The organism is Chloroflexota bacterium (assembly GCA_040902225.1).
Taxonomy (GTDB): Bacteria; Chloroflexota; Limnocylindria; order QHBO01; family QHBO01; genus CF-167.
On sequence record JBBDXT010000005.1, the window covers coordinates 55908 to 111768 of the forward strand.

Annotated in this window: 58 protein-coding genes, 2 tRNA genes and 1 pseudogene (2 of these 61 only partly in view); 30 read left to right on the forward strand and 31 right to left on the reverse strand. The window is 68.4% G+C overall.

Annotated features, from left to right (window positions below):
* The 5 genes from WEB29_07935 to WEB29_07955 all read left to right on the forward strand — a co-directional run.
* On the forward strand, positions 1-107 hold the 3' end of the coding sequence (locus WEB29_07935) for an ABC transporter substrate-binding protein (protein MEX2136864.1). Its footprint begins 820 nt before the window's first position; the window shows 107 of its 927 coding nt (coding positions 821-927); its start codon lies beyond the left edge, outside the window; its stop codon occupies positions 105-107.
* Between the two features lie 73 nt (positions 108-180).
* Positions 181-804 carry a DUF1684 domain-containing protein gene (locus WEB29_07940; GenBank protein MEX2136865.1) on the forward strand — a complete coding sequence of 208 codons (624 nt, stop codon included), beginning with the start codon at positions 181-183 and terminating at the stop codon, positions 802-804.
* Complete coding sequence (locus WEB29_07945) at positions 801-1262, forward strand: DUF4307 domain-containing protein (GenBank protein ID MEX2136866.1); 462 nt, start codon at positions 801-803, stop codon at positions 1260-1262. The genes WEB29_07940 and WEB29_07945 overlap by 4 nt, the downstream gene beginning before the upstream one ends.
* Positions 1263-1288: 26 nt before the next feature.
* Positions 1289-3013 (forward strand): TPM domain-containing protein, encoded by a 1725-nt coding sequence (locus tag WEB29_07950; GenBank protein MEX2136867.1) that lies wholly within the window; start codon positions 1289-1291, stop codon positions 3011-3013.
* 315 nt (positions 3014-3328) lie between these two features.
* Positions 3329-3865 (forward strand): hypothetical protein, encoded by a 537-nt coding sequence (locus WEB29_07955; protein MEX2136868.1) that lies wholly within the window; start codon positions 3329-3331, stop codon positions 3863-3865.
* A gap of 13 nt (positions 3866-3878) precedes the next feature.
* Here WEB29_07955 and WEB29_07960 read toward each other — a convergent pair whose 3' ends face one another.
* Genes WEB29_07960 through WEB29_07970 form a run of 3 tightly spaced genes read right to left on the reverse strand, consistent with a single transcriptional unit; the run spans position 3879 to position 6109 of the window.
* Complete coding sequence (locus WEB29_07960) at positions 3879-4082, reverse strand: dodecin family protein (protein MEX2136869.1); 204 nt, start codon at positions 4080-4082, stop codon at positions 3879-3881.
* Between the two features lie 44 nt (positions 4083-4126).
* Entirely contained in the window at positions 4127-5164 is a 1038-nt protein-coding gene (locus WEB29_07965) for a PHP domain-containing protein (protein ID MEX2136870.1), read from the reverse strand.
* 6 nt (positions 5165-5170) lie between these two features.
* Positions 5171-6109 (reverse strand): phosphotriesterase-related protein, encoded by a 939-nt coding sequence (locus WEB29_07970; protein MEX2136871.1) that lies wholly within the window; start codon positions 6107-6109, stop codon positions 5171-5173.
* Positions 6110-6245: 136 nt separating this feature from the next.
* Between WEB29_07970 and WEB29_07975 the strand changes: the two genes are divergently transcribed.
* The 4 genes from WEB29_07975 to WEB29_07990 all read left to right on the forward strand — a co-directional run bounded on the left by WEB29_07975 (position 6246) and on the right by WEB29_07990 (position 11477).
* The gene (locus WEB29_07975; GenBank protein ID MEX2136872.1) at positions 6246-7517 is read left to right on the forward strand and encodes a Glu/Leu/Phe/Val dehydrogenase; all 1272 of its coding nucleotides are present in this window, start codon (positions 6246-6248) and stop codon (positions 7515-7517) included.
* A 61-nt stretch (positions 7518-7578) separates the two neighbouring features.
* Positions 7579-9264, forward strand: a complete 1686-nt coding sequence (locus WEB29_07980; protein ID MEX2136873.1) for a methylmalonyl-CoA mutase family protein — start codon at positions 7579-7581, stop codon at positions 9262-9264.
* Positions 9265-9431: 167 nt separating this feature from the next.
* Positions 9432-10304 (forward strand): 5'-3' exonuclease H3TH domain-containing protein, encoded by an 873-nt coding sequence (locus WEB29_07985; protein MEX2136874.1) that lies wholly within the window; start codon positions 9432-9434, stop codon positions 10302-10304.
* A 57-nt stretch (positions 10305-10361) separates the two neighbouring features.
* Positions 10362-11477 (forward strand): SpoIID/LytB domain-containing protein, encoded by a 1116-nt coding sequence (locus WEB29_07990; GenBank protein MEX2136875.1) that lies wholly within the window; start codon positions 10362-10364, stop codon positions 11475-11477.
* On the opposite strand, the gene WEB29_07995 is transcribed toward WEB29_07990, so the two are convergent.
* Positions 11474-12439 (reverse strand): ornithine cyclodeaminase family protein, encoded by a 966-nt coding sequence (locus WEB29_07995; GenBank protein MEX2136876.1) that lies wholly within the window; start codon positions 12437-12439, stop codon positions 11474-11476. The two genes, WEB29_07990 and WEB29_07995, sit on opposite strands and share 4 nt — an antisense overlap.
* 9 nt (positions 12440-12448) lie before the next feature.
* The gene (locus WEB29_08000; protein MEX2136877.1) at positions 12449-13699 is read right to left on the reverse strand and encodes an MFS transporter; all 1251 of its coding nucleotides are present in this window, start codon (positions 13697-13699) and stop codon (positions 12449-12451) included.
* A gap of 11 nt (positions 13700-13710) precedes the next feature.
* On the opposite strand from WEB29_08000, the gene WEB29_08005 reads away from it, so the two are divergent.
* The 3 genes from WEB29_08005 to WEB29_08015 all read left to right on the forward strand — a co-directional run bounded on the left by WEB29_08005 (position 13711) and on the right by WEB29_08015 (position 16187).
* Positions 13711-14196 carry a DUF2269 family protein gene (locus WEB29_08005; GenBank protein ID MEX2136878.1) on the forward strand — a complete coding sequence of 162 codons (486 nt, stop codon included), beginning with the start codon at positions 13711-13713 and terminating at the stop codon, positions 14194-14196.
* A gap of 198 nt (positions 14197-14394) precedes the next feature.
* Entirely contained in the window at positions 14395-15654 is a 1260-nt protein-coding gene (gene cysS / locus WEB29_08010; protein MEX2136879.1) for a cysteine--tRNA ligase, read from the forward strand.
* The gene (locus WEB29_08015) at positions 15651-16187 is read left to right on the forward strand and encodes a hypothetical protein (protein ID MEX2136880.1); all 537 of its coding nucleotides are present in this window, start codon (positions 15651-15653) and stop codon (positions 16185-16187) included. Before cysS ends, WEB29_08015 begins: the two co-directional genes overlap by 4 nt.
* Before the next feature lie 50 nt (positions 16188-16237).
* Here the strand turns inward: WEB29_08015 and WEB29_08020 are convergent, their stop codons facing one another.
* On the reverse strand, positions 16238-16783 hold the full coding sequence (locus WEB29_08020; GenBank protein MEX2136881.1) for a hypothetical protein: 546 nt from the start codon (positions 16781-16783) through the stop codon (positions 16238-16240).
* Positions 16784-16789: 6 nt separating this feature from the next.
* Positions 16790-17986: an acyl-CoA dehydrogenase family protein gene (locus WEB29_08025; protein ID MEX2136882.1), complete on the reverse strand. Its 1197-nt coding sequence runs from the start codon at positions 17984-17986 to the stop codon at positions 16790-16792.
* A gap of 165 nt (positions 17987-18151) precedes the next feature.
* Between WEB29_08025 and efeU the strand changes: the two genes are divergently transcribed.
* Positions 18152-19039 carry an iron uptake transporter permease EfeU gene (efeU, locus tag WEB29_08030; protein ID MEX2136883.1) on the forward strand — a complete coding sequence of 296 codons (888 nt, stop codon included), beginning with the start codon at positions 18152-18154 and terminating at the stop codon, positions 19037-19039.
* Positions 19040-19042: 3 nt separating this feature from the next.
* Here efeU and WEB29_08035 read toward each other — a convergent pair whose 3' ends face one another.
* The 4 genes from WEB29_08035 to WEB29_08050 all read right to left on the reverse strand — a co-directional run bounded on the left by WEB29_08035 (position 19043) and on the right by WEB29_08050 (position 21305).
* Positions 19043-19519, reverse strand: a complete 477-nt coding sequence (locus WEB29_08035; GenBank protein MEX2136884.1) for a dienelactone hydrolase family protein — start codon at positions 19517-19519, stop codon at positions 19043-19045.
* On the reverse strand, positions 19510-19818 hold the full coding sequence (locus WEB29_08040; protein MEX2136885.1) for a dienelactone hydrolase family protein: 309 nt from the start codon (positions 19816-19818) through the stop codon (positions 19510-19512). Before WEB29_08040 ends, WEB29_08035 begins: the two co-directional genes overlap by 10 nt.
* Positions 19819-19823: 5 nt before the next feature.
* Complete coding sequence (locus WEB29_08045; protein ID MEX2136886.1) at positions 19824-20984, reverse strand: rhomboid family intramembrane serine protease; 1161 nt, start codon at positions 20982-20984, stop codon at positions 19824-19826.
* 129 nt (positions 20985-21113) lie between these two features.
* Positions 21114-21305 (reverse strand): helix-turn-helix domain-containing protein, encoded by a 192-nt coding sequence (locus tag WEB29_08050; protein MEX2136887.1) that lies wholly within the window; start codon positions 21303-21305, stop codon positions 21114-21116.
* Between the two features lie 133 nt (positions 21306-21438).
* Here WEB29_08050 and WEB29_08055 point away from each other — a divergent pair, with 133 nt between their 5' ends.
* Together WEB29_08055 and WEB29_08060 are read left to right on the forward strand one after the other, a co-directional pair.
* Positions 21439-21825, forward strand: coding sequence for a (2Fe-2S) ferredoxin domain-containing protein (locus tag WEB29_08055; protein ID MEX2136888.1), 387 nt, complete (start codon positions 21439-21441; stop codon positions 21823-21825).
* A 7-nt stretch (positions 21826-21832) separates the two neighbouring features.
* Complete coding sequence (locus WEB29_08060; protein MEX2136889.1) at positions 21833-22759, forward strand: glycosyltransferase; 927 nt, start codon at positions 21833-21835, stop codon at positions 22757-22759.
* Here WEB29_08060 and WEB29_08065 read toward each other — a convergent pair.
* The 5 genes from WEB29_08065 to WEB29_08085 form a co-directional block, all read right to left on the reverse strand.
* Positions 22696-23076, reverse strand: a complete 381-nt coding sequence (locus WEB29_08065) for an AraC family ligand binding domain-containing protein (protein ID MEX2136890.1) — start codon at positions 23074-23076, stop codon at positions 22696-22698. The two genes, WEB29_08060 and WEB29_08065, sit on opposite strands and share 64 nt — an antisense overlap.
* A gap of 8 nt (positions 23077-23084) precedes the next feature.
* Positions 23085-23885 (reverse strand): ABC transporter permease, encoded by an 801-nt coding sequence (locus WEB29_08070; protein ID MEX2136891.1) that lies wholly within the window; start codon positions 23883-23885, stop codon positions 23085-23087.
* A gap of 13 nt (positions 23886-23898) precedes the next feature.
* Positions 23899-24789: an ABC transporter permease gene (locus tag WEB29_08075; GenBank protein MEX2136892.1), complete on the reverse strand. Its 891-nt coding sequence runs from the start codon at positions 24787-24789 to the stop codon at positions 23899-23901.
* Positions 24790-24898: 109 nt separating this feature from the next.
* On the reverse strand, positions 24899-26065 hold the full coding sequence (locus WEB29_08080) for an extracellular solute-binding protein (GenBank protein MEX2136893.1): 1167 nt from the start codon (positions 26063-26065) through the stop codon (positions 24899-24901).
* Positions 26062-27186: an ABC transporter ATP-binding protein gene (locus WEB29_08085; protein ID MEX2136894.1), complete on the reverse strand. Its 1125-nt coding sequence runs from the start codon at positions 27184-27186 to the stop codon at positions 26062-26064. Before WEB29_08085 ends, WEB29_08080 begins: the two co-directional genes overlap by 4 nt.
* A gap of 154 nt (positions 27187-27340) precedes the next feature.
* On the opposite strand from WEB29_08085, the gene WEB29_08090 reads away from it, so the two are divergent.
* From WEB29_08090 to WEB29_08105, 4 genes are all read left to right on the forward strand, one after another.
* Positions 27341-28153, forward strand: coding sequence for an EamA family transporter (locus WEB29_08090; GenBank protein MEX2136895.1), 813 nt, complete (start codon positions 27341-27343; stop codon positions 28151-28153).
* A gap of 233 nt (positions 28154-28386) precedes the next feature.
* Positions 28387-30645: a thiamine pyrophosphate-dependent enzyme gene (locus WEB29_08095; protein MEX2136896.1), complete on the forward strand. Its 2259-nt coding sequence runs from the start codon at positions 28387-28389 to the stop codon at positions 30643-30645.
* Complete coding sequence (locus tag WEB29_08100) at positions 30642-31661, forward strand: ACP S-malonyltransferase (GenBank protein MEX2136897.1); 1020 nt, start codon at positions 30642-30644, stop codon at positions 31659-31661. The genes WEB29_08095 and WEB29_08100 overlap by 4 nt, the downstream gene beginning before the upstream one ends.
* 3 nt (positions 31662-31664) lie before the next feature.
* On the forward strand, positions 31665-32564 hold the full coding sequence (locus WEB29_08105) for a DNA-3-methyladenine glycosylase 2 family protein (protein MEX2136898.1): 900 nt from the start codon (positions 31665-31667) through the stop codon (positions 32562-32564).
* Between the two features lie 10 nt (positions 32565-32574).
* Here the strand turns inward: WEB29_08105 and WEB29_08110 are convergent.
* Both WEB29_08110 and WEB29_08115 read right to left on the reverse strand, forming a co-directional pair.
* Positions 32575-32651, reverse strand: a tRNA-Arg gene (locus tag WEB29_08110).
* Between the two features lie 29 nt (positions 32652-32680).
* Positions 32681-33061 (reverse strand): hypothetical protein, encoded by a 381-nt coding sequence (locus WEB29_08115; GenBank protein ID MEX2136899.1) that lies wholly within the window; start codon positions 33059-33061, stop codon positions 32681-32683.
* A 148-nt stretch (positions 33062-33209) separates the two neighbouring features.
* Here WEB29_08115 and WEB29_08120 point away from each other — a divergent pair, with 148 nt between their 5' ends.
* A complete protein-coding gene (locus tag WEB29_08120) occupies positions 33210-33482 on the forward strand; it encodes a hypothetical protein (GenBank protein MEX2136900.1) in 273 nt (90 codons plus the stop codon).
* Between the two features lie 144 nt (positions 33483-33626).
* Here the strand turns inward: WEB29_08120 and WEB29_08125 are convergent, their stop codons facing one another.
* A complete protein-coding gene (locus WEB29_08125) occupies positions 33627-33944 on the reverse strand; it encodes a hypothetical protein (protein ID MEX2136901.1) in 318 nt (105 codons plus the stop codon).
* Positions 33945-34175: 231 nt separating this feature from the next.
* Between WEB29_08125 and WEB29_08130 the strand changes: the two genes are divergently transcribed.
* Positions 34176-35066, forward strand: a complete 891-nt coding sequence (locus WEB29_08130; protein MEX2136902.1) for a TIGR03560 family F420-dependent LLM class oxidoreductase — start codon at positions 34176-34178, stop codon at positions 35064-35066.
* Between the two features lie 844 nt (positions 35067-35910).
* On the opposite strand, the gene WEB29_08135 is transcribed toward WEB29_08130, so the two are convergent.
* From WEB29_08135 to WEB29_08155, 5 genes and pseudogenes are all read right to left on the reverse strand, one after another.
* On the reverse strand, positions 35911-36237 hold the full coding sequence (locus WEB29_08135) for a hypothetical protein (GenBank protein MEX2136903.1): 327 nt from the start codon (positions 36235-36237) through the stop codon (positions 35911-35913).
* A gap of 186 nt (positions 36238-36423) precedes the next feature.
* Positions 36424-37284 carry a methyltransferase domain-containing protein gene (locus WEB29_08140; GenBank protein MEX2136904.1) on the reverse strand — a complete coding sequence of 287 codons (861 nt, stop codon included), beginning with the start codon at positions 37282-37284 and terminating at the stop codon, positions 36424-36426.
* Between the two features lie 445 nt (positions 37285-37729).
* Complete coding sequence (locus tag WEB29_08145) at positions 37730-38554, reverse strand: MOSC N-terminal beta barrel domain-containing protein (GenBank protein ID MEX2136905.1); 825 nt, start codon at positions 38552-38554, stop codon at positions 37730-37732.
* 356 nt (positions 38555-38910) lie between these two features.
* Positions 38911-39201, reverse strand: a pseudogene (locus WEB29_08150) (SRPBCC family protein).
* Complete coding sequence (locus tag WEB29_08155) at positions 39158-39544, reverse strand: SRPBCC family protein (protein ID MEX2136906.1); 387 nt, start codon at positions 39542-39544, stop codon at positions 39158-39160. Before WEB29_08155 ends, WEB29_08150 begins: the two are co-directional and overlap by 44 nt.
* Positions 39545-40181: 637 nt before the next feature.
* Between WEB29_08155 and WEB29_08160 the strand changes: the two genes are divergently transcribed.
* From WEB29_08160 to WEB29_08200, 9 genes are all read left to right on the forward strand, one after another.
* Positions 40182-40778: a trypsin-like peptidase domain-containing protein gene (locus tag WEB29_08160; protein MEX2136907.1), complete on the forward strand. Its 597-nt coding sequence runs from the start codon at positions 40182-40184 to the stop codon at positions 40776-40778.
* Positions 40779-40945: 167 nt separating this feature from the next.
* The gene (locus WEB29_08165; protein ID MEX2136908.1) at positions 40946-41620 is read left to right on the forward strand and encodes a response regulator transcription factor; all 675 of its coding nucleotides are present in this window, start codon (positions 40946-40948) and stop codon (positions 41618-41620) included.
* Positions 41620-42915 (forward strand): HAMP domain-containing sensor histidine kinase, encoded by a 1296-nt coding sequence (locus WEB29_08170; protein ID MEX2136909.1) that lies wholly within the window; start codon positions 41620-41622, stop codon positions 42913-42915. The genes WEB29_08165 and WEB29_08170 overlap by 1 nt, the downstream gene beginning before the upstream one ends.
* A gap of 776 nt (positions 42916-43691) precedes the next feature.
* On the forward strand, positions 43692-45614 hold the full coding sequence (locus tag WEB29_08175; GenBank protein ID MEX2136910.1) for a glycosyltransferase family 39 protein: 1923 nt from the start codon (positions 43692-43694) through the stop codon (positions 45612-45614).
* Positions 45615-45709: 95 nt separating this feature from the next.
* A complete protein-coding gene (locus WEB29_08180; GenBank protein MEX2136911.1) occupies positions 45710-46684 on the forward strand; it encodes an HlyD family efflux transporter periplasmic adaptor subunit in 975 nt (324 codons plus the stop codon).
* Between the two features lie 11 nt (positions 46685-46695).
* Positions 46696-46863: a hypothetical protein gene (locus WEB29_08185; GenBank protein ID MEX2136912.1), complete on the forward strand. Its 168-nt coding sequence runs from the start codon at positions 46696-46698 to the stop codon at positions 46861-46863.
* Positions 46863-47537, forward strand: a complete 675-nt coding sequence (locus WEB29_08190) for an ABC transporter ATP-binding protein (protein ID MEX2136913.1) — start codon at positions 46863-46865, stop codon at positions 47535-47537. Before WEB29_08185 ends, WEB29_08190 begins: the two co-directional genes overlap by 1 nt.
* A complete protein-coding gene (locus tag WEB29_08195) occupies positions 47534-48742 on the forward strand; it encodes an ABC transporter permease (GenBank protein ID MEX2136914.1) in 1209 nt (402 codons plus the stop codon). The genes WEB29_08190 and WEB29_08195 overlap by 4 nt, the downstream gene beginning before the upstream one ends.
* Before the next feature lie 23 nt (positions 48743-48765).
* A complete protein-coding gene (locus WEB29_08200) occupies positions 48766-49236 on the forward strand; it encodes a hypothetical protein (GenBank protein ID MEX2136915.1) in 471 nt (156 codons plus the stop codon).
* A 129-nt stretch (positions 49237-49365) separates the two neighbouring features.
* Here WEB29_08200 and WEB29_08205 read toward each other — a convergent pair.
* From WEB29_08205 to WEB29_08235, 7 genes are all read right to left on the reverse strand, one after another.
* Positions 49366-49440: transfer RNA gene (locus WEB29_08205), tRNA-Gln, on the reverse strand.
* 172 nt (positions 49441-49612) lie between these two features.
* A complete protein-coding gene (locus tag WEB29_08210) occupies positions 49613-49957 on the reverse strand; it encodes a GIY-YIG nuclease family protein (GenBank protein MEX2136916.1) in 345 nt (114 codons plus the stop codon).
* A 413-nt stretch (positions 49958-50370) separates the two neighbouring features.
* Positions 50371-51132, reverse strand: coding sequence for a hypothetical protein (locus tag WEB29_08215; protein ID MEX2136917.1), 762 nt, complete (start codon positions 51130-51132; stop codon positions 50371-50373).
* Entirely contained in the window at positions 51129-52115 is a 987-nt protein-coding gene (locus WEB29_08220) for a metallophosphoesterase (protein ID MEX2136918.1), read from the reverse strand. Before WEB29_08220 ends, WEB29_08215 begins: the two co-directional genes overlap by 4 nt.
* Positions 52116-52188: 73 nt before the next feature.
* Entirely contained in the window at positions 52189-53790 is a 1602-nt protein-coding gene (locus WEB29_08225) for an APC family permease (GenBank protein ID MEX2136919.1), read from the reverse strand.
* Positions 53791-53848: 58 nt separating this feature from the next.
* Entirely contained in the window at positions 53849-55396 is a 1548-nt protein-coding gene (locus WEB29_08230) for an FGGY family carbohydrate kinase (GenBank protein ID MEX2136920.1), read from the reverse strand.
* On the reverse strand, positions 55393-55861 hold the 3' portion of the coding sequence (locus WEB29_08235) for an SRPBCC domain-containing protein (GenBank protein MEX2136921.1). Its footprint extends 11 nt past the window's final position; only the last 469 of its 480 coding nucleotides appear in the window; its start codon lies off the right edge, out of view; it ends in the stop codon at positions 55393-55395. The genes WEB29_08230 and WEB29_08235 overlap by 4 nt, the downstream gene beginning before the upstream one ends.

A 55861-nucleotide genomic window follows, 5' to 3' on the forward strand; every position in this document is an offset into this window, starting at 1 on the left:
TGACCACCGCCGAACTGACCAGGCTCAACGTGCAGGTCAGCGTCAACCAGGAGTCGATCGAGGACGTGGCTCGTCAGTGGCTGGCGGACCAGGGCATCGTGACGTAGCTCAAATCTCCCCAGAGACCGATGCGGGCGGCGCAGCCTCCGGGCGGCGCCGCCCGTACACTTCCGGGCACCCATGTCCGAGCACCTCGACCTCGCCGACTGGCGCCGCCGCGTGGCAGCAACCTACGGCGCCCTGCGCAATGACGTGCGCGGGGAGCCGGCACGCCTGCTCGGGTTCCGCGCAGCGAAGGACCGGCTCTTTGCCTCCCACCCATCCTCGCCAGTTGCCGTCGCGGCGCGGCCTGACTTCCGCGGCCTCGCCTATTGGCGGTACGCACCATTGCTCGCCTTCCGTGCGGCACTCGAGCCCGATCCAGATGCGCCGTCGCTCGACCTGCCTCGCTCGGCAGCCGGCCCGGCGATGCCCTACGCCAGGATCGGCTGGGTCAGCTTCGTGGTCGACGGCACATCGGCGCGCCTTGCGGTCTACTGGCTGAACGAGTACGCCGGCGGCATCTTCATCCCGTTTCGCGACGCCACCAGCGGCACCGAGTCATACGGCGGCGGCCGCTACCTGTGGGACTCGGGGAAGGGAGCCGACCTCGGCTCGGATGGCGATGAGATGGTGGTCGACTTCAACTACGCCTATCACCCATCCTGCGCCTACGACCCGATCTGGAGCTGTCCGCTGGCCCCGCCCGAGAACTGGCTGACCGTCCCGATCCGCGCCGGCGAGCGACTCACACCCGCGCTGTGACGCCCGCCGACCCCCGACCGCCGCGCAGCTGCTACAAGTGCGGACGCCAGATCGGTCCCGATGAGACGATCTGCGATGTCTGCAACCGGGCCGGCATGGCCACGCCGTCGGCAACCCAGTACCACGGCACCATCGTGGTCGCCATCGTGGCCGGGGTGGTGATCATGGCAATCGCCGCCAGCCTGTCGCTGCGAGGCATCGGTCCGTTCCGTGGCGAAGCGCTCAGTTGGAGCAGCGACCCACCCGACGCCGTGGTGGTGGAGGTGCAGGTGACCAACCAGGGGACGCGTGCGGGTCGGGCGAAATGCCAGGTCACGGCGCGCGATGGGTCCAACCTGGTGCTGCGCATTCGCTCCACCGTCTCGCCGCAGGTGCAGGGCGGAGGGACCGTCACGTTCACCGAACGGATCCCCGGCCTGCCACGGGCTCCGGTCAGCGTGGAGGTGAGCTGCTCCTAGTCCCGCCGGGCGTCTATCCTGCTGGCGTGGGTGTGGTTCGTGTCTTCCGCGTCGCCAGCACTATCGTATTTGGTCTCTTCTGGGCGATCATCGCCGCCGCCGCGGTCTTCGGCTTCTTCGCTGCTCCATCGGGCGAGCGAAGCTTTCCGGACCCCGGCGAGGGACAGGCGGTCTACGACCCGGCCGGGGCGCTCGACCCGGGGATCGAGCAGGCGCTGGAATCCCAGATCGACGCGATCGAGGCGCGCAGCGGGGCCGAGCTGGCAATCTACGTCCAGGTCGACGAGTCCGCCACGCCAGACTCCAACCTGGCGGCGGCCCGGGCGCTCATGGATCAATGGGGGGTCGGCCGCGCCGGCTTTGACGACGGACTCGTCTTCCTGATCAGCTTCGAACCGAGCCTGCTCCACGGGGAGGCCCACTACTACGCCGGCGCGGGATTCCTGCGCGGCTACCTTTCGCAGGGCGACCTCCAGTCGGTCTTCGACGAGGTGATCCTGCCGGCCGCCGGACAGGGACAGATCGGCGGAGGGCTCATCGAGGCGGTCAGCCTGATCGATGTGGCGATCACGCCCGCGGCGACGGCCCGGCTGAACTTCCTGCGCCAGGCCAATGCGGTGGTCGGCGTCATCGGCGCCCCGCTCAGCTTCCTGCTCATCGTCGGGCTCGTGTACCGAGCCTGGCGTCGCGAGGGGAATGATCCCGAGGTTCTCGACTCGCCATCGATCCTGATGGCTGGGCCGCCGGCCGACATGACGCCCCCGCTGGCCACGGTGGCACGAGGGGGCAAGGCAAGCCAGCATTCGATCAACACGCTCTTGATGGAGCTGGCCAGCACCGGCCGCATCGCGTTCCAGAACCTCGACCGCGCCGACAAGGTGAAGTCCGATGACGAGCCGAACCCGCTCCTCGACCCGGCCATCGAGATCCGCGACGAGGCGCCGACCGGAGGTCGGCTGGGAAGCGCCGAGCGAGATGCGTGGGACCTCCTGCGTCAGCAGGCGCTCGCCAGCGGAATCATCTCCCGCGAAAAACTCTGGGAGCTCAACGACCTGCTCAAGGCCGTGCGCGATGATCTCGAGGATGAGGTGGTCCGGCTCGGCTGGTTCACCCGCCGCCCGTCGACCCTGATCACCCGCTGGAGCTTCATCGGGGTCGGAGAGATGCTGCTCGGCGGGCTCTTCGTGCTTGGCGGCTTCCTGATCCCCATGTCCGGGCTGACGCTGCTCGGGGCCGCGACGGGGGCCGGCGGCGCGCTGACGTGGGTGATCGGTCAGTTCATGTCGCAGCGGACCCCGAATGGCGCGTATGTCGACGCGATGCTGAAGGCCTTCCGCCGCACGCTCCAGAAGACGATGGAGCAGGCGCGCAGCATGGAGCAGGTGGTTGCCGATCCGACCGTCAAGCTGCTGGCCGACACTCCCGACAAGGCGGTGGTCTGGGGCTTCGCCCTCGGGCTGCATGACGAGGTCGCGAAGGTCCTGCAGCGCACGCTCGAGGACCATGAAAAGAATCCGTCGACGGCCACCGGCGTTTACTACCCGCTCTGGCTGGGGGGAGGCTCTCCCTCCTCATCCATGAGTGCCGGGATGGCGGGCGGAAGCATCTTCTCGGGCTCCGGCATGCCGGACATCGGTGGCATGTTCAGCGCGGTCGGCAGCATCGGCTCTTCGCCGGGTTCATCGTCCTCGGGGGGAGGATTCGGCGGTGGTGGCAGCTCCGGCGGCCGAGGCGGAGGCGGGAGCTTCTGAGCCGGCTGCTGGCGCCCCGGCGGTTCAGGGGCTATGGTGGCCCCGATGCCATACGATCGACGACCTGACCGACGCCCCGGCGGCGGCCGACCCGGCGGCCCCGGACGACCACCCGGTGACCGACCCAGCTTCGGCGACCGCCCGCAGCGGGATCGCCCGGCGTATGGGGACCGTCCGCAGCGGGATCGCCCGGCGTATGGGGACCGTCCACCGCGAGAAGGCGGCGACTTCAGCGGACCGCCGCGAGACCGCAGCCTCGGCGCGCGGCCGCCTCGTCCGGCCGGCTTTTCGCCGCGATCGATGGACGACGGGGGCATGTCGATCCGCCTCGACCCGCGGCGCCTCGGCGCCCTGAAGCTGCTCGCGGCCGAGGCAGGGATCCGCCCCGGCGAGCTGGTGACCAGCTGGGTCGAGGAGCGCCTGGATGCCGCCCGCGCTGGCTCACCTGCCCCCTTGCCGGTCAACGCAGACGCTCTGGCATCGCTGACCGCTCGCGTGGACGAGCTCGCACGGCGCCTCGATCAGATGGCGGGCGCGCCCACCGCGGAGCCCGAAACCGAGGCGCCTGCACCGCCCGCAAAGCGCGGACCTGGGCGGCCGAGGAAGGCTGTTTCCGCCAAGAAGGCCGGCCCCAGGGTCGCGCTCCATGACGAGATCACAGCGGTGATCAGGGAGCTCGGACCGCAGACCGCGGCCGAGCTTGCCTCAGCGATCGCTGCGCGAGGGCGCTACCGGGCCCCGCGCAGCGCCAAGCCGCTCGACGCGGCGACAGTCAACGCGCGAGTCTCGAACCCGACCTACCGCGGGCGGTTCGTGCGTCGCGAGCACCGCATCGGGCTCGCCGTCGAGTAGGGCTCCAGCCGCCTCATCCCTCGAGGATAAAGGTGACCAGGATGTTGGCCTGGAACTCCATCCCGCCGTCGCTGCCGGTGTTCACGCGCAGCTCCTTTACCCAGGCACCGCGCACGCCCCGCAACGTCTTGCTGGCGCGAGCCATTCCCTGGCGGATGGCATCCTCGAACGACTCACTCGACGTGCAGCTCAGCTCGGTGACCTTCGCGACTGACATGCCGGATCTCCTCTTCAGGGGCGGGCGCCAAGTCTAAGCCGATCTCACGCCGCCTCCTCGTGCGTGGCCGTCCACGCCAGCAATCCGTCGGCGTCCATCGCGTTGACCACCGCCGACTCCGCTACGCCGCAGGCCGCGGCCCGGTCGCACCCGAAGGGGAGCCACGCCAGCTGCCCGGGCGCATGGGCGTCCGAGTCGATCGCGACCCGGCAGCCCGCCTCCACGGCCAGGCGCAGGATCCGCTTCGGCGGGTCGAGCCGCTCGGGTCGGGAGTTGACCTCGATCGCCTTGTCGAAGCGGAGGGCCGCGGCGAACACGATCTCGGCGTCAAAGGCGGAGGGTGGTCGACGCCGCTTGCCGGTGACCATGCGCCCGGTCATGTGTCCCAGCACGTCGAGATGCGGGCTGGCCAGTGCCATGACCAGCCGCTTGGTCATCGGCTTCTCGTCCATGCGCAGCTCGGAGTGCACGCTTCCGACCACCAGGTCGAGGCGCGCCAGCAGGGCGGGATCCTGGTCGAGCGAGCCATCGCTCAGGATGTCGACCTCGATGCCGGTCAGGATCCGGAACGGCGCCAGCGCCGTGTTGAGCCGCGCCACCTCCTCGAGCTGCTGCTCAAGGCGGGCGGCTGAGAGCCCGTTGGCGACGGTCAGACGCGGCGAGTGGTCGGTTAGCACCATGTAGTCGTGGCCCAGCTCGCGGGCCGACTCCGCCATCTCGCGGATCGGCGAGCCTCCGTCCGACCAGTCGGAATGAACGTGACAGTCCCCGCGCAGGGCGGAGCGCAGCGCAGCGCCCAGGTCGGCGATGGGCTGTCCGCCGGTCGCCTCCAGGCGCCGCAGGTAGACGGGCTCCTCGCCGCGCAGCGACTCGGCGATGGTCCGCGCCAGCACCTCGCCGATGCCGGCCAGGTCACGGAGCGTCCCTCGGCGCGCGCGCTCGGCCAGCTCGGCACCCGGCATGGCAGCCACCCTGGCCGCGGCATTCCGAAAGGCCCGCACCCGAAACGTGGGCTCGTTGGCGACCTCCAACAGGAAGGCGATGCGCCGCAGGTCAGCGGCGGGGTCGCGCGACTCTGACATGCGCCTCTATCCGATGGTGAGGATGCGGCGCGGGTTGTCGATCGTCATCTGCGCGATCTCCCCCTCCCCAACCGCCGCGGTGCGCAGGCTGGGCAGGAAGTGCTGCTGCAAGTAGGCGTAGCCGAAGCCCCCGTTGGCGCGCAGCTGGCTGTTGTGTGCCACGTCCTGGCTCAGCAGCAGCTGCGAGCCGAAGTCGCGCTCCAGCAGCTCGACGATCAGCTCGATCAGGTGCGGCTCCGCGGCCTCTTCGGTGCCAAATCGCTGTCCGATGAAGTCGAACTCCAGGTTGGCGCCGCGATCCAGGATGGCCAGGTAGTGGTCGAGCACCGGGTACGAATCGGCATGACCGATCACGACCCGCCTCGGGTCGACGCCCTCCTCCTCGAAGATGCGCAGCTGGTCGAGGCCGACAGGCGACTGGATGCCGTGGGTGCTGATCGCCATGCCGGTGGCGATCGCCGCCCGGGCCGCCGCTCGGTGGACCCGCTCCTCGAGGGCGCTTACCCACACTTTGTCGACGCCGATCTCGCCGATGATGCCGGGGTGGACGCCGGTTCCACGGACCCCGTCCCGGAACTCGGCGACCAGCTCGGCCGCAAGGTCGTCGACCGTGCGGCGGTCGATGCGCGCTTCCGCGGGGTAGTGGGCGCCGCGGTACCAACCGCAGCCCATCACCAGCTGCACGCCGGTGCGGGTGGCGAGCCGGCGCAGCCGCTCCGGGTCGCGGCCCACCCCGTCCAGGGTCAGATCGACGAGCGTCGATCCGCCGCGACGACGGAAGTCAGCCAGCTCCTCGACCAGGGTCTGCTCGTCGGGTGTCAGCTCCCAGTAGTCAAATCGGGCCTCGATGTGCCACAGGTAGATGCCGGTGTGCTCGTGAGGGAGGGTGAAGCCCACTCGGTCGGGTGGAATCGGGCCGCTGACGGTCATCACGCGTGGGGCCATGGCTGCCTCCTGGTCGCGTGTGCCGGTGCGGCGTTTGCTGGGCCGCCGGCACATCGGGTTGCATGGAGCGTCAGTGTGCCACCCGGCCGCGCAATTGGTCGCCATCGGCCGCGTCTTTCGCTAGCCTGTGGGGCGCATGCCTGCCACACCCGATGGAACCAACGCCGCGGATAACGTGTGGACCGCGGCGCAGCGCGACCTCGATTTGGCGGCCGAGCGGCTCAACCTGGACGCCGGCATGCACAAGGTCCTGCGCATCCCGAAGCGCGAGCTGGAGGTTCACTTCCCGGTCACCCTCGACGATGGGTCGGTGCAGGCCTTCACCGGCTACCGGGTGCACCACAACCTGAACCGCGGCCCTGCCACCGGCGGCGTGCGCTACACGCAGGACCTGACCCTGGACCTGGTGCGCGCCAACGCGATGCTCAACACCTGGAAGGCGGCGCTGCTGGAGGTGCCGTGGGGCGGCGCCATGGGCGGCGTGGTGGTCAATCCGCGCCGCCTGTCGGTCAACGAGCGCCAGGGGCTGACCCGCAGGTACGCGACCGAGATCAGCCTGCTGATCGGCCCTGAGCGGGATATCCCGACCCCCGACGTGAACACCGGCTCCCAGACGATGGCGTGGATCATGGACACGTACAGCATGCATCAGGGCCACACCATCCCAGCGATTGTGACGGGGAAGCCGATGGCCATCGGCGGCACGCGGGGCCGGCGCGAGTCGACCAGCCGCGGGGCGTTCCATTGCATCCTCGCCGCCTCCCGGGCGCGGGGCCTGGCCCTCGGCGAGGCACGCGTCGCGATCCAGGGCTTCGGCCGGGTGGGCACCACCCTGGCCGAGATGCTCTCCGGCGCGGGCGCCCGGGTCGTGGCCATCGCCGATGACCGGGCCGCGGTCGCCAATCCGTCGGGGATCGACGTGCCGGCGGCGGTCGACTGGATGCACCGCCACGACTCGATCACCGACTGCCCGGGCACGGAGCCGATCGACCGGGCCGACCTCTTCGGCGTCGACTGCGACGTCCTGGTCTCGGCGGGGCTCCAGAACCAGGTCACCGCCGAGGCGGCCGACGCGCTGCGTGCCGGCATCCTGGCCGAGGCCGCGAACTCGCCAACGACCCCAGAGGCGGATGCCATCCTGCGCGACCGGGGCGTCCTGGTCGTGCCGGACATCCTGTGCAGCGCAGGTGGACTGCTGCTCGGCTACTTCGAGTGGGTGCAGGACACCCAGGCGTTCTTCTGGGCGGACCGTGAGATCGCCGCCGAGCTGGAACGCATCATGGAGGCCGCCTTTGCCGGGGTGCTTGCGACCGCCGAGCGCGAGCGGGTCGACCTGCGCGGCGCGGCCATGATGGTGGCCGTGGGCCGCGTGGCTGAGGCGACCGCCCTGCGCGGCCTGTATCCCTGATCGGCCGAGCGCCGAGCTCACCGGTTGCGACGGCTCCGGTCCAGCCGCCAATATGGCGCGCGTGAGCCAGCCAGAGCAGGGGCGCGAGCGAAAGCGGCGCTTCATCACCCAGTCCGGTGTCGAGATCAACCGCCTCTATACCCCGGCCGATCTCGCCGACCCGGCCAACGACCCGGACCACGATCGACCGCGCTACCGCTTCAGCCCGCCTGCCGGCGAGCCTGATGGCTGGAACGAGGCGGACGACGTCGGCCTCCCCGGCCAGCCGCCCTTCACAAGGGGGATCCACCCCACCGGCCACCGCGGCCGCCTCTGGACGATGCGCATGTTCGCCGGCTTCGGCACCGCCGAGGACACCAACGACCGCTTCAAGAAGCTTATCGCGGCGGGCGGCACCGGCCTGTCGATCGCCTACGACATGCCGACCCTGTACGGCTACGACCACGACGACCCGCTCGCCGCCGGGGAGTTCGGCACCTGCGGGGTCGCGGTCAGCAGCCTGGCGGACATGGAGATCCTGCTGGCCGGCCTGCCCGTCGGCGAGATCAGCACCAGCATGACCATCAACTCCCCCGCCGCCATGATCTGGGCGATGTACATCGTCGCCGCCGAGAAGATGGGCGTGCCTCGCGCCCAGCTGACCGGGACGCTGCAGAACGACATCCTCAAGGAGTTCATCGCCCAGAAGGAGTACATCTTCCCGCCCGGACCGTCGCTGAAACTGGTGACCGACACGGTCGAGTTCGGCACGCGCGAGATGCCGCGCTGGAACACGATCAGCATCAGCGGCTACCACATCCGCGAGGCCGGCTCGACCGCGGTCCAGGAGCTGGCCTTCACCATCGCCGACGGGATTGCGTACGTGGAGGATGCCCTGGCGCGTGGTCTCCGCTTCGACGACTTCGCCCCCCGTCTCTCCTTCTTCTTCAACAGCCACAACGACTTCTTCGAGGAGATCGCCAAGTTCCGGGCCGCGCGCCGGATCTGGTACAAGCTGTGCCGCGAGCGGTTCGGGGCCGAGAACGAGCGCTCGACCTGGATGCGCTTCCATACCCAGACGGCCGGCGTCTCGCTGACGGCCCAACAGCCGCAGAACAACCTGACCCGCGTCGCCATCCAGGCCCTCGCCGGAGTCCTGGGTGGCACCCAGAGCCTCCATACCGATGCGTACGACGAGGCGTGGGCGGTTCCGTCGGAAGAGGCCGCCCTGCTTGCCCTGCGCCAGCAGCAGATCATCGCCGAGGAGTCCGGCGCCGCCAACACCGTCGACCCGCTGGCGGGGTCGTATTTCATCGAGACCCTCACCAACCAGACCGAGCAGGCCGCCTGGCAGTACATCCACCACATCGACGAGCTGGGTGGGATGCTGGCCGCCATCGAGGCCGGCTATCCGCAGGCGGAGATCGCCGATGCGGCCTATGCCCAGGCGCGGGCGCTGGACGCGCACGAGCGCGAAACGATCGGGGTCACCGCCTTCGCCGATCCCGACGAGGTGCTGCGCATTCCCCTGCTCGAGATCAGCCCCGACCAGGAGCGGCGCCACCTCGACCGCCTGCTGCGCGTCCGCGCCGAGCGCGATGCGGATGCGCACATGCGCGCCATGAACCGCCTCCGCGCCGATGCCGCCGATGGCGAGAACCTGATGCCGGCGATCATCGCCGCCGTCGAGGCCTACGCCACCATCGGCGAGATGTGCAACCTGCTCCGCCGTCAGTACGGCGAGTACCGGGAGCCGCTCGCGGTCTGAGCGGCGCTTGAGGGGGCCCGGCGCGGTCCCAGGTCGGCCGAAGCTGAGCCGGGTGGTCGCAGGGCACGCGCGCGCCGGGCTCCCGCACGCGGATGATCCCCGTGACCGCTTATCGGCCGCTTATCGGGGCCTTATCGAGCGATAGAGCGGCCTAGCATGTGGTCGTCGTGAAGCTCCACCTGGTCGACGCCACCTTTGAGCTGTTCCGTGCCTACTACTCGCGCCCGGAGGAGCACGGACCCGATGGACGGCCGGTCAACGCGGTCCGTGGCCTGATCGAATCGATGCTCTCCCTCCTGCGCGAGGATGACCTGACGCACGTGGCAGCGGCGACCGACCATGTCATCGAGTCGTGGCGCAACGACGTCTACCCGACGTACAAGAGCAGTGCCGGGATGGACCCGCTGCTGCTGGCTCAGTTCGACGACGCAGAGCGCGCACTTCGCGCGTTGGGCATCACCACCTGGGCGATGGTCGAGGACGAGGCCGATGACGCGATCGCCACTGGCGTCGCCCGCTTCGGCGACGATCCGCGCATCGGCCAGGTCGTCATCTGCAGCGTCGACAAGGACCTGTCGCAGTGCGTGCGTGGCGAGCGTGTGGTCCTGCGCGACCGGATGCGGACGATCACCTACGACGAGGAGGGCGTGGTCGCCAAGTTCGGCGTTCATCCCGAGAGCATTCCCGACTACCTGGCGCTGGTCGGCGACAGCTCCGATGGCTATCCCGGCCTCCCCGGCTGGGGATCGAAGAGCGCTGCGGCGGTCCTGGCCAGGTTCCACCACCTCGAGGCGATTCCGGCGTCGCCGCTGGAGTGGGGCGTTCCGCTGCGCAACGCGGTGCGCCTGGCAGCGACCCTCCAGCAGCAGCGCGCGGACGCCTTTCTCTACCGCCGGCTGGCGACCCTGAACGCCGATGCGGCCGTCACCGGTGACCTCGACTCCCTGGCATGGGGCGGGGTCCCGCGCGAGGAGTTCATCGGCCTCTGCGACGAGCTCGGATTTGAGCGAATTCGGGAGCGCGTTCATCGTTGGGCCTGACGGCGTAGGACCTTCGGTGGGTTCCGGTGCGGTCTGGTGGACCGCACGATGCACAGCGTGCCACGACGTGCCCTCGTCGCAGCCGGACTGGCTGTGCTCATTGCGCTCGCCGGTGGCCTGCCCGCCTGGGTGGCGCCCACCGTTGCTGCGTCGTGCTCGAGCTGGACCTCGCAATCGGTTCCGCCGACGACGATTCGCGTCTTCCGGCACGTGACCGGCGCCGTCGAGACCGTCGACTTTCGGGCCTACACCAAGAACGTTCTGTCGCGCGAGTGGATCGGATCCTGGACCACCGAGTCAATGCGCTCTGGCGCACTGGCGGTCAAGCACTACGCCTGGTACCAGGTGCTGCACTGGCGCGGTTGGATCAACAGCGCGGGTGCCTGCTTCGACGTGCGGGACGACACCTACGACCAGGTCTATGACCCGACCAAGGCGACATGGAGCAGCGCCGCCGCCGCCGTGGACGCGACCTGGGGCACGCGCGTGCTCCGGAACGGGTCCATCTTCCCGACCTATTACAACGCCGGCAGCCCCTACGAGGCGTGCGGCGTGAACACCACCGGCTGGAAGCTGTGGCAATGGGGCTCGCAGGCCTGCGGACTGGCCGGCAAGACCGCCGCCCAGATCATGCTCATCTACTATTACCCGGGCGTGACCGTCAGCGGGGCCCCCGCGGCCAGCTCGTCGCCGGTCCCCTCACCCAGCCCGAGCCCTGCCCCCACGCCACCTCCCGCTCCGACCGACACGCCGGTGCCGGGGTCAGCCACGCCGTCTGCGACGCCAGCATCCACGCCGTCACCAACGGTCACACCGCCGCCCGCGCCGACCGCCGCGCCAACTCCCACGCCGATGCCGACCCCACCGCCCACCCAGCAGCTGCCCGGCGGCGGGCAGACTGGCGTGGTGGGTGCCGCGGCTCCCCCTCCGCCGCCCGCGGTCGATCCCTCGCCGGTCGTCGTGCAGGCCGGAGATCCGACCGCGCTGGCCGCATTCGCTCACGGAACGGCAACCGACATCGCCGGCTTCGTGACCGAGGTCGACGGGCCGGATCGGCGCCTGGCCGGCTTCCGCTCGCAATGGGGGGCCGCTGCCGAGCGCCTCCTGACCTCACTCACCCGTGGCTTTGCCGCACACGGCGGGCTCGTGCTCAGGTTCCCGGGCGCATCCTAGCCAGCGCCGCCTTCGGCCGGCCCCAGGTTGGCCATCACCAGCTCGGCCGCGGCCACGTCCTGGATCGCCAGCCCCACGCTCTTGAAGACGGTGATGGCCGATGGATCGCGCGTCACCGCCCAGCCGCGGTCGATGGTGCCGATCTCGACGAACCCGTCAGCGGCCAGCAGCCCTGCGTCAATTGCGGCAACTAGGTCTCCAGCTTCCTCGAGCGCAGCCTCGCGCGAGTCGACCGCCACCAGCGCAGCGGCGGCGAAGATCTCCGGCGGCAGCTCGATCATCCCCTTCTGGAAGCTCCCAACCGCGCTGACATGGGTCCCCGGCGAGACCCACTCGGCCGAGAAGACCGGTTCGAACGAGGTGGTCGCACAGCAGATCACGTCGGCGCCGCGCACCGCCGCCTCCGCTGACTGGGCGGCGAGGACACGGACGTCCGCTCCCAGCTCCTTCGCCAGGCTCGCCGCGAAGGCCTCACGACTCGAGCCGGTGCGCGAGAAGATCCGCACCTCGCTGATCTCCCTCGCCGCCATCACTGCCCGCACCTGCCAGGCGGCCTGAGCCCCGACCCCGAATAGCGCCAGCACCCGCGCGTCGAGTCGCGACAGCAGGCGGGTGCTGACTCCCGACGCCGCACCCGTGCGCATGGCCGTCAGGGCAGGCCCGTCCAGGATGGCGAGCGGCTCACCCGAGTGGGCGTCAAACCACGCGACCAGCGCCTGGATAGTCGGCAACCCGCGGGCGGCGTTGGCGGGCATGACCGTCACGAGCTTCACCGATGCGCCGGCCCCGCCGTCGCGCAGGCCGGGCATCAGGAGCAGGTCGCCCCCAGCCATCGGAATCCGGGACCGGATCGGCGACCGATCGCGGCCCGCCGCGACGTCCCGGTATGCATCCTCGACGGCGTCGAGCAGCTGGGGCATCGGAGCCGCGGCGCGGACCTGGTCGGCGTCGATGATTCGCATGAGCGGATCCTAGTCGCCGGGCCGGCGCCATACCGGCCGAGCGAATGCGATCCAGCCAATGGCGGCGATCGCCGCCAGGCCAACCACAGTCCAGGTCGTGGCCGCGGGCGAGAACCGCTCGGCCAGGAAGCCGGCGACCAGCGTCGACAGGGTCATCGTCAGTGTGACCAGCCCGTAATCGAAGCTGAAGACGCGGCCGCGGATGGCATCGGGCGCCGCCCGCTGCAGCCCGTAGGAGGAGAGGGTCCACTGCGCGCCGCCGCCCAGGTGACCGGCAAAGACCGCGAGTGCGGCGAGCGGAAGAATCGGCGCCAACGGAAGGAGCCCATAGCTGACCGCGAAGATGGCGAACGAGGCCGCGATGCCCCCGATCAGTCCGCGCTCGCTGACGCCGACGATCGACCGGACCAGGAAGGGACCGATGAACGCGCCAAGCCCGCGGGCGGCGAACAGGATCCCGATCCCGGCGTCGCCCGCTTTGAAGACGTCGCGACCGAAGACCGCCAGCAGCACGATGACGCCGGCGCCCACCCCGAACGTGGTCTTCGACAGGAGGAGGGCTGCCAGGGTCCGGTTGCCACGCGCGAAGCGCAGGACCAAGCGGATCGACTCGGCCACACCTCCACGCTCACGATGTCGCGGCGCCGCCGCTGGCAGACCTCCGCTCGCTGCCCGAAAGGACCGCCGGATGCCAAGGATCAGCAGTGCTGAGGCCGCGAACGATGCCGCGTTGACGGCGAAGGCGACATCCCGCCCCAGCGTGGCGGCGACGAGCCCTCCGAGAGCCGCGCCCACCGCCAGCATCGTGCCCCATGCGGACCCGATCAGGACGTTCGCCTCGGCCAGCTCGCTCTCCTCGACGAGGTTCGGGAGCGAGGCCGAGCTTGTCGGCTCGAAGACCGCGGCGCCCAACGAGAGCAGGGCTGCGGCCACGAAGGCGATCCATAGCGTGTCGGGGTCCCGCGCCAGCAGGAACGCCAACGCCACCGGGACGCGCGCGACATCGGCGACGATCATCAGGCGACGCCGGTCATAACGGTCCGCCAGGACGCCGGCGAGCGGCGAGGCCAGCGCGAAGGCCCCGGTCTGGACCACCAGCAGCATCGATGCCACCGCCGGCGACCCGGTCAGCTGAAGGGCTAGGCCAAGCAGCGCCACCGTCGCGAACCAGTCCCCGGCGAAGCTGATCAGCTGGGCTGCAAAGAGCCGGGTGAAGGCGGGGTTGCCGCGCAGCAGGGTAAGGTACGGCCGCAGGCGCATGGGTCGGCATCATGCCATGGCGCCCCATCGACGAGGCCCGATTCCAATTGACCTGGTTCCCGATCCTGCTGTCGGCGCACGTACTGCTGGCGGTGTCATTGCTGGCACCGAGCCTCGCCATCCCATTCCTGCTGCGCCGGCAATCCGCAAGCGGCGAGCCGAGCACGATCGTGCGACTGCTTGCCAGCCTGCAGGGCACCGGCAGCGTGGTGATCGCCATCGGCCTGGCATTGACCGGCGTGGGCCTGGTGCTCAGCCTCGGGACCGAGATCCTGACCCAGCCGTGGCTGCTCGTCGCGTTGGGGGTCTACGCCGCGAATCTGCTGGTTGCGGCCTTCCTCTCGCGGCCCCATCTGCGGCGACTGATGAGGGTGCGCGAGCCGGAGTCTGAGGGATGGCGGCGGCAGGCAAAGAGTGCCCGCTATATGGCCTATGCGATGGCGGTCGCCACTGGCCTGATCGGCTTCCTGATGAGCACCAAACCGACCCTTTGGTGAACGGTCAGAACAGCTGCGGAATGGGCAGCGGCCTGTCGAATATCCAGAAGAGCCCGGCCACGATCAGCAGGACCGCCACCACGAAGACAGCGAACCAGCGCAGAACGTCCCACATGCCCTCGGCTCCCGTGCGGCTGAAGTGCGACCCGCCCCCTAGCGATCGGCCATCGGATTCTATCAGCGCCTAGAATCCCGCCCGTGACCCTGCGCCTGTTCGATGCTCAACGGGGCGAGCTCGTGCCTTTCGCCCCCATCGGCCCCGGTCCGGTGGGCCTGTACGTGTGCGGCGTGACCCCGTACGACACCGGCCACCTGGGGCATGCGTTTACGTACCTGAGCTTCGACGTCCTGCATCGGTACCTGGAGTACCTCGGCCACCGGGTGGTCTACGTGCAGAACGTGACCGATGTCGACGACGACATGCTGCAGCGGGCCCGGGAAAGCGACGAGGACTACCTGGTCCTTGGCAACCGCCACCTGACCACCTTCCTGGCCGAGATGGCGGCCCTCAACTGGCTGCCGCCCGACCGATTACCGCGCGCGACCGAGCACATCCCGCAGATGCTCGACCAGATCGAACGGCTCGTGGCGAGCGGGCATGCCTATCCCGCCGATGGGCACGTCTACTTCAGCGTCAATTCCTGGCCGACGTACGGAGAGGTCTCAAAGCTGTCGCGCGACGAGATGCTGCCGCTGGCGCTGGAGCGCGGCAGCCGCCCGGAGATGCCGGGCCGACGCGATCCGCTCGACTTCGTGCTGTGGCAGCCATCGCTGTCGGATGAGCCCGCCTGGGAGTCGCCCTGGGGTCCCGGCCGGCCGGGCTGGCACATCGAGTGCTCCGCCATGAGCATTGCCTACCTCGGCAACCACTTCGAGATCCACGGCGGTGGGAGCGACCTGGCCTTTCCGCACCACGAGTCGGAGATCGCGCAGGCCGAGGCGGCGACCGGGCAGCGCCCGTTCGTCGAGTGGTGGATGCATGCCGGAATGGTCCGCTACGAGAACGACAAGATGAGCAAGTCGCTCGGCAATCTCGTCTTGGTGCGTGATCTCCTACGCTCCTTCAGCGGCGACGCGATCCGGCTGTACCTGGTCAGCCACCATTACCGAACCGAAGTCACCTTCCGCCTGGCCGATCTGGAGGCCGCTGCCGTTACGGCCGCGCACCTGCGCATGGCGAATCTCGTGGCAGACCAGGGTGACGCTGATCCCGCATCTCTCAGCCCCGTCGTACGCCAGCACCGTGACCGCTTCCTGCAGGCCATGGACAACGACCTGGACACGCCATCGGCGATCCCGCAGCTCGTCGCACTGGCCACCCTCGCGCTCGAGGCGCCCGAGCTCGCCGCGCGGGAGGAGGCGAGTCGAGTCGTCCGCGAGCTTGGGGCCGGGATCCTGGGGCTGCGGCTCGCGGCCGCCTCGAGCCTGCCCGAGATGGGCGAAGCGGTCGGGACGTGACGCTGCCGACCGACGACGAGATGGTCCCGGTCAGCGTCCGCCTCGGCGCGGTCGTCCCGCCCGATGACCCGGAGGACTGGACGCGCCCGCTGACCTGGGTGGCCGCGGTGGGGATGCTGGCGGCGCCGGCGGTTGCCGTGGCCTGGTACGCGGTGGCGGCCCCGCATGACGGGACGCGACTCACCGCAGGGACGTGGGCAGTGGCGGCCACGCTGGTGGTCGGCGCTGCCGCGGCCGGTGCCACCCAGATCGGGCGGCTACGGGCCTTCACCGGCACCCTTGGCGCCGCGCTGCTTGGCGCCGTGCTCGTCGTAGGGGTGGGTGCGGTGAGTGCCGGCGAGCGGCAGCTCGGCTCGGCGCCGCCCACCCTGGCACATTCGCTGGCAAGCGCCGTGGCCGGGCTGGCGGGTGCGCTGCCGGCGGCGGTGGGGGGCGGACTGACGGCGCGATCCTGGCCTCGGCTGCGACGTGGCGCGCTGGCTGCCGCAATCGGGGTGTTCGTGACGGCGATGGTCCTGCCCCGGCTCTTCTAGCCGGCGGCGGCCCTGGCCTGGTTCGACCGATAGGTCCGCGAGTTGTCCGCCTAGCCACTCCCCTTGCGGCTCAGCCGGTCGGCCAGGCCGCCAGCCATGAGCGCCAGCCCCAGGAGGATGATGACCAGCGATCCGACCAGCCGGAACGCGTCCCCGCCGAAGGCCGTGGCGAACGCCAGGTAGGCGATCGCCGCCCCCACCGCCATCCCGGACCCGATCCACTTGAAAGCGGGCAAGTCGGCGATCCAGCCGGCCGCGTAGAGGCCGATCCCGATCGAGAACGGGATCACTGTCCAAAGGTAGGACCAGGCCAGCCATCGGTCGTTGAGGCTGGTGTATAGAAGCGCACCACCAACCCCTGCCAGGAACGCGCCAGGGATGACCATCCCGGCTCGCAGCCGCCGATTCGGCCCCGGCAGACCGGCTGGCACCAGGAAGAAGGCCGACAGGACAATCACCATTGCGGGCCACCAATCGAGCAGCTCCTCGCTGATGCCGAGCCCCGAGAACCAGTTCCCGATCGGCTCGCTGGCGAGCACGAGGAGCCCGATCACGAGCAGCATCAGCCCCAGCAGCAGCTCGACGGCCCGACTCATGGCGGCCTACATCTCCCCTTCGAAGGCTGGCTGAGGCATGCGCAGCGGACGATCCTTACGGTAGCCAAGCAGGTAGTCGGCCTGCATCAGGGTGTGGATCTGGCTGGTCCCCTCGTAGATCACGGAGCCCTTGCTATTGCGCAGGTAGCGCTCGACCGGGTATTCGTCGCTGTAGCCGTACGCGCCGTGGATCTGGATCGCATCCAGCGCGCTCTCCACCGCATGGTCGGTGCAGAACCACTTGGCGAGCCCCGTCTCCCGGGTGTTTCGTTCGCCCCGGTTCTTCTTCCAGCCGGCCTTGAAGACGAGAAGCCGCCCCGCCTCGATGCCGGCGTACATCTTCGACAGCATCTGCTTGACCAGCTGGTGGCGGCCGATCTCCTCGCCAAAGGCCTTGCGCTCGTGCGCGTACTTGACCGATGCCTCCAGGCAGGCCCGCGCCAGCCCGACCGATCCGGCCGCCACCGTGTAGCGCCCCTGGTCGATCGCGCTCATGGCGATCGTGAACCCCTCGCCTTCCTCGCCGACCCGGTTCTCGAGCGGGACCTCGCAGTCGGAGAAGGTGAGGATGCCCGTATTGCCGGCGCGAACGCCGAGCTTGCCGTGCAACGATTCTGTCGAGAAGCCAGGATAGCCGCGCTCGACGATGAAGGCGGTGATGCCCTTGTGGCCGGCGCTCTTGTCGACCGTGGCGAAGACCAGGAAGTTGTCGGCGGTATCGGCCAGGCTGATCCAGACCTTGCTGCCGTTGAGGAGATAGCCGTCGCCGTTCCGTCGAGCGGTGGTGGACAGATTGGCCGCATCACTGCCGACCCCCGGCTCGGTCAATCCGAAGGTGGCCAGCTTCTCGCCACGTGCCTGGGGGACCAGGTAGCGCTGCTTCTGGTCCTCGCTGGCCCATTGCAGGAGAGTCAGGGAGTTCAGCCCGGTGTGGACCGAGAGGATGACCCGGAACGCGGTGTCCGCCCGCTCCATCTCCTCGCACAGCAGAGCGAATGCGATGTAATCCATGCCGGTGCCGCCATAGCGCTCGGGGATCGGCAGCCCGAGCAAGCCGGCGGCCCCCATCTTCTCGTACAGCGAGCGGTCGTAGGTCGAGGTCGAGTCGAGCTCGTGGATCCGCGGCAGGATCTCGCGCTCGGCAAAGGCGCGCGAGGTGCGCTGGACGTCGCGCTGTGCATCGGTCAGGGAAAAGTCGATCATGCGGCTCGGATTCTAGCCGTCCAGGACGCCCATCCAGCCGCCCGTGGCGCGAATCCTGACTCACAGCGTAAGACTTCAATTGACGCGCAAACAGCGCTCGGCTAGCCTTCGAGTCGAAGCGCCGGGCCTACCCTTCAGTCCCCCTTCGCGCAGGGAGAACCCCTCTTGGACATCGGCTTCTTGACGACCGGGCTGCTCACCGGCCTCCGCGAGGGGGTCGAGGCGGCGCTCATCGTGAGCATCATCCTCGTCTACCTGGCACGCACCGGGAATGCCCGTCACTTCGGCCGTATCTGGCTCGGCGCCGGCGCCGCGATCGCGCTCAGCGCAGCGGTGGGCGCCGTCCTGTGGGTCAGCATCGGGGGCCTCTCCTCGCCCGCGGAGCAGTACTTCGAGGGGAGCGCCATGCTCCTCGCCGCCATCGTGGTGACCTGGATGCTCTTCTGGATGCGGCGCACCGCCGCCAACATCAAGGGCGAGCTTCATGCCGGCGTTGACCGGGCACTCACCGATGGCAGCGTCTGGGCCCTCTCGATCCTCGCCTTCACCGCAGTGGTGCGCGAGGGGATCGAGACGTCGCTCTTCCTGCTCGGGCAGGCCACCGCCGCCACGACCGAGGAGGCGGGGGCAGCGAGCACGCTGCTGGGGGCCTTAATCGGCATCCTGATCGCCGTTCTGCTCGGCTATGGGTTCTATCGCGGTGCGCGCGTGATCAACCTGGCACGGTTCTTCCGCTGGACCGGTGTGGCGCTGGTCTTCATCGCCGGCGGACTGGTCAGCCATGCGGCACACGAGTTCATCGACGCGGGGCTGATCGGTTTTGGCACCTCAACCGCCTTCAACATCAGCGCACTGCTGCCGCACGAGCCCGATGGCGGGAACCTGCTCGGGCAGATGCTGCGCGCGGTGTTCGGCTACACCAGCACACCGGAGTGGACGACGCTGCTCACCTGGGTCGTGTACGTCGTCGGCGTCCTGACCCTCTACCTGCAGCCGATGAAGCCGCAGAAACCGGCGCCAATCTCGAGCAGCCTGCCCGCCCCCGGGGCATGAACCCTATCCGCTTGCGGCACCGGTGACGCCCATGAAGGTCAGCATCTTACGCCACGCATCGACTGATGCGTCGGCATGCTCGCTCGAATGCCGATCGAAGAATGAATGGGGCGCTCCCGGATAGGTCACCGTGGTGTGGGCCACGCCCGCGCGATCCATCGCCTGTTCAAAGGCCTGGACTGCCTCGGGACCGATCCCCCGGTCCGCGCCGCCCGAGATCGCGAGCACCGGGCAGGTGAATCGCTGCGCCTCGTCGGCCGGAGCCGGCAGCCCCGCGCGGTTGGGTCCGACCGGCGGGCCGTAGAAGCCGATCACCCCCGCAGCGTCGATCGCGGACGCGGCCTGCAGGTAGCTCAGGCGCCCGCCGAAGCAGAAGCCGACGGTGTAGAGGCGCTGGACCGCTCCCCCGTCGACAGAGCGCAGGTGGGCTGCCGCTGCCGCGATGTCCGCGTTGAGCGTTTCGTGGCGCGTCAGCGGCACGTGGCTGGCGTAATCGAAGTCGGCACTGCGACGGCCCTCCCCGCGGTCCGGCTGAAGTAGTCGATGGCGATCGCGTCGACGCCCGCCTCCGCGAAGCGCAGGGTCAGCTCCTCAAAGAACGGGTGCAGACCGCGCACGTCCGGCAGGATGACGATCCCCGCCCTGCTCGGCGCGGCGGCACGAGCCGCGTAGGCCGCCATCCGGGTTCCGTCCCCGGAGGTGAGCGTCAGCTCGCCCGCATCGAGTGCGGCGCCGCTGATCGGGGGGAGCGGAGGTCGAGCATCGGCGTCGCAGCACATGCCCTTCAGCCCGGCTGCTGGATCGCCACGTAGGTCCCCAGGACCAGGACAGCCGCAATCAGCAGGTACGCGCTGGCGCGCAGCGACGGCGGGAGGCGTTGGGCGAGCAGCGATCCGTCGGGCGCACGCCACATGCCGCCCAGGGTCGGCACGTTGGCAGGGGCCAGCAGCAGTCCGATCACTCCGCCTACCACCAATCCGCCGACGTGGCCCGTCCAGCTGATGAACGGGATGGTGAAGGTGATGATCAGGTTCAGGACCAGGAGGGTGCCGACCCGGGACAGCACGGCCCTGGCCTGCGGCCCCAGCAGCAGGTGGCGCCTGCGCGAGACGATGAAGGCGAGCCCGAACAGGCCGAAGATGGCGCCGGATGCCCCGAGTGCCGGGACATTGGGCGCGAGGAGGATGGTCAATACGTTGCCGCCCAGGGCGCAGAGCAGGTAGATGACGGCGAACTCAACGTGCCCGTACATCTGCTCCATGATCGGCCCGAAGAGCCACAGGGCGTACATGTTGAAGGCGATGTGCAGGATCCCGAGGTGGAGGAAGGCGCCGGTGATCAGGCGCCACCACTCCCCGCCGGCGACCGCCGGCCCATAGACCGCGCCCGCTTCGGAGAGCGGGCCCGAGCCTCCGGTCAGCGAGAACCCGGACCCATTGGTTGTAAGGGCCGCGTCGACGAGGAAGACGGCCACGTTGATGGCCACGATCGCCCAGGTGACCCAGGCATGGTATGTGGCGTAGGCGCCCCTGGCCCGGTTGAACTGGCGCCGCGACGCGAAGTCGTGGCCGGTCTCCTTGAGGAGCCAGGCGATGCGGTTGGCGATCGCGCCGCGCTCCTCGTGCGGTGCGCGACGATCAGCCTCCCGGTAGGCGGCGACCGCCTCCTCCAGGTGGCCTTCGCGGACCTCCTGTTCGGCGACCTTGCGCCATCCCAGCCAGGCGCTGGACCCGCCTCGATCAGCCGCCTGCTGCCAGGCCGCGAGGGCGCCGGCCTCGTCGTCGAGGCGGTATCGGGCGTCGCCGATCGACAGCCAGGCGGCCGCGCTCAGCTCTGCGTCGGGGTGCCCGGTCAGCGGGGCGAGGATCTCCACCGCCGCGTCGAGGTCGCCTGCATCGAGGAGGCGCTGCCCCTCCGCGAGGCGCTGCTGCGGTTCATCGGCCATCTGTGCCCGCATTATCGTCGGAAACGAAACGACCGCCGAGAGATTGGCACCTCGGCGGTCGTGACGCGCCCCCTTGGCGGGAACGGGCCGTCCCGGCGTGAGCCGGGACCGGCATCAAATTGGCGCGGGTTACTTCGCGCGGCGGAGGAAGTCGAGCACGTCGTCGTAACGGAAACGTCGGTCGCCGCGCTTGCAGACCCGATAGAACGGGATCTCGCCGCGATCGCCGAGCCGCTTGACGGTGTTGACGTGCAGGTGGAGCAGGTCGGCGACCTCGGTCGCCGTGAGCAGCTTCCCTACCTCGTTGCTGATCATCTGCATCGGTTTCCCAGTGCTGTTGAAGCACGCGTGGACCGTTGAGGTGCGGAGCGCGCGGCTTCTGGCCGGATAGTAAGGTTGGGGTGGGCTGGGGAGCCCCGGTACTTTCGATCCGCCGACAGGGGTACTTCCGCGAATGCCCGTCTACGAGCGACACGTCTTCGTCTGCACTCGGGGAGAGTGGTGTCCCTCGGTGGACGGCGATGGCCTGGGCGTTCATGCCGCGCTCAAGTCCGCCGTACGCGCCACCGATCTCGCCGGGCGGGTGCGCGTCAACCACTCGGGCTGCTTCAGCCAGTGCGGCAATGGACCGATGGTCGTCGTCTATCCCGATGGAGTCTGGTACGCAGCGGTGACACCAGCCGACGTGGCCGAGATCGTGGAGAGCCACCTCATCGGCGACAAGCCGGTCGAGCGCCTCCGCTACGACCCGCCCGAGGTCGGCTCACACCAGCTCGAACGCGAGCCTGACGGCCGGCCGATCGGCCGAACCGCCCCATGGCCGGCGCGCGCCGACCGCTGACCGCTTGGTGACGGAGCAGCTGCCGGCCGAGGTGGCGCGGCTGCTCGAACAACGCGCCGCGGCCCGTGGATCGCGCGACTGGGCGACCGCCGACGCGCTCCGCGATCAGATCCGCGGCCTCGGCTGGGAGGCGGTCGATACGCCCGAGGGTTCAACCGCCCGGCCTGCGGCCCCAGCCCCGACGGCTGACCTGCCGAGCCTGCTCGAGGAGCGGGCGAGCCTGGACGCCGCAATCGTGGTCGTCGTGGACGACCACGCAGACGACCTGGTGCGGATGCTGCGCGGGCTGGCGGCCCACCCTCCGACGGTCGCCTGGGAGCTGCTGGTGGTGGCCAACTCCCCCGCGGACGAGGTCGAGCCTCTGCTCGCCGGGGCGTGGCCGCCGGATCAGTCGCTGCCGACACCGACCGTCCTGCCGATCACCACTCGACTCGGCTGGGCCGACGCGGTCAACCTGGGACTGCGACGCAGCCGAGGTGGCGTCACGATCATGCTTGACACATCACTGGAGCCGGTCGGCGACGTGGTCGGTCCGATCCTGGCTGCGTTCAGCGATCCGCAAGTCGGGATCGTCGGCGGCTGGGGCGTGACGAGCGCCGACGGGCGTGACTTCGTCGAGGCTCCGCCCGGTGAGGTCGACGCGATCGAGGCCTACTGCCTCGCCATTCGACGCGAGGCGCTCCGCGCGGTGGGTGGCTTCGATCCGCATTTCCGCTTCTACCGGCACGCCGACCTCGACCTCTCGTTCGCGGTCCGGGATGCCGGCTGGAAGACGCTCCGCACGGACCCGCTGCCGTTCGTGCGCCACGCACATCGTGGCTGGGAGGCGTACCCACCCGACGAGCGCGACCGGCTGAGCAAGCGCAACTTCTATCGGTTCCTCAAACGGTGGCGCGACCGCCCGGACCTCCTCTTGCGTCCTGGCTGGCGGTAGCCCTCCAGGCAGGTGCAGCCCTTCGGACCCACGATCGCGGCGTGCGGCGTGTCCGGCGGGAGGATGAAACCGTCACCGGGCTGCAGCTCGATCGCAACCGCATCGGCTCCGACCAGGAAGGTGATCGAGCCCGCCGCGCAGACCAGGAGCTTGGTGTATTCGTGGCTGTGCACGCCGTACCTGTCGCCTGGACCGTTCGACCAGGCGTGCGGCTCCGCTCCGGCGTCTCGCAGGCGCCTGGCCGCGCTGGCGGCGTCGGGCACCTCCGCGCGATCCCAGGGCAGGGGGACGAGGGGTGCCGGGACGGATCGGTCCATGATTCCCGTCAGCGAGTCATCCCCGTCGTCTCGCCGCCGATCCGCTGCGCGATGTAGACGGGGATGATGGACAGCAGGATGAGCACCAGCGCGACGACGTTGACCACCGGCAGCTCGTTTGGGCGCTGGATGCTGCGAAAGATGAACAGCGGAATCGTCTGGGTGCCCGGCCCGGCGGTGAAGTTGGTGACAATGATCTCGTCGAACGACAGCGCGAAGGCCAGCAGTCCCCCGGCCAGCAGCGCCGTCCGAATCGCCGGCAGAGTGATCCGCCGAAACGTCTGCCAGGTGTCAGCGCCGAGGTCGCCGGACGCCTCCTCGGCGGAGCGTGGCGTGCGCCGCAGGCGAGCGAGGACGTTGTTATACGCGACGACGACGCAGAAGGTCGCGTGGCCGACCACCACCGTCGCCAGACCGAATCGGACGTCAATGGTCTGGAATGTCGCCGACAGTGCGATCCCGGTGACGACGCCCGGCAGCGCGATTGGCAGGACCAGGAAGAACGAGACAGTCTCGCGACCGAAGAATGCGAAGCGCTGGACGCCAAGCGCCGCCAGTGTGCCGAGGACCAGGGCAATGGCGGTCGCCCCGGCAGCGGCCACAACGGACGAGGCGAACGCGCCCAGGACCTTGGGATTGGATGCCGCCTCGACGAACCACTGGAAGGTGAAGCCGGACGGCGGCCAGGTCTGCGAGATGGTCGGATTAAACGCGTAGATCGCAATCACCGCGAGCGGCACGTAGATGAAGAGCAGCACCAGCCCGGTTGCCAACCGAAGCGCGGCGCGGGTCAGGCGCGATTCCGTCATCGGCGCAGGCTCATCACAGCGACTCGAAGGCGCCCAAGCGCCTGGCAATGAGGAGGTACGCGACCACCACTGCCACCGGCACCAGCGAATATGCCGCGGCAAGCGGGAGGCTGCCGAGGCTCGAGTTGCTGTAGATGACGTTCCCGATGAACTGGGTGTTCGAGATGAGGTCCGGCACGATGTAATCGCCCAGGGTCAGCGAGAAGGTGAAGATCGACCCGGCCGCCACCCCGGGCAGCACCAGCGGCAGGACGACGCGTCGGAAGGTTGGGCCGGTGCGTCCGCCAAGGTCCGATGAGGCCTCGAGCAGGGAGTTCGGGATGCGTTCGATGGCGGCGAAGATCGGCAGGATCATGTACGGCAGCCACAGATAGGTCAGCACCAGCCACCCGCTGACCAGCGAGTCGAGGCCCGGGCCGTCGACGCCGAGCGGCGCCAGGAGCCAGTCGGCGAGCCCATTGCCGGCCAGGATCGTCCGCCAGGTGTAGATCTTGACCAGGTATGACGCCCAGAGCGGCATGAGCACCGCGACCACCAGGAACCGCCGCGTCGTCGGCGACGCGATGCGGGCCATGTAATAGGCGATCGGAAAACCGAATGCGATGCAGGTGAGCGTCACCAGGATCGCCATCCCGATGGTCCGAAAGGCGATGGTTCGATAGACGTCGACGGTGAACAGCGTGACGAAGGCGTCGAGGGTGAAGTTCGGGATGATCCGGCCGCTGAACGGATCGGACTCCCAGAAGGCGTTCAGAAGCAGGATCACCAGCGAGCCGAGGTAGACCAGGGAGAAGAAGGCCAGGGGCAGGGCGAGCAGAAGCGCAAGCTGAAGCCGAGGCCTGGCATGCAACCAGGCAGCCAGGCGCCGTCCGCGTCGGGAAGCTGCGGGGGGGTCGGTAGTCATCGACGTCGGGCCTTCGGGCATGCAATGAGAGCTCAGCGGAGAAATGTGGCTCCCCGGGGAGCGGACTCCCCGGGGAGCAACGGGTCATTCAGACCTCCGACCGCAACGATCAGGCGCCGGTGATCTCGGTCCAGGCGTTGGTCCAATCCTCGATGTTCTTGCAGGTCGTGACGCTGTCGTCGTCCCCGCAGTCGGTCCGCGGAGTGGTCCAGAACCAGACCTTCTCGAAGTACTCCTCGTCGGTGGCATGGAACGTGTCGCAATGCCCGGCATAGGCCCCGTCAAGGATCGTCTCGGCAGCGTCGCACGCTGCCTCGCTGGTCGGTGCCTCGCCGAAGTAGATGGTGGCCATCGCGCTCGTCTCAGGATCCGCCATCCAGTTCATCCATCGGTACATGCACCCCGGATGGGCCGCCTCCGACGAGATCATCCAGGTGTCTGACCATCCGGTCGAGCCCTCGTCGGGCAGGGTCACGGCGACCGGTGAATCGGTCAGGTTGTTGGCCTGGTACTGCCAGGTCGTCCCGACCACGGCATCGCCAGCGGCGAAGGACGTGATCTGCTCCGCGGCCGTCCCCCAGTAGATCGCGTGCTCGCTCTGCGCCGTGAGCAGGTCGACTGCCGCGTTGAACTGCTCCTCGTTGAGCTGGTAGGGATCGGTGATCCCAAGGTCGGGATCCTTCTGCATCAGGTGCAGCGCCGCGTCGGCGATGTAGATCAGATAGTTGTAGATGCTGACCTCACCGGAGTGGTCCGCTGCGCCCTCCCATACCGGATCCCAGCTGGTTGGCGCCTCCGGGAACTCATCGGTGTTGTAGAGCAGGAGGTTCGCGCCTCGGCCGTGCGGGACGCCGTACGGCACGCCGTCAACCGAGTTGTGCGGCTTGTTCTTGAGCGACTCGAAGATACCCTCGTAGTTGGGGATCAGAGCGATGTTGACCGGGGAGACGGTGCCCGCCTCGATCATCCGGTTCGTGGCGTCACCGGAGGCCGACACGCCGTCGTACTGGCCGGTGGCCATCAGGGACACCATGTTGGCGGAGTCCACGCCGTCAGTCGCGTTGACCTGGCAGCCGGTCTCGTCCTCGAATGGCGTGACCCAGTCGAATTCCGGGAAGTTCGCGCCGTCCTCGGCGTAGCCGACCCAGATGACCAGGTTGAGCTCGTCCTCGGCAGCGGGTAATTCAGTCAAGGCGCCGGACGGCACGTTGCTGCCGCAGGCGGCCAGGACAAGGCCGACGACGACCACGTAGGCCGGGGTGCGTAGGATCCTCATTGGCTGTCCATTCCCTCTCTCTTCCCCTCCGCGGCCTGGCCAACCGCCAGGCTCAACACGTGCTGCCGCTTCCAGAGCAGCCTGACCGGTCGTCCCTGGGCGGCAAGTGCCTCCATGGAGGAGGTCTGGAGGTTCTGCTGCGTGACGACCAGCTCGCCTCCAACGTCCAGGGCAACGATATATCGAGTGTCGGACCCCAGGTAGACCACTTCGCGCACACTGCCCAGGGCCGAGGCCTCGTCTGATTCGGCGACCTGATCCGGATCGGCGATCCGGATCTTCTCGGGCCGCACTGTGAAGGTCCCATCCTGACCGATGACGGCTCGCGCCGTCTCCCCCTTCAGCAGGTTCGAGGTTCCGACAAAGCCGGCCACGAAGGTCGTGGCGGGGTGCTCGTAGACGTCGGCCGGCGTTCCGATCTGCTCGATCGAGCCCCGATTGAAGACGGCCAGGCGGTTGCTCATGGTGAGCGCCTCCTCCTGGTCGTGGGTCACGTAGATGAAGGTGATGCCAACCTGGGCCTGGATCTCCTTGAGCTCGATCTGCATCTGTTCCCGCAGCTTGAGGTCGAGCGCGCCGAGCGGCTCGTCGAGGAGCAGCACCCGCGGCCGATTGACGAGAGCCCGAGCGAGCGCGACCCGCTGCCGCTGGCCGCCCGAGAGTTGAGCCGGACGGCGCTTCTCGTACCCCTCCAACCGCACCATGCGCAGCGCCTCGGTCGTGCGCGTCGCGCGCTCAGCGGCCGGCGTCTTGCGCACCATCAGCCCGTATCCGACGTTCTGGGCGACGGTCATGTGCGGGAAGAGCGCGTAGTCCTGGAACACCGTGTTCACGTCGCGGTCGAAGGGTGGGACGCCGGTCACATCCTTCCCGTGCAGCAGGATGCGCCCCTCGGTCGGCGTCTCGAAGCCGGCGATCATGCGCAAGGTGGTGGTCTTGCCGGACCCGGATGGACCGAGCATGGAGAAGAACTCACCGTCGCGGATCTCCAGGTCGATGCCGGAGACTGCCTCGACCTCGCCGAATCGCTTGACGAGGTGCTCGAGCGTGACCGCCGCAACGCGCTGCGGCGGGCCGGAGTGGGGTTGACCAGCGCGGGGTGTGCCCGCGGATGCGGTCATCGGTTGCGGGGCCACGAGCTCCCTTCGTGCGCCAAAGGTTTGGCGCACTCTGGCGGTCCCGCGGGCCGCATGTCAAGCCGTCGCGGAGCTGGCTGGTACATTCCGCGGCGACCGTATCTCGAGGTGTCTGATCGAACCTGGCGTCCTGCTCGGCGTGGGATCCGCGGCGGCCTGGGGCACCGGTGACTTTGCCGGCGGCCTGGCGGCGCGGCGTGCCGGCGGCCTGCTGGTCACCGGCGGGGCGCAGGTGGTCGGCTTCGTCCTTCTGCTCCTCGTAGTCGTGGTGCTGCGGCCCCCGCTGCGCGCCAGCTCGACGCTCCTGCTTGGCGCTGTCGGTGGCATCGCGGGGGGCCTGGGGCTGGCGGCCCTGTATCGCGCCCTGGGGATGGGGGCGATGGGACTCGTGTCCGCTCTCAGCGGGGTCGGTGGAGTGCTCATCCCGCTCGCCGTTGGGACGCTGGTGTGGGGCACCGTCATCCAGCCGGTGCAGCTGGTGGGCGTTGGCTGTGCGGTGCTGGCGATCGGCGCCGCGAGCGGCGCGACCACTCGCGGTGTGAGTCGCGAAGCGTTGCTTCTGGCGCTGACCGCCGCGCTCGGCTTCGGCCTCTGGTTCGTCTTCCTCGATCTCGCCGCAGAGCACGACCAGCTCTGGGCACTGGTCGCCAGCCGCGCCTCCGCATCGCTCGTGGTCGGCGGAAGCGCGCTGCTGAGGAGCGACCGCTCGCGCCTCCGGGAGGTTGCTCCTCTCGTCGGGCTCGCCGGGCTGCTGGACGTGGCAGCCAACGGCATGGTGGTGCTCGCCTTCGCGACTATCCCGGTCGGCATCGCGGCTGCCCTGTCCGGAACCTACCCGCTGGCGACGATGCTCCTGGCGCGGGCGCTCCTCGGCGAGGCGTTGCCGCGCCTGGGCGTGCTGGCTGTCGCCCTGGCCGTCATCGGGATCGTCTTCATTTCGCTCGGCGGCTGATCCAGCCGCTCTCAGGTTGGCCAGCCGCCCCCGGTGTGGGCGCCTGGCGCAGGCATCTTGCGTGACATCCGGGCTGCTCCGCGACGGCAACCGCCACGCCACGTCGTCCGGCGCGGATCGGTGCGTCGTCAGGAGACAGCCGCCGGCCTTACTGCCTGCTTATCAGCCGCTTACTCGGCGGGTATCATGGCCGGACCCCCCGCCGCCGATCACCACCGAGGGCCGCACTCGCCATGACCTTCGATCGCGTCGCCATCGTCGAGGCCTCGCTCGATGCGTACCTCGCTCAGGCGGCTGCCCCGCCGACTCAGCTCCGCGGAGACGCCCCGCTGCGCAAAGGGAGTGGGCTGACCGCCCGCAAGGCGATCGAGCTGTTCGAGGACCAGCTCGTCTCGCGCCAGCTGGACGTGGCAGCCCGCGAGCTCAAGAAGACCAACCGCAGCTTCTACACCATCAGCAGCGCCGGCCACGAGAACAACGTCGTGGTTGGGGCCCAGCTGCGGATCAACGACCCGGCCTTCCTGCACTATCGGTCAGGCGCGCTGATGATGGCGCGAGCGCGCCAGCTGCCTGGCAGCACGCCGGCCTTCGACTCGCTGCTCGGCATCGTCGCCAGCAGCGACGACCCGATTGCGCAGGGACGGCACAAGGTGTGGGGCAGCCGCCCGCTCTGGGTCCCGCCGCAGACGTCGACCATCGCGAGCCATCTGCCCAAGGCGATGGGACTCGCCTTCAGCCTGGCCCGTGCGCGACGACTCGGCGTGGCGACCGATCTCCCTGACGACGCGATCGTGCTCTGCTCGTTCGGTGACGCCACCATCAACCACGCCACCGCGCTGGCGGCGATCAACACCGCGCGCTACGCGGTGCGACTCGGACTGCCCATGCCGATCCTGTTCGTATGCGAGGACAACGAGACCGGCATCAGCGTGCCAACTCCCGAGGGCTGGATCGCGTCGAGCTTCGGCCACCTCGAGCACCTGCGCTACGACCTGGCCGAGGGAGAGATCGACGAGGTCTGGGACACCGTCGCGGAGGTGGTGCGGTTCGTGCGCAGAGCCCGGCGACCCGCCTTCCTGCACCTGCGCACGGTCCGGCTGTGGGGCCATGCCGGCAGCGACGCCGAGCAGTCATATCGGTCCGCGGAAGAGATCGCCGAGAATGAGTCGCGGGATCCGCTGCTGCGCAACGCCCGTCGGTTGATCGAGACGGGCGCGGCGACGCCGGGGCAGCTCCAGTCGATGGTGGCGGACACCCGCGAGCGCGTGATGGCGGCCGCCGAGGAGGCCACGCGCCGACCGCGACTGGAGACGACCGAAGAGGTCGTCGCTCCGATGGCGCCATACCACCCGGTTCGCATCGTGGGGCGCGCGGCCAAGCCGCTGCTGGATCCCGAGGCACGCTTCGAGCTGCATGGCGGCACGCTGCCCGAGGATGCCCTGATTCCGACTGCGCGGACGCTGGCCGGATGCCTGAACGCCGCACTGGCCGACGAGCTGGGACGGCGGCCGGAGCTGATCCTGTTCGGGGAGGATGTCGGGCGCAAGGGCGGCGTCTACAACGTCACCAACGGCCTCCAGCGCCGATTCGGGACCGGTCGCGTCTTCGACACCCTGCTGGACGAGACCTCGATCCTGGGTATCGCCCAGGGCGCGGCGCACATCGGTCTCCTGCCGATCGCCGAGATCCAGTACCTGGCCTACCTCCACAACGCCCTCGATCAGCTGCGGGGCGAGGCGGCGACCCTCCAGTTCTTCAGCTCGGGTCAGTTCCGCAATCCGATGGTGGTCCGCGTCCCCGGGCTCGGCTATCAGAAGGGCTTCGGTGGCCACTTCCACAACGACAACAGCGTCGGCGCCCTGCGCGACATCCCCGGACTGGTGGTGGCCGTCCCGGCGCGTGGGGACGATGCGGCTCGGATGCTGCGTGGCGCCGTCGCCATGGCGGCCGAGGACGGACGGGTGGTGGTCTTCCTGGAGCCGATCGCGCTGTACCACGAGAAGGACCTCGAGACCGATGGCGATGGTGGCTGGCTGACCGACTACCCCCCGCCGCCTTCCGCACTGCTCCCCGGGGAGGTCGGCATCTACGGCCCGCTGGACACCGGCACCGCCGACCTGCTGATCGTCAGCTACGGCAACGGCCTGCGCCTGTCGCTGCAGGCGGCGCGGCGGCTGCGTGAGCAGCACGAGATCGCGGCCAGGGTGCTTGACATCCGCTGGCTGAATCCGCTCCCCCACCAGGCGATCCGCGAACAGGCAGCGGCCATCGGCGCGGTCCTGGTGGTCGACGAGTGCCGCCGCACCGGCGGCGGCGTGGCAGACGCGATCATTGCGGACCTTGCCGAAGCCGGCATCGGGAGTCGTCTGTGGTCGGTCCGCGCGGTCGACAGCTTCGTCCCGCTCGGCTCGGCCACCAGTGCGGTGCTGATCGGAACCGACCAGGTCGTGGCCGGGGCGCTGACCACGGTCAGCGGCCGGCTGCACGCATGACCCAACGGGCCGTACTCGCCTGCCCTGGGCGCGGCTCGTATGCCGCGGCCTCGCTCGGCTCACTGCAGCCGGCTCACCCCTGGGTCCTGCGCGCCGAGCAGCTCCGCGCCGGCTACGGCCTCGAGCCACTGCTGGACCTGGACCGCTCGGATCGCTTCGACCCGACGCGCCACCTCCAGCCGATCCACGCCTCGCCGCTGATCTTCCTGGTCTCGATGCTGGATGCCGAGGCGGCCGTGGAGGACCACCGGGTCACCGCGGTCATTGGAAACTCGCTCGGCTGGTACACGGCCCTGGCCGCGGCCGGAGCGCTGCCCTTTGATGACGCATTTCGGCTCGTCCAGGAGATGGCCATCCTGCAGCAGGAGCCATTGCCGAGCGGGGGTCCGGGCGGACAGGTGATCTACCCGCTGGCGGACGCGGCCTGGCGCCCCGACCCGCAGCTCCAGGCCGCGGTCGACGCCGCCCTCAGTGATCCGGCGGTGAATGGCGATGGACACGTGCACGAGAGCATCGACCTGGGTGCGTACGCCGTCCTGGCCGGCGATGAGGCCGGCGTGGCACGTCTGCTCGGCCGGCTCGCGCCGGTGCGCGTCGGCGAGAGGATGTTCCCGCTCCGCCTCTCCCAGCATGGGCCGTACCACACCCCGCTGGTTGCGCACGTGGCAGAGGCTGCGCGTGATCAGCTCGGCGACCTGGACTGGCGGGCACCCTCGGCGACCATCATCGACGGGCGGGGCATCCGCTGGACGCCATGGTCCACGGACCCTGCTGCGCTCCGCGACTACACCCTCGGGGAGCAGGTGACGACTCCCTTCCGTTTTGCCGTCAGCGTCCGCGTCGCATTGCGCGAGGAGGCGCCCGACGTGCTGGTGCTGCCCGGACCTGGCAACTCGCTGGGGGGCATCTGCGGGCAGCTCGTCGTGGCCGAGGGCTACCGAGGCATCCGCTCGCGCGAGGATTTCGAGGCCGTGCAGCGCTCGGAGGCACCCGTCGTCCTGAGCATGCATCGCTGACCGATGCCCGAGCCCGACGCCAGCGGGTTCGTCTCGCTCCCCTCGCCGATCGACCTTGCCCTGACGATGGGGCCGATCGCCCATGGTCGGGGCGACCCGACGATCCGCCTTGGGCCGGACGGCATCTGGCGCGCCACACGCACGCCGGAGGGGGCCGCGACGATACGGCTGCACGCCGTCGAGGGTGGTGTCGAGGTCTCGGCATGGGGTCCGGGAGCGGCGAGCGCGGTCGCCGGAGCGGCCGACCTGGTCGGCGCCAATGATGACCCGAGCGCGATGGTCCCGGAGCACCGGCTGATCCGCGAGCTGGTGCACCGCTTTTCCGGCCTGCGACTGCCGCGCACCAACCGCCCGTTCGAGGCACTGCTGCCCGCGATCTGCGAGCAGAAGGTAGCCGGCGTCGAGGCGCGAGCGGCATTCCGGGGGATTATCGCCAGCCACGGCGAGCCCGCGCCCGGCCCATCTGGCCTTCGCCTCCCGCCACCCGCGTCAGCGCTCGCCGCACTCCCCTACTTCGCGTTCCATCGCTTCGGCCTTGAACGGCGCCGCGCCGACCTCATCCGCACAACCGCGTCGTTGGCGCGGCGCCTCGAGACAGCGACGCCGGCCGAGGCGTATGCCCGGCTCGGAGCGGTGCCGGGGATCGGTCCATGGACCCTGGCCGAGGTGGGCCGCATCGCCTTCGGAGACCCCGACGCAATCAGCGTCGGTGACTACCACCTTCCGAACGTGGTGGCCTGGGCGCTCGCGCGTGAGCCGCGCGCCGATGACGCCCGCATGCTCGAGCTCCTCGAGCCATACCGGGGACAGCGCGGACGCGTCCAGCGCCTCCTCGAGGCGAGCGGGATCCACGCGCCGCGCTACGCACCGCGAATGGCGCCGCAGAGCATCGCAGGGATCTGAGGGACTAAGGTGGCGTCCCCGGCAGGATTCGAACCTGCGACCCGCTGCTTAGAAGGCAGCCGCTCTGGTCCACTGAGCTACGGGGACGGGTCCCGGGCGATCAGTCTACGCAGGACTTAGCCGGCTTCGGGCACGCCCTTTCGCTTCGCGGCGCGCGCGGCCGCGTCACGATACCGCCCGTGGGCCTCGGCCTCATCAACTTCGGCGAACGCGGTCTCGGTCTCGGTGTCCGCAACGTCAACGAGCGTCGATTCGACCGTCAGTTTCGCTGCCTTTGCCGTCTTTGCCGCGGATGTCTCGGCGAGCGTCGCGGCTGCCAAAGCTGCCTTCGACGCCTTCGCGGTGGCGATCGCCGCGTCGGCTGCTTCCTGAGCGGCGGCCGCCGCAGCCTGGGCGGCGAGCCTGCCTCGGCGGGCGACTGCGACCGTTCGCTCGGCCGAGCGCCATTGCTTGAGCGCCTCGGGCGCGGTCTGGTTCTCGTATCCCTGTTCGCTCATCGGAAAACACCTCCCTCCTCGACAGATTGCCTGCGGGACCGATGGCTCGGGCCATCTCGCGAACGTCGGACCGGTCCCGCTAGGCACGATCCTAAGCGTGCATTGGTAGACTGCGCGCGATATGGCAGACGACCGAATCATAGCCCCGGTGCAGCTTCAACCGACCCAGATCGAGACCGATCAGCAGCTGCTGCGCGACGAGGACCTGCTCAACGAGGAGCATCTTCGTCGGATGGACCAGGTGCTCCTGCGGCGCAACCTGGACCACGCGCGCATGTTCAGCCGCAAGCTCTCACTCGAGCTCCAGCAGTTCGTGCACCTCTACACCCCGGAGGCCAACGAACTGCGGCGGCGAATCGAGAAGTACATGGTCATGGAGCGCTTGATCGAACGCGAGATGGCGCGTCGCCACAGCTACTAGACACTGCTTTTGTGGACATCCGCACGCTACAGATGCCTCGATGTGGACAACTTGGTGCGCCCTCGCACCAGCGCCGCTTCGCCGATCGCGAGAGGCCATCCGCGTCGCCCTGACGCAATCGCCGCCCAATTCAACCAGAGCGGGTCAGCCCGGCATCAGGGGGACTGCCACGCCCTCCATCGGCTGCACCGGCACGGACAGGACGGCTCGCACCCAACCCGAGAGCCTGGGCATCTCGAACAGGCTGAAGGTCAGCCCCCGCGCCGCGAACTGTTCGTTATCCCAGCCATTGAACTCGCGGCGAGCGGCAACGGCACACATTTCGTCATACAGCTCGGGCCAGCCGACCGGCTTGCGGTCGTGGCAGAAGCGGATGAATTCAGCGACATCGGGAGGGGGCGGATCGGCGGGGGGATCTCCCGGCGTCGGTCGCGCGGACGACGGCATGGACCGCTGCGACATGGTTCGGCAAGCCTCCGAATGGCGAGGTGTAGAAGGTTTCCCATACGGGACCGATGATTGCGACCGACCGAGGATAGGCGTCGGCGCCGAATGGTACGGGCCCCAACCGACCTTGCGAAGGGGGTCTGTCCACCAACTTATCCACATTCGTTTCCACACGAGGGGCCTCAGGTGGACATGCGCCGGTTGGACGGTGGAAAGGTCTGTCCTGGGGCGTGGTAGGTTGGCGGGGTGGAGATCGGCGTGGTGGTCCCGCAGGGCTGGACCGGCGAATACGACGGCTGGGATGCTCGACGCGCATGGGAGCGGACGCTGGCGGTCACGCGCCAGGCAGAGCGCCTCGGCTTCGAATCGATCTGGGTCTTCGATCACTTCCAGACGGAGCCGGAGCCGACCGATGAGCTGACCTTCGAGTCCTTCACCACACTCGCCGCCCTGGCCGCCTCGACCGATCGCGTGCGGCTGGGGCACGTCGTGATCTGCACCCCGTATCGCAACCCCGCCCTGACGGCGAAGATGATCGGCACGTTGGACGTGATCAGTGGCGGCCGGATGGAGCTGGGGATCGGCGCCGGCTGGAAGGAGGACGAGTGGCGGGCCTACGGCTACGGCTTCCCCGACACCAAGACGCGCCTGGCCACCCTCGCCGACCACCTCGAGGTGATCACCCGCATGCTCGCGCCCGGCCGGGCGACATTTACGGGCACGTACGCCTCGGTCACCGATGCCATCAATGTCCCACGCGGCCTCCAGGAGCCACGCGTGCCGGTCATGGTCGGCGGCAACGGCCCGAACGTGACCTGGCGCCTGGCTGCCCGCTTCGCAGATGAGCTCAACCTCGACTGGCTGACGCCCGACGAGGTGCGCGAGGCCAAGCCGATCATCGCCTCGCGGTGCGAAGAGATCGGCCGCGATCCTTCGACCTTGCGCCTGTCGGTGAATATCAGCCGCTACGTCCTGAAGGACGCCGGACCTTCGCGCATCGAGCTGCTGGCTGGCTATCGCGAGCTCGGCCTCCATCGGGTGATGGGCCTCATCCAGGAGACCGCCGCCAGCGACGAGCCGCTCGAGTTGTTGGCCGCCGACGCCGCGGCTGCTGGGTCCGTCCTTTCGCCGAGCTGAGGGCGTGCGGTACCGCGCGCGGTCACCTTCCCCTGCGGAACTGATGGCAGCCAGGAGAATTCCCGCTCGCGGATGCTCAGCGACATCCTGCTGGATGGCATGGTGATCGGTTCGGGAGTGGAAATGGCCTGAGCGCGACTGGTCGAGCGCGAACACCCGTCGGTTCGTGTTGTCGCGCTAAGCGCTCGCCGAGCGGTGGTGCGTCGCGTCGACGCTTTGCCCGGCGGAGGGATTGCGCGATGAGCGCGTCTGGCGCTTAATGGCCGCCGACCTCGTCCCTCGCCTGCCAGTGGGAGAAACCATGCGTCGCTTGATCCCTGCCCTTCTTGCTGCGTTGGTGCTCAGCCCATAGACGACCTTCGAGCCGACCTCGATCGCCTCGACGTTCGAGGACGTGATCGTGCAGAAGTCACCGGCGAGGCCCTTGTACTCCGAGCACTCCTTCGTCACCTGGAGATCACCGCTTGTCCGGGGAGGGGGTGAGGCCTGCCATGGAGTCATCCTTCCAGCTTGCGTCCCTCGGGAATCCGAAGGTGCAGCAAGTATGCGTACCCGCTGTTCGGCGAGTCAACGGGAGGGAGGCCTACGGTCGCCGTCAACGCGCACCCGGCCCGATGGCAGCCTTGCGGCGGGCGCGTAGCGGCGGCTTACTGGCACCGCGGCACAGGTCGCGGCAGCATCGCTGGGTCAACCTCGAGCTCGTCCGCATCGATGACGGGCAGAGCGCGGTCGACGTGCCCGTCGGGATGATCGTCTCGCACGCGTCGTGCGAACGGCTCGCGCGCGCGCTCGAAGCATATGTCGACCCGCGGCGGTTCTGCGTTGGCTCGGCAACCTGGTGGCGTTAGCTGTCTGTGTCTTGTGTTCGCTGCGGAAGGACTGCGTCACCGTGGGACCTGAGGAGCTCGACCGACTGCTCGCCGCTCAGCAACCCCGTCGCGACGATACGCTCGACTGTCTCGCGATAGCTCGTCGACTGCTCGAGCTCGGCGACCGCTTCGTCGTCTTCCCAGAAGGTGACCACCGCGCGGTCGGCGGCGGTGCCGGCGAAGACGACGCCAAGAAAGCCTCGTTGTAGGCGGAACATCGGCAGCGACTGCTCCTGCGCGAAGCCTTCGTATTCGTCAACGCGTTCTGCGTCTATTTGCGTGCGCCAGATGCGGACGATCACCGCTTGCTCCTTCGGTTGGGCCGCTCGCTCGCCTCGGTCGCCGTCGTTCGCCGCCGCGGCGATGGCGAGCTTCGTTCCACAATGACGCCAACGACGAGGCAGCCGGCGGCCAGTGGCCGCTGAAGCTCCTCACGCCGTCAACGTCGCCCCGGACCGGTAGAAGCCTACGACGGCGAACGCACCTCCTCACCTGCGTCCGGCGACGAGGATGCTCTCCCCCGAACCCTGCAGCCTGCCATCGGCCCCCACGAACTGGGCGTTCGCCTCGGCCACTGCTCCCCACACCTCCGACTTGCGCTCGGGGCTTTCGTCGGCCAGGAGGTTGTTGATCGGCGCTGCGACCTCCTGGAGGAAGCGCATGTACTCGTCGAGCGAGTCGAACTCGTACCGCACCAGAAGAGTCTCCGTGTGCACATCGGCGAATCCGGCCGCTCGGAACCGGCCCGCCAACTCGTCCCCATCTGCCAGGCTGAACATCCCTGGCGTTCCTGGTGCCGGCGCCGGCAGCTCCAGCACCCGGGCGACGGCCCCGAAGGCTACGGTGGCCACCGGGTACCGATCGGGAGGCCCCCACACGGACGCGACGAAGCGGCCGCCAGGCACGAGGAACCGCCGGATGCCGACCAAGGCCCGGTCGACGTCCGGGAGGAACATGAGCCCGAACCGGCACAGGACTGCGTCGAAGCTACTCTCGGGCAGGTCCAGCGCCTCCGCGTCCATCTCGTGGAACTCGACGTTCCCCAGGCGGAGCTCCGAGGCGCGCTCCCGGGCCACCTCGAGCATTCCGGGCGAGATGTCGGTCCCCACGACCCTGCCGGCGGGACCGACCACGCGGGCGGCGGTGAGCGCCGGCTCCCCGATGCCGGTGGCGATGTCCAAGACGTGGTGTCCTGCCCGGATCGCCGCGAGCTCGACGAGGCGATCTCCGACGGGCCCTAGCGCAGCCTCCAGGGGCTGCCACCACTTCCGCCAGCCCGCGGCGGCCTCAGTCCAGTCCCGGCGCTGGCCGAACTTGTATGCGGCCGCGTCGAATGTCTGGGTGCTCATGCCCGTTCCTCCTCCCCCCTACATGTGCTCGACCCACTGGTCAGCGAGCGCTGAGCTCGATCGTTCGATCGGTCTTCGGCATCGCCGTGGCCTTGGTCATGAGCCACCCCAACGGCTAGCACACTTGGCAGCTCGGCCGATCACACGTCCACGGCGCGCGCTGGGCGATTGAAGCATGCGACCGTGTCACCGCTCATCGCGCGAGAGCCTAGCACTCGAATGGCCTCTATTTTCAGCGGTAAAGGAGCGGGGTTCCTGCGCCAAGCTCCTCACTGTCAAGCCGCACGGGTCAACGGAACTGTAAGTACGGCAACGGGCCGGGGTCGCCTGCATTGGACTGAGAAGGTGATCGTTACGTCGCCCGATGCAGATGTCGCGATCGACTCGATGACCCCGCTCGCCTGGAGGTCCCGCAGGAAGGAATTCTTCCCAAAGCCGGCCTGACTCAGGACGGCGGCAGCCACACTTCGTCGCCGCGGCGAACCCGGCCGGGGAGCTCGACCGTGGCGTACACGCCCACGTTCACTTTGTTGTGGCGCGCCGCGGCCCGCAGGATGCCGGGGTCCTTCGGCAGATCGTCCTGCGCGATGGTCGTCATGACGCAGCGTTGACACGGCTTGGTGATCCGCAGACGGACCTCGTCGCCGATCGCCAAGGATCGCCCGACCCACGCATTCTCGATGAAGCCGGCTTGGCCGTCGGTCGGAGCGACGACCACGTTCGGTCGGAAGCGGCGGACCTCGAAGCGACCCTCCGGGTAGAGCTGGCGGAGCCGGTCGAGCGTGGCGGTCGTCAGCAGGTGGACGATGCCGACGTCGAAGAAGGTGCCGGGCGGCATCGCCTCCTCGGTCAGCGCGTCCCGGTGATCGAGGCCTTCCATGTCGGGCCAGTACTCCTCGAGGCTCGGCGCCTCTGGCGCGGAGCGGTCGAGGGCCACGTCTCGGCCGAGGTCGGTCGAGAGGACCTGGTCAACATCGGGGTCGTCGCTGCGGATGATCCGACCGTCCGGCAGCGTGATCCGCACCGCTGGCAGGCCGTCGGTGCCGGCTGGCGGCTCGACGTACGTCGCTCGATAGGCGAGCAGCGTCGGCCACTTGCGCGGGAACTTCGCACTGGCGACCTTGCCGGTCTCGCGATCGACGAGGGCGTACCGCCGGTCGCCCAGCAGGCCACGGTCGGTCACCTCACCGGCGTTGAGCTGCTCCCCCATCATCGATTTCACGGGATAGCGCCACAGCGCCACCACGGTCGCGACGGCGTCAGCAGGCATATCCATCCCTCCGAGTCTGGACCTTGTCCCCGCTCAGAGCCGCAACGCTGCGAGTCGGCCGCGTGTGAGCGGATCGACAGGTCCGACGGCCACTATACCGATCGGGCGCCCTACCGGTTGCGGGACTCCGGCCGTGGTGCGACGCAAGCTGGACCGTCGGCCATCGGCAGCGCCGTCGGACGACCTTTGGGAGGATCACCATTGCCGGCGGCCGAATCGTCGGGGTGGAACTGACTCCTGAGGCACGGCGCCACGGGCTGGCGCTCTCAGGAATCGCACACGTCCGCTCCCTCGGGGGGAGCGGCGGCCCGGGCCTCATCCCCTACCCTGCGACCAGGCTTCCTACCAGTACCCGCTTACAGCGCGTTGGCTTCCATCAGGTCCTTCAGGTTGTCGAGATCGCTCTGAAATTGCCGCCTGGCCATGCTCACGATGAGCGGCTCGGCTAGCTTGAAGAAGCCGCCCGGCTCCAGCTCCACGGTCGTGTTGACTCGAGTGCCGCCTTCGATCTGCTCGAAGGTCGCTGAACCCTTGATGGGAAACGGTCCCGACTTGCTCTGCCACGTGTATTTCCGGTTGGGCTCGAACTCGGTGACCTCCGATTCACTTTCGATGCGCCGACCAAAAAGCTTGCCGACGAAGCGCCGTTGTGCCGACGCCCATGGGGCCGGGCGAGGTCTGCTTGGCCTCCAGCGCGGCCGATGACCACTTCGGGCTGTTCTCGACGTTGCCGATCACTGCGAAGACGTCTTCTACAGGTCGCTTGATCGTGGTGCTGACGTCGAATGTTGCCATGACTCGATCCTCCAATCTCCTCCAGGGATGGGGAAGCTTCGCGCTTACGACCCTCACCGTTATACACCTCGCCTGAGCGACGTCCGCCGCTCGACGACAGGGCGACTTGTAGAGACCGGCGCCGTCCTGCCTTCGTCCTACTCGCCGGCGCCAAGACGACGAGATATGGTGCCGCGGCCTCACGTTGTGCCACATGCTGTGGCGTCGCTGCGAGGTGTAGCCGAGGCACAAGACCGTAGCGGTGCGAACGGGTGAACGGGCTCAGATAAGGGCTCAGACGACACCGTATCGGACCGCTTGCGGCCCGATTTGAGCACGGATCGGTCTGATCAACCGTACTGGTACCGCATACCGGAATCGCGGGAAGCCTCCGGTGGAGTCCGACTGAGTACGGTTGTTACGGTGGGTTCCGGCCAGTCCCGGTCGTTTCCGGCCGGCTTGAGGGTACGACTGAGGGTACAAATCCGGCGCCACGCCTAGGAGCGTCGCTGCGGCATGTCGCCTGACGTGAGTTGGATGGCCCCGTCTTCCCATGATCCTCTCAGGACCGAGCCGTACACCTGGGGGCATGACTACGAACGAGCAGGCGCCGCAGATGGTGGCGACCCGGGAAACAGACTCATTCCATCCCGTGCCGCAGTGGAGGGCACGGTGGTCGGTGCTGGTTGTGGCCTCGCTCACGAGCGCGCTTGTGGCCGGCGCATCGTCCGCTGCCCTCGCCGCAGCGCTCTTGACGACCGAGGCCTCGTCGGCGTCATCGTCCGTTGCCGCGGGCGGTACCGTTCTGGCGGCCACGGAGGACACGTCCACGACCGAGGCGACAATCTCAGGGGTGGTCGCTGATGCCAGCAATGCGGTGGTCACCGTCGAGGTTTCGTCGACGAGCTTCCGTGGCACCGCCACCGGTTCGGGCTCGGGCTTCGTCATCAGCGCGGATGGGCTGATCGTGACGAGCGCGCATGTCGTCGACGGAGCCAGCACGGTAACCGTGATCTTCAACGACGAGACCCAGACGACCGCCACGGTGGTAGCGAGCGACGGCGACCACGACGTTGCCCTACTCGATGTGGATGAAACTGGCTTGCCAACCCTGAGCCTTGCGGAGGGCCTGCCCGATGTCGGATCCGTTGTGATCTCGATGGGAACGGCGCTCGGCCAATATCCCGGCACTGTGAACGTCGGTGTGGTCAGCGGCCTCGACCGCGAGATAACCGCCTCCGCCGGCACACCATTCGATACCGAAACCTTGACCGGTGTGATCCAGACCGATGCAGCGCTGAACTCCGGCATGTCAGGCGGACCGTTGCTTGACGCGACCGGGGATGTCGTCGGCGTGAATACAGCCGTCGCGGAAGGCGCGCAAGGCGTGGCCTTCGCTGTCCCGGCGAGTGTCGTCGTGGACCTCGTCGCGCAATTTGCCGCAGATTGACGGGGTCCGCAAGCCAGCCTAAGGCGTAACGGTCGCATGGCGCGGCGCGCGCGGCGCATTCCAAGGACACTCTCAGAATCGGCCGCTATCAGTTATGTTGGCCGGCCGCTGTGCTTCCCCCCAGCACGGCGGCCGGCGCCACGAAGCCGTATCAAGGATCCTGAGCGATGCACCTTCTCGTGGTCGAGGACGATCGCCGTCTAGGCCGTCTCCTGCAGCGGCTCCTCCGCGAGGAGCGGCACCTGGTTGAGCTGACCGCCTCTGGAGAGGAAGCCCTCGAGATCGCTGAGGCAGGCGATGGCATCGACGCGATGGTGCTGGACATCGGCCTGCCAGACATGCCCGGAACCGAGGTCGCTCGCCGGCTGCGAGCCGCCGGCTCCAACCTGCCGATCATCATGCTCACGGCACGCGACGCGCTGGAAGATCGGGTCGGCGGCCTGGATGCCGGTGCCGACGACTACCTGGTCAAGCCGTTCGCTTTCGAGGAGCTTTCCGCGCGAATACGTGCCCTCGGGCGGCGCAACGCGAGCCGGCGCGAAGCAGACTCGCGCATCTCAAATGGTTCGATCGTGCTCGACGAGGGCCTCCGACAGGTTCTCGTCGGAGGGCGACAAGTGGAACTCAGCCGACGCGAGTTCACATTGCTTGAGACCCTGCTGCGGCATCCTGGCCAGGTCATGACCCGCGATCAGCTGCTCGACGCAGCGTGGCCATTCGGTGAATTCCTGACTCACAACACGGTGGACACCTACGTCCACTACCTTCGGACGAAACTCGGCCAGGAGGGCTCTCGGATCCAGACGGTGCGAGGCGTCGGTTATCGCATGGCTCGGGCCTGATGCGCGCAGGTGCCGGCCACACCCGCGACTCTGGACTGCTGCGTGGTGTGCGCTGGCGCTTGGTGGCGTGGAGCGCTGGCTCCACGCTGCTGCTGCTCGTCACTCTGGGGACCGCCCTCTACCTCAGTGTCAACGCCTCCCTCTCCGCATCCGGGACAGCCCAACTCGAGCAACGTGCCGCCGTGCTCACAGGCGTCCTCCGCGGGCAGCCGCCAGGACCGGTCCTCGATGGATCGGACGACAGCCCGTTCGGTCGGCCAATTCTGGGCGGTCCGGCGTCGGGAACCCTTGCCGTCATAGTCGGCGAGCGGGGCCAGATCGTCGGACCACGGCCTCAGGACTCCACCGATCTGCCGGTGGCCCAAGGCGTCGACTGCGCCCTTACCGACGGCAGGGATCTGCGAGATGCCACCATTGGTGGCACGCCAGTGAGGGTCCTCAGCGAATCGGTAACGGTTGATGGCGACGCCTACGTGGTCCAGGTCATCCAGGATCGCTCGGCGGAAGTGCGGACCCTTAATGCGTTGCTGACGGTGCTGGTGGCCGGCGGGCTGGCGGTCCTTGCGGTCGCGACCGCCTTTGGCTTCCTGTACGCCGGGCGAGCGCTGGTGCCGATCCGGGAGTCTCTCCGCCGACAACGCGAGTTCGCAGCGGATGCCAGCCACGAGTTGCGGACTCCGCTGACCGTGCTCCAGACGAGCTTGGAATACCTCCTGCGTCACCCGGAGAAACGGGTAAGGGAGGCCACCGACGTCGTCAACGACATGCGGGGCGAGATCGGACAGCTGACGGCGCTTGTCGATGACCTCCTGCTCCTGGCCCGCAGCGACTCCGGTACGGTCACGCTCAGATCGGAACGCTTCGACCTATCGGAAGTTGCCGACGAAGCGCTGCAGGGCCTGCGGACTCTGGCGGCCGAGCGCAACGTTGCCCTCCGCCTTGATGCCGCGCCGGTCATCGTCGAGGGCGACCCGCAGCGACTCCGTCAGCTGGCCGCGATCCTCGCCGGCAACGCGATCAGCCACAGCCCCAGCGGCACCACGGTCAGCGTGACGGTAGCGGGCGACTCCTCCGCTCACCTGTCGGTCGAGGATGAGGGCGCGGGAATTCGTGACGAGGATCTTCCGCACGTCTTCGATCGCTTCTGGCGAGCGACCGACGCCCCACCGGGCGGCACCGGCCTCGGGCTGTCGATCGCGAAGTGGATCGCCGAGCACCACCGGGGATCCCTCGAGGTCAGCAACCGGCCCCAGGGTGGTGGCGCCAGATTCGAATTACGCCTGCCACGTCACTAGCCTCTGGCAGTGCTCAATCCCATGACCCTCTCAGCATGAGTCCTTAGAACTGAGGGGTGGCCTGAACAGGGCGGAGTTGGTCCACTCCACATGCCGCGGAAGGGACGGAACCGTGTCATCCAATCCACTCCCCTCGGTCATCACAAGACGAGACATTGCCCGGCTGCGGATTCTCGCCGAGCTCAACGCCGCCGGACCGCTCGACTTCGTCGCGCTGGTGCGCAAGCTTGGACGCGACCCCGCGTTTGAGAGCGAGATGCCACTGGCCACCCTATTGCGGAGCCTAGAGGCGGAGGGTCTGGTCAGCACGACCGGGGGCCGTCCCCGCCGGTACTGCCTCCGCCTGGTAGGGCGTATCGAGCTCCACGCTTTGATCCAGGCGGCGAGCGTCGAACTGGCGCGGAAACTCTCCCGCACCGGCCCGCTAGCCCCAGGCCAGCACGCGGCGCAGAGCTCACCGGAACCCGGACTCGATGCACGCCGCCACGCGAACCCCACGTCCCCCCTTTCCGCCTTGGGATCCGCACATCCGCCCCGTGCGCCTCCGCCGGCAACCTCCGAGACATCTTCATGGGTTCGAGAGGCGTGGGCAATACCCACGCCTCTCACGGCTGTCTCTTCGAAAACTCCCATGCGTTTCCAATGCTCGGGCGTAAGGCTGGTTTCGCATGACCAGCCACACGACCTCCGGCGTTCCCGAGCCGCGGACTGCCATTCCGGACGCACTGCGCCGTGCCGGATCGCGTCTTTCGGCGCCGCCCCTGCCAACAGGGTGGATGCGACTGATTCCTCGGACTCGCGATGCCGCGTGGGTCACCCCTGCGCTGGCCCTCGTCCTGGCAGGAACCGGAGTGCTGTACCTGTGGGGGCTGGATGCATCGGGCTGGGCGAACGCCTACTACTCCGCTGCTGCCCAGGCAGGCTCGGAGAACTGGCTGGCGATGCTGTTCGGGGCGCTGGACGCTGGAAACGCGATCAGCATCGACAAGACCCCCGCTTCGGTGTGGGTCATGGCCCTCAGCGTCCGGATGTTCGGCATGAGCTCGTGGAGCGTGCTCGCGCCCCAAGCGCTGATGGGCGTCGGCTCCGTTTGGCTCCTGTATCTGACCGTCCGGCGAAGTTTCGGTCCGATCGCCGGGCTCGTAGCCGGCACCTTCCTCGCCCTTACCCCGGTGGCGGTTCTCATGTTCCGGTTCAACAACCCGGACGCTTTGCTCGTCCTCCTGCTGGTCGGATCGGTCTACGCCACCACGCGAGCGCTGGAGACCGCTTCGACCCGCTGGCTGGTCGCGGCTGGAGTGGCGGTCGGGCTCGCATTCCTGACAAAGATGCTGCAGGGCTTCCTGATCGTCCCCGCCCTGGCCGGCGTCTATCTCGTAGCCGCTCCAACCACCCTCCGACGCAGGCTGTGGCAGGTCGCTGCCGCAGGCGTAGCAGTTCTGGTCTCGGCCGGCTGGTACATAGCCCTGGTGGAGCTCTTGCCGCCCGACGCACGCCCATATGTTGGTGGATCACAGACGAACAGTCTCATCGAGCTGATGCTCGGCTATAACGGCCTCGGGCGCCTGTCCGGAGATGAGATCGGACGCGTCGGAGGAGGCGGAGGGTTCGGCGCCGGTGCCGGGCTGCTCAGACTGTTCCAAGGCGAAACGGCCACCGAAGCCAGCTGGCTCCTACCGGCGGCGCTGGTGGCGCTGGGCGGCCTGCTGTTGTGGAGGCGCGGCACGCCCCGCACCGACATGGCCCGCGCCCATGTGCTGCTCTGGGGCGGGTGGCTAGTCGGGACCGGATTGGTTTTCAGCCTGATGCAGGGCATCTTCCATGAGTACTACACCGTTGCCTTGGCGCCGGCGATCGCCGCCCTCGTCGGCATCGGGGCCGGAACCGCCTGGCGTCGACGATCGCAAGCGGGGTCACTCATTGTTGCGGCGGCAACCGTCGGCGTGTCGGCGGTTTGGGCTGCCGTCCTGTTGTGGAACAGCCCCAGTTGGATGCCCTGGCTGGCCTGGGCGGTAATCGCCGCCGGTACCTTCGCCGTTGCGGCGTTGCTGCTCGCCATCGTCGATTTCAGGAGGGCGACGCGACGGATCGCCCTTCTTGCATCCCTGGGCGCCCTGCTGCTAGGCCCGGGGGTCGCATCGGTCGCCACCGCCGCCGAGCCGCACACCGGCGCCATCCCAACGGCGGCACCGCGCGCAGAAACTGGGGCCGGCCAGTTCGGTGGCGGCGGAGGCTTCGGGTTCGGCGGAAACGACGGCGGCGCATTCAGCCCGCCAGGTCGTGGGTTCGGCGGCGGCTTCGGCGGTGGTGGTGGCGGGTTGGGCGGCCTCTTGGATGCCGGTGCGGCGGACCCTGAGCTGATCGACCTGTTGGAGACGGACGCCGACGGGTTCCGATGGGCCGCCGCCACGACCGGAGCCAATAACGCCGCCGGCCTGGCGTTGTCAAGTGGGACTTCGGTGTTGAGCATCGGCGGCTTCAACGGGACCGACCCCTACCCCACGCTTGCGCAATTCCAGGCCTATGTGGCCGACGGGGCGATCCACTACTACGTGGCTGGTGGGGACGCAAGTGGATTCCGCGGCGCCAGCGGCGGTTCAGATGTAGCGGCGCAGATCGCGGAGTGGGTCAATACCACGTTCCCGGCGATGACCGTCGGCGGCGTGGCCGTCTACGACCTCACGACTCCGCTCGGATGAGGGCGATTTCCCATGATCCTCCAAGACGGCGCCGTTAGAACTGAACCACGGCACGCAGGCGACCCGTCTGCGCCAGCCCAACGAAAGGGATTCTCATGAGACTTTGGTGGTTTGCGACTGCGGGCCTCGTCCTGGTCGGGCTGGCTGCCGTGGCGTTCGCCGTCCTCGGTCCGACGCTGGCGGGGAGCGAGGAGGTCGAGTATCTGACGTCGACCGTGGCTACCGCGGACGTGACCGACGAAGTGGTGGCGACGGGAACTCTCCAGGCGGCTCGAACCTACACGCTGAGCTTCGGGAGCGAGCCGGTCGTCTCCAACGCCTCGCCGTCGACAACTGGCTCGCCGTCGACGGACGGCAGCACGGATTCTCCGGGCGGCGCGAGTTCGACTGTCACCTGGAACGTCGCGGCCGTCAACGTGGCCCTTGGAGACCACGTCGCCGAGGGTGATGTATTGGCCACCAGCGACACCTCCGACCTCCAAGCCGATATCGCCGTCGCTAGTGCGAAGGTCGATGCCGCCGAGGAACAGGTTGACGCAGCCGACGATGACCTGGCGGTTGCGACCGCCGAGTCCGCGCTGCTCGAGGCTGAGCGCACGCTTGCGCAGCTGCAGGCCGCCAGCGACCACACGAGCTTGGTCGCGCCGGCCGCCGGCACCGTCACCACACTGAACATCGAGGAGGGGACGAGTGCTCCCGACGGGGCGGCGATCGTGATCACCTCTGACGCGCTGGTCGCTACCGGCACCGTCAGCGAGGCCGACGTATCGACGATTGCCGTCGGCCAGGAGGCGACCGTCAGCCTGTCCGCCCTTGACGCCGATGTGAACGGCCAGGTGACCGATGTCGCCCTATCGGGCTCTTCGACCAGCGGCGTGGTCGGATTCGGATTTCTGATCCGCCTCGACGAGGTGCCCGACGGAGCGCGGCCGGGCATGAGCGCCGACATCAGCGTGGTGGCCGCAGAGGCACTCGACGTGCTGGCTGTCCCGAGCGCCGCCATCGATGGGTCAGCGCGTACACGGTCACCGTGCTGGCAGAAGACGGCTCCACCGAGACGCGTCCGGTAGAACTTGGCCTGGTGACCGACGATCTGGCGGAAATCACCGACGGACTGAGTGCCGGCGAGACGGTGGTCACGGGCACCGCGTCCGACCAGCAGACCACGACCAACAACGGCGGCTTCGGCGGACCAGGCGGCTTCGGCGGACCAGGCGGGGGCGGCTTTGTGGCTCCGGGCGGCAACTGATGGGTAGCGCGATCATCTCGCTCCAGAAGGTGAGCCGCATCTACCGGCTGGGGCCGGTCGAGGTGCCGGCGCTCATCGACGCCACCCTGGATGTCGGCGAGGGCGAGTTCGTCGCCATCGTCGGGCCGTCAGGCTCGGGCAAGACGACGATGATGAACATCCTCGGCTGCCTGGACCGGCCGAGCTCCGGCCGCTATCTCTTCGATGGGGTCGCAGTCGACGGACTGACCGATGACCAGCTGGCCATCGTCCGCAGTCGAGGCATCGGCTTCATCTTCCAAAACTACAGCCTCCTGCCGCGGACCACCGCCCTCGAGAACGTGGCGACGCCGCTGCTCTACCAGGGGGTTGCACGGGCGGAGCGGCTGCGCCGCGCGCGAGAGGCGCTCGAGCGCGTCGGCTTGGCGGATCGGCTCAGCCACTACCCCTCCGAGCTGTCGGGAGGACAGCAGCAGCGGGTGGCTGTGGCACGCGCCATCGTGACCGAGCCGCGCATGGTGCTGGCCGATGAGCCGACCGGCAACCTCGACTCGCGTACCGGGGCCGAGGTCATGAGCCTGCTCCACGAGCTGAACGAAGCGGGACGCACGATCGTGCTCATCACCCATGAGCGCGAGGTGGCCGAAGCGGCGGGCCGGCAGATCCACCTGCGAGATGGGCAGGTGGCGGCATGAGCGTCCGCGAGTTGATCGTGCTCTCGCTGCAGCGCATCGGCGCCAACCCGTTGCGGAGCGCACTGACCATGCTCGGCGTGATCATCGGGGTCGCTTCGGTGGTCGCGGTCGTGGCGGTCGGTCAAGGGTCCGGAGTACGCATCAGTAGTTCGATCAGCGCATTGGGCACGAACCTGCTAACGATCAGCGCTGGCGGCCAATTCAACGGATTGGTGCGCGGCGCGGCAGGGAGCGCCAGCACGCTCAGCCTCGAGGATGCCGCGGCGATCGCGGAGCTGGCATCGGTGGCCGCCGTGGCGCCGACCGCAACAACCCAACAGGTGGTTGCCTATGGCGACGAGAACACGACGACCACGATCACGGGCACCACCAGCTCCTACCTCGGTATCCGCGCCTACGAGATCTGGCAGGGATCGTTCCTGAATGAAGCTGCCGAGGACTACTCGCTGCGCGTTGCGGTCCTGGGGGCCGACACCGCTGAGACGCTGGGACTGGACGCGGATGACCTCGGCAGCCAGATCCGCATCGGCGGCCTGCCGTTTACCGTGATTGGCATCCTTCAACCGAAGGGTGGAGTCGGGGGCGCCACCGATGATGTCGTGTTCGTGCCGCTGGCCACCCTGGCGCATCAATTGGTCGGCGGGGACAGCCTGAGCAGCATCAGTGTCAGCGTGGTCGAGGGAAATAGCACGAGCGCAGCGAGCTCCCTGGTCTCGGCCCTGCTGCGGGCACGCCACGGGATCAATGACTCGCAGGACAGCGACTTCAGCGTGGCCAGCCACGATCAGCTGCTGGAGGTGGCCACGTCCGTCTCGGACACGCTGACACTGCTGCTGGTCGCCATCGGCTCGATCTCGCTGGTGGTGGGCGGGATCGGGATCATGAACATCATGCTGGTCAGCGTTCGAGAACGAACGCGAGAGATCGGCATCCGCAAGGCAATCGGTGCCAAGCGCCGCGATGTTCTCGCTCAATTCCTGGTCGAGGCCGTTGTTCTGTCGGTCCTCGGCGGGATTCTGGGCGTGGCCATGGGCGCGCTGGCGTCGTTTGTTATTGGTCAGGTCGCGGGCTGGGGTTTCGTCTTCAGCCTCCCGACCGTCGGCATCGCCCTGGGCTTCAGCGCCCTGATCGGCATCGTCTTCGGAGTCTGGCCGGCGCGCCAAGCAGCCGTGCTCGACCCGATCGTGGCGCTTCGCTACGAGTGAACCAAGAGGAGTACGTAACCATCATGTCAACCAATACCTCTCCGACTGCCGAGCTCTTGGAAAAGAGCCGGCGGCGGCCAACATCACCTCGGATCTTCGCGGCACTCGCTCTTGGCGGCGCCCTCGCCGTCGGCGGGTTGGCCTTCGCCGGCGGCCGCCTGACGGCCCCAGCAGCCGCGGCCTTCCCCGGAGGCGGAGGCGGTCCGGGGCCGGGCGGGTTCCAGGGACCAGGAGGCCAGGGCCCGGGCGGCGGTGGATTCGGGGGCGGCGGGCTTGGGCTGACGGGAACGATCACGTCGCTCGACGCCGACGTGCTCACCCTCCAGACCGCGGACGGCTCCACCATCACCGTCAACCTCTCGGGTGACACGACCTATGCGCGCGAGGACACCGCCACCTCGGATGAGCTGGCCGAAGGCACGGACGTGCGCATCGGGATCGATTTCGGCGATGGAGGCATGTGGGCAGCAATGAGGTGGACGCCAGCTCCGTGACCATCACCGAGCCGCAATGAGAGCGTGGGGGACGACGCCCCTCGAATCAGGGGAGTCAGGTGCACTAGCCATCGAAATACCACCATGGGTGGTATCGGTCGAGAGGCGAATCCCCACACCTTGTGGGTTTGGCTGGGGCGGAAGGATTCGAACCTTCGATCTCCTGATCCAGAGTCAGGCGCCTTACCGCTTGGCCACTCCCCAGTGTTCCGTGCTTGAGCGGCGGTCCTCCGACTGCTGTTTTCCGGAATGTCAGGTGCCCACTCCGGAGACTAGTCAGATGCCCATTCGCCGAATCGGAACGATCAAGTGCCCATTCGACGGATGAGGCTCGCTGCTCGGGGACGATTGTAGCGGAGCGGCGATAAGTCCCAGCTTACGGGGCTGGCCGGGCCGCATAGGCCCGCGCCTCGGCGGCCATCACGCGCCTCGCCGCGCTGATCGTGGCCGACCACGGCGTCTGGACGTCCTTGAGGTTGAGGGGCGGCTGCCAGCGCTGCAGAACAGCTCGCTCGGTCGCGATCAGGCTCGCCGAGCCGACGGCTGACCACACGGCCAGCGCCAGCCGCGAGCGCATCCAGCCTGTCAGCAGCTGGTCATGCTCGGGCGACAGTCCGTAATTGGCGAAGCGCTCGGGACGCGCCGGGTGGCGGGGTATGCCACGCAAGCCCAGGGTGTCGTGAAGCAGCGCGGCGAAGGTGCGGCGCACGGTGGTGAGCACGCGCTGCAGATAAGGGACTAAACCGCCGCGCCGCGGGCGCGAAAGAGCCCGATCCGAGCGTGGATCGGGCCGATGAGGGCGAGACTGGTACCGCATACCGGATGCGCGGAAATCCGCACCACGCGAGCCAACCTGACGCGATTTACGCTCCATGAGCCGCTGTGGTAGGCATGGTGCGATTTCCATAAGGATGCCGATAAGGGTGCTGGGCCCCAGCAGAGGGCTGGCGCTCGCTGCTCATCCACCGGGGCGCACGACCGTACGAGGCGGACCATGTCGGGCGCGAGATCAGGTCGAAGGTCGAGCTTCCTGCATCGCGCCCGCTACCAACGCAGCCACGAAACCGTCGGCTGGCGCAACGCGGAATCACCGGCAGCTAGGACGCCTGCTTGCGCGGCTGCTTGCCGCGGGCCTCACAAAACCTCTTCGACGACGCGATACCAGCGAACGCGGCGCCCGACTCGCTCCCGCGCGCGCCAGCGGAGCGACTTGGGCGCCGCATGGATGGCCGTCTGCAACCCGGCCAGCCGAGCGGCCACCCTATCGTGCGACTGCGAAGTGAGCTTCTGTTGCGGCAGAAATTTCAGCGCGTGGGCCAAGAAGTCAGTCGCGGTGGTGTGCAGGCCCCAGTCTGACGCCGTCAGCGAGACGACCCGGTCGATCTCGATCTGCGCGGGATCGCCCACCACGAGCTCGTGATTGAGAAGGAGCCAGAAGACGTCGATCAGGTCCTTCTCGTTGCGCTCGACGATCTGGAGCTTCTGCAGGAGGAGATCGGCCGGAGGGATCGTGCGTGGCAGGAGCCGCAGCCGGTCGCCAAGGTCGATGGTGTGACAGAACTCCAGCCGTTCGAAGAAGAGGTCCACGTGAAAGCCGTCGGGATGGTAGTAGACCCGGCGCACCGTGCCGAATTGGGTGTTGACGGCGCGGTCCGCTTGATAGCCGAGCCCAAGCACGGCGGCGTCGAGCGCGCGGACCTCACGCTGCCGCCCGACCAGATCGATGTCGTGGTAGACGCGACGCTCGGGATCGAGACCGCCAAGGTCCGGCGACAGGCTGCGCACCGCAAGGCCACCCATCACCCGCAGCGTGGCGCCCTTTTCGGCCGCTGCGGTCAGCAGCGCGTCCGCGTGCGGCCACAACTCCTCGAACCGGCGAGGTTCCTCCCCGCTCATCCGCTGATCAGCATGTAGCCCTTCACGCGGGCCGGCTCGAGATTGACGACGGCCGCCTTCATGATGCCCTCAGCGTACTCCGAGCCCGGATTGAGGGCGACGGTGCGGCCAAGCTTCTGCACGCCCCGTGCTTCGTGGATGTGACCGTGCAGCGACAGGAGTGGCTGGACCTCCTCCACGGCTCGCCGGATCGCCGGTGAGCCGGCCGAGGTCATCATCACCTGCCCGGCCTCGTGCTCGATCTCAAGGTTAGGTTTGAGTGCTGGCGCCTGGTCGATCTTCGTGTTGAACGGCGGGCAATGGAAGTTGAAGATCGCCCCGGTTGGATTTCGGATCTTCTCCACCAGGTCGCGAACTGCGACACGCATGTGCGATTCGGGGTAGTCGCGGGGGCACTCCCAGGGCGTCATCGAGGTGTCGCCCATGCTGACCAGCTCGTGGTGCTCGTCGATCTCGACGACCTGATGGTCAACGTTGCGGGCGTACTCCGCCGCGTTGAGGATCGGATCTACGCTGAGGTCATCGTCGTTGCCGGGGATCACCCAGAGTGGAATCCCGAGTGGCTCCAAGTACTCGCCGGCGAACTGGAGCCATGACTGCAGCCGCTCATTCATCTTCTCCACAAAGAGCGCGTGCAGACGATCCTTGTCGGCGTCAAGGGCCTTCGCCTCGTCGAGCTCGCACACGTGGTCGTAGAAGCCGACTCTCTCGATCTTGGCTTTGAACGCGGCGAGCTCGGCTTCGGTCTCAGCCACCTCGCGGTGGCCGAACAGCCAACCCTCCCATCGGTCTCCCGTCCGGATGATCGGCACAATGGCCTTTCCGGTCAGGTCGCCGGAGACGATGGCGTGCTGGGCCTGATGCTGCTTCGCCGCGGCCATGAACTTCCGCCAGGCCATGGTCGAACCGTGGAAGTCCGCGGCCTGGATGATGCGCAGGAAGCCGGAGCCCGGCGTGTCGGAGCGTTTGAAGAAGAGTGGCATCTCACCTCACGGCAGCTGGGGCTTTGGGGGCCGGGGCGGGCTTGCGCCAGCCCCGGCCACATCGGTCTATCTCCTACGCCGGCGGGATCTCCGCGAAGGTGGCCATGATGTCGAGCCCCTCCTCGCGTTGGCGATACCAGCGCGCGACGGCAAAGATCACCAGGCCGACGATGATGATCGAGACGAAGACCGCCACCGCTGCACCCTGCTGCTCTCCGAAGCCGACCGCCGGCCAGATGAAGGGCGAGGCTACCAGCAGGAGGATGAAGGCAAGGGTCCCGATCCCGACTACGGTCATGCTCGGCAGGCCAAAGATCATGGCCCGCACGTGACCCGCGCCGGTCTCCCACAGCTGGCGCTTGCGGTAGGGATAGACGATGGCGGCTACGATCGGAACGGTCATCGTGATCGCTGCATAGAAGACGAAGTTCAGCTGGACGAAGAGCACGCTGAAGAAGGCGGACGCGAGCACCCCCAACTCAGCGAGCACGGCGATGGTCATGACCGCGTTGCGCGGGCTGCCGGTCTCCGGGTGGACCTCGGCGATCCACTCGGGTACAACCCGATCGAAGGCCCACGCGAACATGATCCGGCTGGCATAGAAGAAGTAGGTCTGCGCCAGGTTGATCAGGGTGTAGATAAAGCCGACCGCCATTAGCAGGAAGAGGAGGACGTTCGGCTGCAGCACGCTGGCGTAGAAGGTCACGAACGGGTTCGCACCCTCCACCCCATTGATGAACAGGTAGCCCTGTGCGGCCATCCAGTCCTGCGGCACGAAGCGCGTGAACAGGAGGACGCCGCCGGTGAAGATCGCCCAGGTCACGGCCAACGATCCCCACGCCCCTGACAGCAGGGTGCGCGGCGCCTCTTTCACCTCACCGGCGAAGAAGGTGGGGATGTAGTAGCCGTAAAAGATCCAGAACCCCATGATCAGCCCGGCGATGGCCGTGTTGCCGAAGCTGGTGTCCAGGACCATCCCGTTCGACTCGGCGGTGGGGATGACCTGGTCGTAGGGCAGCGAGGGAACGGATTGGTTCCAGCCCGACTGGAAGCTCTGCTCACTTCCCGTGCCGAAGGCGAAGAGGATCACCGCCCAGGCCACCAGACCCAAGACGAAGCCGATCCCCATCATGCGGACCACGGTTCGGGTCGGGTAGAAGAGCGTGACCAGCGTGATCAGCACGCCAACGGTCCCGAACACAAGAATGCCCGTGGTGCTGGCACTGAAATCGGCGAGGCTGGTCGCCCATGCAGCGTTGTAGAGGACGCCCGACGCGCGCAGCAGGGCGGGCAGCGCCACGGTTGGGATCCACGCGATGAGGCTGCCCGCTACCAGACCGCTGAACAGCACCAGCGCAAAACTGGCCGGAAACGCTAACCAGGGGGTCAGCGTGCGGCTGGCCAGCGTGTAGTCAGCACCGGCCCGCGGAGCGGCCGCCCCGATCTGGCTGAAGGTGTACGCGTGCATGGCGCACAGCACGGCCGCCAAGGTCAGCACGACCAGGATGTTCGCTCCCGGCCACAGGCCGGGCACCGAATAGAAGGTGAGGATCCCCGACGACGAGAGGGAGATGCAGTGAACGCCGAAGACGAGCGCGCCGCCCACCCCGATCGTGCGGATCAGACCGGACGTCTTCCGCACGAACAGGCGAGGCGCCCCTACCGTGGGCGACATGGTTGTCACGAGTACTTCCTCCTCCTTGCCAGGCGCTTGAACCCCCCATCGAGCCGCCTCAACCGATGACTGATGATTTGCCCTCCTTCCCAGTCAGTGCCGCGTGAGCGGCGCCGTGCATCCCATCACCGAGATCCGCGGCTTTCTCAACGAACCGCCGCCAGGCCGCGCGCTCACGCAGGCGGTCGACGTCCGCCATCAGCGGCCTCACCGTCCGAACAGGCGGGTTGGCCGCCCCGATCTGGGCGGCCTCGATCCAACCGAGGCCGATCCCTGCTAGGCCGGCGGCGCCAAGCGCCGTCGCCTCAACCGAGGAGGCCACCTCGAGGGGCATGTCGAGCAGGTCCGCCTGGCGTTGCAGCAGATACCCATTGCCGGTCAGCCCACCGTCGACGCGGAGGGTCAGTGGTGGACGATCCATCGCCACGGTCATCGCCTCGACGATGTCGGCCACCCGGTGGCCAATCCCGTCGAGCGCCGCGCGGGCAATGTGGGCGCGGGTGGTCGCAGCGGTCAGCCCGGCGATAACGCCCCGGGCGCGCGGCCGCCACCACGGCGCTCCAATCCCGGCAAGCGCGGGAAGCAGCTGAACGCCGGCGGTGTCAGGGACGCTGCGAGCGAGCTCTTCGCTCTCGGCAGGATTGGCCAGCAATCCGAGGCCGTCGCGCAGCCAGTCGAGGAGCGAACCAGCGGTGAAGACACCGCCATCGAGTGCGTAGGTGGTCCGCTCATCGCGAAGCTGCCAGCCGACCGTACTGAGCAGGCCATCGGCCACCGGCGGCTGCGGTCCAGCCACCGCCAGCACGAAGACGCCCGTCCCGTACGTCGCCTTCATCTGGCCGGGCTGAACGCAGCCGTGACCGATCAGGGCAGCCTGCTGGTCGCAGACGAGCGCCATAAGCGGCAGGCCGGCGGGGCCCCAGCGGGCATGGTGGAGGTTGCCGGCCGGTCCGGCGCTTGGAACGATGCGCGGGAGGGCCGCGCGCGGAACGCCGAAGGTATCGAGCAACCGATCGTTCCAGGTGAGGGAATGAATGTCGAGCAACTGGGTGCGCGACGCCGTGGATGCGTCGGTGAGCGCCTCGCCGGCGAGGTTCCAGGTGAGCCAGGCGTCGACGGTCCCGAGGCGGAGGGTCCGACGGGACGCCGCGGTCTGGACGGCCGGGACCTCCTCGAGCAGCCAGGTCATCTTTCCGGCAGAGAAGTAGGGGTCGAGCGGCAGCCCAGTTAGCCGGCGGAGCTCAGGCTCGAGGCCCGCCGAGCGGAGGCGCTCGACGATCGGCTCGCTCCGTCGGCATTGCCAGACGATGGCCGGCGACAGCGCTGCGCCGGTCGTCTCGTCCCAGGCGACTACCGTCTCCCCCTGGTTGTCGAGGCCAACGGCCGCAATCCGCTCCGGGCCACCACAGCTGGCCAGCACCTCCGCGGTGCACTCAACCACCGATTCCAGGATCTCGTCCGGGTTCTGCTCAGCCCATCCGGGGCGCGGATGCTGGATCCGGATCGGACGCGAGGCCGACGCCATGACTCGAAGGCCTCGGTCGAACACGAATGCGCGCGTGCTGGTCGTGCCCTGGTCGATGGCCAGCAGCAGGTCGGGGCTCACAACGCCGCCGCCGACGCATCGCCACGCTGGCTGAGGAGCTCACGACGCAAGTTCTCCATCATCTCGCGCACCTGGGCCTTGACCGTCGCGCGCAGAATCGGCGCGCCAAAGGCGGCCAAGCGGCCGGTGAGCTCGAGCTCGATCGCGTAGACCGCCCGGGTCTGGCCGTCGGCCTCGGTCACGTCGATCGGTACGCTGACGACAAACGAACCGATCAGGCCGATGGGACGTCCGCTGATCGCCAGCCGAACGTGATCCGGCGGATGCAGGTCCACCAGCTCCGCAGTGCCCTGTACCCGCAGGGTGATGAACTGAATCTTCGTCCGCATCACAGCTCGGTAGCGGTTCGGGGCGAGTTGCTCGAGCTCCTCGCATCCTGGAAGGATTCGTTGAATGGCGGGGAGATCGTCCACGAGCTCCCACAGTCGATCGCGGGGAGCGTCGACCAGGATCTCGTCTTCGAGC

Excerpts from the sequence above, each read along its gene's own strand:
- WEB29_07960 (MEX2136869.1), bottom strand. The coding sequence starts at position 4,082 with ATGTCAGTCGCGAAGGTCACCGAGCTGAGCTGCACGTCGAGTGAGTCG.
- WEB29_08115 (MEX2136899.1), bottom strand. The coding sequence starts at position 33,061 with ATGAGCGAACAGGGATACGAGAACCAGACCGCGCCCGAGGCGCTCAAG.
- WEB29_08190 (MEX2136913.1), top strand. The coding sequence starts at position 46,863 with ATGGGTAGCGCGATCATCTCGCTCCAGAAGGTGAGCCGCATCTACCGG.
- WEB29_08040 (MEX2136885.1), bottom strand. The coding sequence starts at position 19,818 with ATGTGCTGCGACGCCGATGCTCGACCTCCGCTCCCCCCGATCAGCGGC.
- WEB29_08145 (MEX2136905.1), bottom strand. The coding sequence starts at position 38,554 with ATGCCTGCTGACGCCGTCGCGACCGTGGTGGCGCTGTGGCGCTATCCC.
- WEB29_08105 (MEX2136898.1), top strand. The coding sequence starts at position 31,665 with ATGCCCGAGCCCGACGCCAGCGGGTTCGTCTCGCTCCCCTCGCCGATC.
- WEB29_08080 (MEX2136893.1), bottom strand. The coding sequence starts at position 26,065 with ATGAGGATCCTACGCACCCCGGCCTACGTGGTCGTCGTCGGCCTTGTC.
- WEB29_08175 (MEX2136910.1), top strand. The coding sequence starts at position 43,692 with ATGCGACTGATTCCTCGGACTCGCGATGCCGCGTGGGTCACCCCTGCG.
- WEB29_08075 (MEX2136892.1), bottom strand. The coding sequence starts at position 24,789 with ATGACTACCGACCCCCCCGCAGCTTCCCGACGCGGACGGCGCCTGGCT.
- WEB29_08050 (MEX2136887.1), bottom strand. The coding sequence starts at position 21,305 with ATGCAGATGATCAGCAACGAGGTAGGGAAGCTGCTCACGGCGACCGAG.
- WEB29_08085 (MEX2136894.1), bottom strand. The coding sequence starts at position 27,186 with ATGACCGCATCCGCGGGCACACCCCGCGCTGGTCAACCCCACTCCGGC.
- WEB29_08070 (MEX2136891.1), bottom strand. The coding sequence starts at position 23,885 with ATGACGGAATCGCGCCTGACCCGCGCCGCGCTTCGGTTGGCAACCGGG.
- WEB29_08180 (MEX2136911.1), top strand. The coding sequence starts at position 45,710 with ATGAGACTTTGGTGGTTTGCGACTGCGGGCCTCGTCCTGGTCGGGCTG.
- WEB29_08045 (MEX2136886.1), bottom strand. The coding sequence starts at position 20,984 with ATGGCCGATGAACCGCAGCAGCGCCTCGCGGAGGGGCAGCGCCTCCTC.
- WEB29_08055 (MEX2136888.1), top strand. The coding sequence starts at position 21,439 with ATGCCCGTCTACGAGCGACACGTCTTCGTCTGCACTCGGGGAGAGTGG.
- WEB29_08000 (MEX2136877.1), bottom strand. The coding sequence starts at position 13,699 with ATGCGCCTGCGGCCGTACCTTACCCTGCTGCGCGGCAACCCCGCCTTC.
- WEB29_08215 (MEX2136917.1), bottom strand. The coding sequence starts at position 51,132 with ATGAGCGGGGAGGAACCTCGCCGGTTCGAGGAGTTGTGGCCGCACGCG.
- WEB29_07975 (MEX2136872.1), top strand. The coding sequence starts at position 6,246 with ATGCCTGCCACACCCGATGGAACCAACGCCGCGGATAACGTGTGGACC.
- WEB29_08095 (MEX2136896.1), top strand. The coding sequence starts at position 28,387 with ATGACCTTCGATCGCGTCGCCATCGTCGAGGCCTCGCTCGATGCGTAC.
- WEB29_07955 (MEX2136868.1), top strand. The coding sequence starts at position 3,329 with ATGTCGATCCGCCTCGACCCGCGGCGCCTCGGCGCCCTGAAGCTGCTC.
- WEB29_08100 (MEX2136897.1), top strand. The coding sequence starts at position 30,642 with ATGACCCAACGGGCCGTACTCGCCTGCCCTGGGCGCGGCTCGTATGCC.
- WEB29_08065 (MEX2136890.1), bottom strand. The coding sequence starts at position 23,076 with ATGGACCGATCCGTCCCGGCACCCCTCGTCCCCCTGCCCTGGGATCGC.
- WEB29_08125 (MEX2136901.1), bottom strand. The coding sequence starts at position 33,944 with ATGTCGCAGCGGTCCATGCCGTCGTCCGCGCGACCGACGCCGGGAGAT.
- WEB29_08220 (MEX2136918.1), bottom strand. The coding sequence starts at position 52,115 with ATGCCACTCTTCTTCAAACGCTCCGACACGCCGGGCTCCGGCTTCCTG.
- WEB29_08005 (MEX2136878.1), top strand. The coding sequence starts at position 13,711 with ATGCCATGGCGCCCCATCGACGAGGCCCGATTCCAATTGACCTGGTTC.
- WEB29_08225 (MEX2136919.1), bottom strand. The coding sequence starts at position 53,790 with ATGTCGCCCACGGTAGGGGCGCCTCGCCTGTTCGTGCGGAAGACGTCC.
- WEB29_08155 (MEX2136906.1), bottom strand. The coding sequence starts at position 39,544 with ATGTGGCACAACGTGAGGCCGCGGCACCATATCTCGTCGTCTTGGCGC.
- WEB29_08140 (MEX2136904.1), bottom strand. The coding sequence starts at position 37,284 with ATGAGCACCCAGACATTCGACGCGGCCGCATACAAGTTCGGCCAGCGC.
- WEB29_08195 (MEX2136914.1), top strand. The coding sequence starts at position 47,534 with ATGAGCGTCCGCGAGTTGATCGTGCTCTCGCTGCAGCGCATCGGCGCC.
- WEB29_07995 (MEX2136876.1), bottom strand. The coding sequence starts at position 12,439 with ATGCGAATCATCGACGCCGACCAGGTCCGCGCCGCGGCTCCGATGCCC.
- WEB29_08200 (MEX2136915.1), top strand. The coding sequence starts at position 48,766 with ATGTCAACCAATACCTCTCCGACTGCCGAGCTCTTGGAAAAGAGCCGG.
- WEB29_08020 (MEX2136881.1), bottom strand. The coding sequence starts at position 16,783 with ATGAGTCGGGCCGTCGAGCTGCTGCTGGGGCTGATGCTGCTCGTGATC.
- WEB29_08165 (MEX2136908.1), top strand. The coding sequence starts at position 40,946 with ATGCACCTTCTCGTGGTCGAGGACGATCGCCGTCTAGGCCGTCTCCTG.
- WEB29_08170 (MEX2136909.1), top strand. The coding sequence starts at position 41,620 with ATGCGCGCAGGTGCCGGCCACACCCGCGACTCTGGACTGCTGCGTGGT.
- WEB29_08025 (MEX2136882.1), bottom strand. The coding sequence starts at position 17,986 with ATGATCGACTTTTCCCTGACCGATGCACAGCGCGACGTCCAGCGCACC.
- WEB29_07965 (MEX2136870.1), bottom strand. The coding sequence starts at position 5,164 with ATGTCAGAGTCGCGCGACCCCGCCGCTGACCTGCGGCGCATCGCCTTC.
- WEB29_07970 (MEX2136871.1), bottom strand. The coding sequence starts at position 6,109 with ATGGCCCCACGCGTGATGACCGTCAGCGGCCCGATTCCACCCGACCGA.
- WEB29_07940 (MEX2136865.1), top strand. The coding sequence starts at position 181 with ATGTCCGAGCACCTCGACCTCGCCGACTGGCGCCGCCGCGTGGCAGCA.